Annotated in this window: 54 protein-coding genes and 7 tRNA genes (1 of these 61 cut by a window edge); 33 read left to right on the forward strand and 28 right to left on the reverse strand. The window is 59.2% G+C overall.

Translation table 11 applies throughout. The features are described from left to right. Positions 1 to 396: 396 nt before the first annotated feature. The 8 genes from BVU99_RS05615 to BVU99_RS05650 all read right to left on the reverse strand — a co-directional run bounded on the left by BVU99_RS05615 (position 397) and on the right by BVU99_RS05650 (position 5,119). Entirely contained in the window at positions 397 to 1,203 is an 807-nt protein-coding gene (locus BVU99_RS05615) for an ABC transporter ATP-binding protein (RefSeq protein WP_099816965.1), read from the reverse strand. Between the two features lie 17 nt (positions 1,204 to 1,220). Beyond that, positions 1,221 to 2,258, reverse strand: a complete 1,038-nt coding sequence (gene fepG, locus BVU99_RS05620; protein WP_099816966.1) for an iron-enterobactin ABC transporter permease — start codon at positions 2,256 to 2,258, stop codon at positions 1,221 to 1,223. Beyond that, a complete protein-coding gene (fepD, locus tag BVU99_RS05625; RefSeq protein ID WP_049209335.1) occupies positions 2,258 to 3,313 on the reverse strand; it encodes a Fe(3+)-siderophore ABC transporter permease in 1,056 nt (351 codons plus the stop codon). The genes fepG and fepD overlap by 1 nt, the downstream gene beginning before the upstream one ends. 214 nt (positions 3,314 to 3,527) lie before the next feature. Next, positions 3,528 to 4,535, reverse strand: coding sequence for a Fe2+-enterobactin ABC transporter substrate-binding protein (gene fepB / locus BVU99_RS05630; protein WP_099816967.1), 1,008 nt, complete (start codon positions 4,533 to 4,535; stop codon positions 3,528 to 3,530). A 207-nt stretch (positions 4,536 to 4,742) separates the two neighbouring features. Continuing rightward, positions 4,743 to 4,818 (reverse strand) — tRNA-Lys (locus BVU99_RS05635). A gap of 7 nt (positions 4,819 to 4,825) precedes the next feature. Continuing rightward, positions 4,826 to 4,901 (reverse strand) — tRNA-Val (locus BVU99_RS05640). A gap of 38 nt (positions 4,902 to 4,939) precedes the next feature. After that, positions 4,940 to 5,015: transfer RNA gene (locus tag BVU99_RS05645), tRNA-Val, on the reverse strand. A 28-nt stretch (positions 5,016 to 5,043) separates the two neighbouring features. Continuing rightward, positions 5,044 to 5,119: transfer RNA gene (locus BVU99_RS05650), tRNA-Val, on the reverse strand. A gap of 294 nt (positions 5,120 to 5,413) precedes the next feature. On the opposite strand from BVU99_RS05650, the gene gltX reads away from it, so the two are divergent. Next, positions 5,414 to 6,829 carry a glutamate--tRNA ligase gene (gene gltX / locus BVU99_RS05655; RefSeq protein WP_025303764.1) on the forward strand — a complete coding sequence of 472 codons (1,416 nt, stop codon included), beginning with the start codon at positions 5,414 to 5,416 and terminating at the stop codon, positions 6,827 to 6,829. Positions 6,830 to 6,896: 67 nt separating this feature from the next. Here gltX and BVU99_RS05660 read toward each other — a convergent pair whose 3' ends face one another. Further along, on the reverse strand, positions 6,897 to 7,682 hold the full coding sequence (locus tag BVU99_RS05660; protein ID WP_043143749.1) for a formate/nitrite transporter family protein: 786 nt from the start codon (positions 7,680 to 7,682) through the stop codon (positions 6,897 to 6,899). Positions 7,683 to 7,990: 308 nt separating this feature from the next. Here BVU99_RS05660 and BVU99_RS05665 point away from each other — a divergent pair. Together BVU99_RS05665 and BVU99_RS05670 are read left to right on the forward strand one after the other, a co-directional pair. Continuing rightward, positions 7,991 to 8,066 (forward strand) — tRNA-Ala (locus tag BVU99_RS05665). A gap of 60 nt (positions 8,067 to 8,126) precedes the next feature. Beyond that, positions 8,127 to 8,202 (forward strand) — tRNA-Ala (locus BVU99_RS05670). Between the two features lie 118 nt (positions 8,203 to 8,320). Here the strand turns inward: BVU99_RS05670 and BVU99_RS05675 are convergent. Further along, a complete protein-coding gene (locus tag BVU99_RS05675) occupies positions 8,321 to 9,508 on the reverse strand; it encodes a NupC/NupG family nucleoside CNT transporter (RefSeq protein WP_004936373.1) in 1,188 nt (395 codons plus the stop codon). A gap of 377 nt (positions 9,509 to 9,885) precedes the next feature. Between BVU99_RS05675 and BVU99_RS05680 the strand changes: the two genes are divergently transcribed. Next, on the forward strand, positions 9,886 to 11,121 hold the full coding sequence (locus tag BVU99_RS05680; protein WP_025303762.1) for an Nramp family divalent metal transporter: 1,236 nt from the start codon (positions 9,886 to 9,888) through the stop codon (positions 11,119 to 11,121). A 41-nt stretch (positions 11,122 to 11,162) separates the two neighbouring features. Here the strand turns inward: BVU99_RS05680 and BVU99_RS05685 are convergent, their stop codons facing one another. Together BVU99_RS05685 and mgrA are read right to left on the reverse strand one after the other, a co-directional pair. Next, positions 11,163 to 11,573, reverse strand: a complete 411-nt coding sequence (locus tag BVU99_RS05685; protein WP_025303761.1) for a DUF2502 domain-containing protein — start codon at positions 11,571 to 11,573, stop codon at positions 11,163 to 11,165. Positions 11,574 to 11,796: 223 nt separating this feature from the next. Next, positions 11,797 to 12,786 (reverse strand): L-glyceraldehyde 3-phosphate reductase, encoded by a 990-nt coding sequence (mgrA, locus tag BVU99_RS05690; RefSeq protein ID WP_099816968.1) that lies wholly within the window; start codon positions 12,784 to 12,786, stop codon positions 11,797 to 11,799. A gap of 188 nt (positions 12,787 to 12,974) precedes the next feature. Between mgrA and BVU99_RS05695 the strand changes: the two genes are divergently transcribed. After that, positions 12,975 to 14,636: a thiamine pyrophosphate-binding protein gene (locus BVU99_RS05695; RefSeq protein WP_099816996.1), complete on the forward strand. Its 1,662-nt coding sequence runs from the start codon at positions 12,975 to 12,977 to the stop codon at positions 14,634 to 14,636. On the opposite strand, the gene BVU99_RS05700 is transcribed toward BVU99_RS05695, so the two are convergent. After that, positions 14,633 to 15,502: a LysR family transcriptional regulator gene (locus BVU99_RS05700; protein ID WP_099816969.1), complete on the reverse strand. Its 870-nt coding sequence runs from the start codon at positions 15,500 to 15,502 to the stop codon at positions 14,633 to 14,635. The genes BVU99_RS05695 and BVU99_RS05700 overlap by 4 nt on opposite strands. A 96-nt stretch (positions 15,503 to 15,598) precedes the next feature. Here BVU99_RS05700 and BVU99_RS05705 point away from each other — a divergent pair, with 96 nt between their 5' ends. Next, positions 15,599 to 16,051, forward strand: coding sequence for a multidrug/biocide efflux PACE transporter (locus tag BVU99_RS05705; RefSeq protein WP_016926809.1), 453 nt, complete (start codon positions 15,599 to 15,601; stop codon positions 16,049 to 16,051). A gap of 66 nt (positions 16,052 to 16,117) precedes the next feature. Then, on the forward strand, positions 16,118 to 16,810 hold the full coding sequence (locus tag BVU99_RS05710) for an aspartate/glutamate racemase family protein (protein WP_099816970.1): 693 nt from the start codon (positions 16,118 to 16,120) through the stop codon (positions 16,808 to 16,810). On the opposite strand, the gene BVU99_RS05715 is transcribed toward BVU99_RS05710, so the two are convergent. Then, entirely contained in the window at positions 16,807 to 18,054 is a 1,248-nt protein-coding gene (locus BVU99_RS05715; RefSeq protein ID WP_099816971.1) for an ion channel protein, read from the reverse strand. The genes BVU99_RS05710 and BVU99_RS05715 overlap by 4 nt on opposite strands. Before the next feature lie 310 nt (positions 18,055 to 18,364). Between BVU99_RS05715 and glk the strand changes: the two genes are divergently transcribed. Further along, positions 18,365 to 19,327 (forward strand): glucokinase, encoded by a 963-nt coding sequence (gene glk / locus BVU99_RS05720; RefSeq protein WP_025303754.1) that lies wholly within the window; start codon positions 18,365 to 18,367, stop codon positions 19,325 to 19,327. A 70-nt stretch (positions 19,328 to 19,397) separates the two neighbouring features. Here glk and BVU99_RS05725 read toward each other — a convergent pair whose 3' ends face one another. Continuing rightward, positions 19,398 to 20,627: an OFA family MFS transporter gene (locus BVU99_RS05725; RefSeq protein WP_025303753.1), complete on the reverse strand. Its 1,230-nt coding sequence runs from the start codon at positions 20,625 to 20,627 to the stop codon at positions 19,398 to 19,400. 397 nt (positions 20,628 to 21,024) lie between these two features. Here BVU99_RS05725 and BVU99_RS05730 point away from each other — a divergent pair, with 397 nt between their 5' ends. Next, on the forward strand, positions 21,025 to 21,357 hold the full coding sequence (locus BVU99_RS05730; RefSeq protein WP_025303752.1) for a DUF2502 domain-containing protein: 333 nt from the start codon (positions 21,025 to 21,027) through the stop codon (positions 21,355 to 21,357). Positions 21,358 to 21,361: 4 nt separating this feature from the next. Here BVU99_RS05730 and BVU99_RS05735 read toward each other — a convergent pair whose 3' ends face one another. From BVU99_RS05735 to BVU99_RS05745, 3 genes are all read right to left on the reverse strand, one after another. Beyond that, entirely contained in the window at positions 21,362 to 22,096 is a 735-nt protein-coding gene (locus tag BVU99_RS05735; RefSeq protein ID WP_025303751.1) for a LytTR family DNA-binding domain-containing protein, read from the reverse strand. Next, positions 22,093 to 23,784, reverse strand: a complete 1,692-nt coding sequence (locus BVU99_RS05740; protein WP_099816972.1) for a sensor histidine kinase — start codon at positions 23,782 to 23,784, stop codon at positions 22,093 to 22,095. Before BVU99_RS05740 ends, BVU99_RS05735 begins: the two co-directional genes overlap by 4 nt. A 99-nt stretch (positions 23,785 to 23,883) precedes the next feature. Then, on the reverse strand, positions 23,884 to 25,128 hold the full coding sequence (locus BVU99_RS05745) for a DUF1479 domain-containing protein (RefSeq protein ID WP_049203742.1): 1,245 nt from the start codon (positions 25,126 to 25,128) through the stop codon (positions 23,884 to 23,886). 168 nt (positions 25,129 to 25,296) lie between these two features. Between BVU99_RS05745 and BVU99_RS05750 the strand changes: the two genes are divergently transcribed. From BVU99_RS05750 to BVU99_RS05760, 3 genes are all read left to right on the forward strand, one after another. Then, a complete protein-coding gene (locus BVU99_RS05750; RefSeq protein WP_099816973.1) occupies positions 25,297 to 25,836 on the forward strand; it encodes a GNAT family protein in 540 nt (179 codons plus the stop codon). A 119-nt stretch (positions 25,837 to 25,955) separates the two neighbouring features. Next, positions 25,956 to 27,185 carry an alanine transaminase gene (gene alaC, locus BVU99_RS05755; RefSeq protein ID WP_016926818.1) on the forward strand — a complete coding sequence of 410 codons (1,230 nt, stop codon included), beginning with the start codon at positions 25,956 to 25,958 and terminating at the stop codon, positions 27,183 to 27,185. Between the two features lie 110 nt (positions 27,186 to 27,295). Next, positions 27,296 to 27,820, forward strand: a complete 525-nt coding sequence (locus BVU99_RS05760) for a cytochrome b (RefSeq protein ID WP_089181172.1) — start codon at positions 27,296 to 27,298, stop codon at positions 27,818 to 27,820. A 66-nt stretch (positions 27,821 to 27,886) separates the two neighbouring features. Here BVU99_RS05760 and ypdK read toward each other — a convergent pair whose 3' ends face one another. From ypdK to BVU99_RS05775, 3 genes are all read right to left on the reverse strand, one after another. After that, positions 27,887 to 27,961 carry a membrane protein YpdK gene (ypdK, locus tag BVU99_RS05765; RefSeq protein WP_099782600.1) on the reverse strand — a complete coding sequence of 25 codons (75 nt, stop codon included), beginning with the start codon at positions 27,959 to 27,961 and terminating at the stop codon, positions 27,887 to 27,889. A 558-nt stretch (positions 27,962 to 28,519) separates the two neighbouring features. Continuing rightward, the gene (locus tag BVU99_RS05770; protein WP_099816974.1) at positions 28,520 to 28,957 is read right to left on the reverse strand and encodes a hypothetical protein; all 438 of its coding nucleotides are present in this window, start codon (positions 28,955 to 28,957) and stop codon (positions 28,520 to 28,522) included. Positions 28,958 to 29,040: 83 nt separating this feature from the next. Beyond that, positions 29,041 to 29,493 (reverse strand): DUF805 domain-containing protein, encoded by a 453-nt coding sequence (locus BVU99_RS05775; protein ID WP_043140239.1) that lies wholly within the window; start codon positions 29,491 to 29,493, stop codon positions 29,041 to 29,043. 283 nt (positions 29,494 to 29,776) lie between these two features. Between BVU99_RS05775 and mltB the strand changes: the two genes are divergently transcribed. Then, positions 29,777 to 30,865 carry a lytic murein transglycosylase B gene (gene mltB / locus BVU99_RS05780; protein WP_049294902.1) on the forward strand — a complete coding sequence of 363 codons (1,089 nt, stop codon included), beginning with the start codon at positions 29,777 to 29,779 and terminating at the stop codon, positions 30,863 to 30,865. Between the two features lie 58 nt (positions 30,866 to 30,923). Here mltB and BVU99_RS05785 read toward each other — a convergent pair whose 3' ends face one another. Continuing rightward, positions 30,924 to 32,075, reverse strand: a complete 1,152-nt coding sequence (locus BVU99_RS05785) for an autotransporter domain-containing protein (RefSeq protein WP_025303743.1) — start codon at positions 32,073 to 32,075, stop codon at positions 30,924 to 30,926. Positions 32,076 to 32,471: 396 nt separating this feature from the next. Between BVU99_RS05785 and BVU99_RS05790 the strand changes: the two genes are divergently transcribed. Genes BVU99_RS05790 through BVU99_RS05800 form a run of 3 tightly spaced genes read left to right on the forward strand, consistent with a single transcriptional unit; the run spans position 32,472 to position 34,038 of the window. Further along, the gene (locus BVU99_RS05790) at positions 32,472 to 32,762 is read left to right on the forward strand and encodes a hypothetical protein (RefSeq protein ID WP_049200124.1); all 291 of its coding nucleotides are present in this window, start codon (positions 32,472 to 32,474) and stop codon (positions 32,760 to 32,762) included. 46 nt (positions 32,763 to 32,808) lie between these two features. Then, positions 32,809 to 33,732 carry a DMT family transporter gene (locus BVU99_RS05795; protein ID WP_049294925.1) on the forward strand — a complete coding sequence of 308 codons (924 nt, stop codon included), beginning with the start codon at positions 32,809 to 32,811 and terminating at the stop codon, positions 33,730 to 33,732. Positions 33,733 to 33,735: 3 nt separating this feature from the next. Further along, a complete protein-coding gene (locus tag BVU99_RS05800) occupies positions 33,736 to 34,038 on the forward strand; it encodes a hypothetical protein (protein WP_049294901.1) in 303 nt (100 codons plus the stop codon). Positions 34,039 to 34,049: 11 nt separating this feature from the next. Here the strand turns inward: BVU99_RS05800 and dsdC are convergent, their stop codons facing one another. The 3 genes from dsdC to BVU99_RS05815 form a co-directional block, all read right to left on the reverse strand. After that, a complete protein-coding gene (gene dsdC, locus BVU99_RS05805) occupies positions 34,050 to 34,979 on the reverse strand; it encodes a DNA-binding transcriptional regulator DsdC (protein ID WP_025303739.1) in 930 nt (309 codons plus the stop codon). A 441-nt stretch (positions 34,980 to 35,420) separates the two neighbouring features. Continuing rightward, positions 35,421 to 35,672 carry a CsbD family protein gene (locus BVU99_RS05810; protein WP_025303738.1) on the reverse strand — a complete coding sequence of 84 codons (252 nt, stop codon included), beginning with the start codon at positions 35,670 to 35,672 and terminating at the stop codon, positions 35,421 to 35,423. Between the two features lie 134 nt (positions 35,673 to 35,806). Continuing rightward, positions 35,807 to 37,303: a helix-turn-helix transcriptional regulator gene (locus BVU99_RS05815; protein WP_025303737.1), complete on the reverse strand. Its 1,497-nt coding sequence runs from the start codon at positions 37,301 to 37,303 to the stop codon at positions 35,807 to 35,809. A gap of 228 nt (positions 37,304 to 37,531) precedes the next feature. Between BVU99_RS05815 and BVU99_RS05820 the strand changes: the two genes are divergently transcribed. The 4 genes from BVU99_RS05820 to BVU99_RS05840 all read left to right on the forward strand — a co-directional run bounded on the left by BVU99_RS05820 (position 37,532) and on the right by BVU99_RS05840 (position 41,505). Further along, positions 37,532 to 38,503, forward strand: coding sequence for a TIGR04086 family membrane protein (locus BVU99_RS05820; protein WP_089196130.1), 972 nt, complete (start codon positions 37,532 to 37,534; stop codon positions 38,501 to 38,503). Between the two features lie 64 nt (positions 38,504 to 38,567). Continuing rightward, positions 38,568 to 38,726: a hypothetical protein gene (locus tag BVU99_RS05825; RefSeq protein ID WP_230201404.1), complete on the forward strand. Its 159-nt coding sequence runs from the start codon at positions 38,568 to 38,570 to the stop codon at positions 38,724 to 38,726. Between the two features lie 683 nt (positions 38,727 to 39,409). Continuing rightward, the gene (locus BVU99_RS05835; RefSeq protein WP_099816975.1) at positions 39,410 to 40,210 is read left to right on the forward strand and encodes a helix-turn-helix domain-containing protein; all 801 of its coding nucleotides are present in this window, start codon (positions 39,410 to 39,412) and stop codon (positions 40,208 to 40,210) included. A 20-nt stretch (positions 40,211 to 40,230) separates the two neighbouring features. Beyond that, positions 40,231 to 41,505: a lactonase family protein gene (locus BVU99_RS05840; RefSeq protein WP_244590493.1), complete on the forward strand. Its 1,275-nt coding sequence runs from the start codon at positions 40,231 to 40,233 to the stop codon at positions 41,503 to 41,505. A gap of 93 nt (positions 41,506 to 41,598) precedes the next feature. On the opposite strand, the gene BVU99_RS05845 is transcribed toward BVU99_RS05840, so the two are convergent. Together BVU99_RS05845 and BVU99_RS05850 are read right to left on the reverse strand one after the other, a co-directional pair. Further along, a tRNA-Arg gene (locus tag BVU99_RS05845) sits at positions 41,599 to 41,673 on the reverse strand. A gap of 129 nt (positions 41,674 to 41,802) precedes the next feature. After that, complete coding sequence (locus tag BVU99_RS05850; protein WP_099816977.1) at positions 41,803 to 42,729, reverse strand: formate/nitrite transporter family protein; 927 nt, start codon at positions 42,727 to 42,729, stop codon at positions 41,803 to 41,805. 229 nt (positions 42,730 to 42,958) lie between these two features. Here BVU99_RS05850 and ccmA point away from each other — a divergent pair, with 229 nt between their 5' ends. The 10 genes from ccmA to mlaA all read left to right on the forward strand — a co-directional run bounded on the left by ccmA (position 42,959) and on the right by mlaA (position 50,812). Then, on the forward strand, positions 42,959 to 43,591 hold the full coding sequence (gene ccmA, locus BVU99_RS05855; RefSeq protein WP_015378626.1) for a cytochrome c biogenesis heme-transporting ATPase CcmA: 633 nt from the start codon (positions 42,959 to 42,961) through the stop codon (positions 43,589 to 43,591). Then, positions 43,591 to 44,250, forward strand: a complete 660-nt coding sequence (ccmB, locus tag BVU99_RS05860; RefSeq protein WP_025303731.1) for a heme exporter protein CcmB — start codon at positions 43,591 to 43,593, stop codon at positions 44,248 to 44,250. The genes ccmA and ccmB overlap by 1 nt, the downstream gene beginning before the upstream one ends. Positions 44,251 to 44,370: 120 nt before the next feature. Next, positions 44,371 to 45,108, forward strand: coding sequence for a heme ABC transporter permease (locus BVU99_RS05865; RefSeq protein WP_033653722.1), 738 nt, complete (start codon positions 44,371 to 44,373; stop codon positions 45,106 to 45,108). After that, complete coding sequence (ccmD, locus tag BVU99_RS05870; RefSeq protein WP_025303729.1) at positions 45,105 to 45,341, forward strand: heme exporter protein CcmD; 237 nt, start codon at positions 45,105 to 45,107, stop codon at positions 45,339 to 45,341. The genes BVU99_RS05865 and ccmD overlap by 4 nt, the downstream gene beginning before the upstream one ends. Beyond that, on the forward strand, positions 45,338 to 45,832 hold the full coding sequence (gene ccmE, locus BVU99_RS05875) for a cytochrome c maturation protein CcmE (RefSeq protein WP_004936264.1): 495 nt from the start codon (positions 45,338 to 45,340) through the stop codon (positions 45,830 to 45,832). The genes ccmD and ccmE overlap by 4 nt, the downstream gene beginning before the upstream one ends. After that, positions 45,829 to 47,799 carry a heme lyase CcmF/NrfE family subunit gene (locus BVU99_RS05880; protein ID WP_025303728.1) on the forward strand — a complete coding sequence of 657 codons (1,971 nt, stop codon included), beginning with the start codon at positions 45,829 to 45,831 and terminating at the stop codon, positions 47,797 to 47,799. Before ccmE ends, BVU99_RS05880 begins: the two co-directional genes overlap by 4 nt. Next, positions 47,796 to 48,347, forward strand: coding sequence for a DsbE family thiol:disulfide interchange protein (locus tag BVU99_RS05885; protein WP_015378623.1), 552 nt, complete (start codon positions 47,796 to 47,798; stop codon positions 48,345 to 48,347). The genes BVU99_RS05880 and BVU99_RS05885 overlap by 4 nt, the downstream gene beginning before the upstream one ends. After that, entirely contained in the window at positions 48,344 to 48,811 is a 468-nt protein-coding gene (locus tag BVU99_RS05890; RefSeq protein WP_099816978.1) for a cytochrome c-type biogenesis protein, read from the forward strand. The genes BVU99_RS05885 and BVU99_RS05890 overlap by 4 nt, the downstream gene beginning before the upstream one ends. Beyond that, a complete protein-coding gene (ccmI, locus tag BVU99_RS05895) occupies positions 48,811 to 50,025 on the forward strand; it encodes a c-type cytochrome biogenesis protein CcmI (protein WP_060433754.1) in 1,215 nt (404 codons plus the stop codon). The genes BVU99_RS05890 and ccmI overlap by 1 nt, the downstream gene beginning before the upstream one ends. A 28-nt stretch (positions 50,026 to 50,053) precedes the next feature. Beyond that, positions 50,054 to 50,812, forward strand: a complete 759-nt coding sequence (mlaA, locus tag BVU99_RS05900; RefSeq protein WP_025303725.1) for a phospholipid-binding lipoprotein MlaA — start codon at positions 50,054 to 50,056, stop codon at positions 50,810 to 50,812. Between the two features lie 116 nt (positions 50,813 to 50,928). Here the strand turns inward: mlaA and fadL are convergent, their stop codons facing one another. After that, positions 50,929 to 52,251, reverse strand: a complete 1,323-nt coding sequence (fadL, locus tag BVU99_RS05905; RefSeq protein WP_004936243.1) for a long-chain fatty acid transporter FadL — start codon at positions 52,249 to 52,251, stop codon at positions 50,929 to 50,931. A gap of 405 nt (positions 52,252 to 52,656) precedes the next feature. On the opposite strand from fadL, the gene BVU99_RS05910 reads away from it, so the two are divergent. The 3 genes from BVU99_RS05910 to fadJ all read left to right on the forward strand — a co-directional run. Further along, positions 52,657 to 52,953, forward strand: a complete 297-nt coding sequence (locus BVU99_RS05910; RefSeq protein WP_072145088.1) for a YfcZ/YiiS family protein — start codon at positions 52,657 to 52,659, stop codon at positions 52,951 to 52,953. Between the two features lie 195 nt (positions 52,954 to 53,148). After that, positions 53,149 to 54,459: an acetyl-CoA C-acyltransferase FadI gene (fadI, locus tag BVU99_RS05915; protein ID WP_025303722.1), complete on the forward strand. Its 1,311-nt coding sequence runs from the start codon at positions 53,149 to 53,151 to the stop codon at positions 54,457 to 54,459. Continuing rightward, a protein-coding gene (fadJ, locus tag BVU99_RS05920) for a fatty acid oxidation complex subunit alpha FadJ (RefSeq protein ID WP_099816979.1) crosses the window boundary here: on the forward strand, positions 54,459 to 55,012 show its 5' portion. 1,612 nt of this gene lie beyond the right edge of the window; 554 of the gene's 2,166 nt are visible here — the first part of the coding sequence; it begins with the start codon at positions 54,459 to 54,461; the stop codon falls past the right edge of the window. The genes fadI and fadJ overlap by 1 nt, the downstream gene beginning before the upstream one ends.

Genomic DNA, 55,012 nt, shown 5'->3' on the forward strand with positions numbered 1-55,012 from the left:
CTTCTCTACCAGAACCTCATAAGCGACAGATTTCCCGGTAGCAGCCAGCTCAGGTGTTGACCTTGGGCGCGCATCACCGGCTGCCGAGCAAGACGGCGTTGTCAGGGTCAACCGGCCAGGGAAGGCCGGTTGAGGCGAGACTAACAGGGACGTTTGTCGCAGCCGACCCGCCCGACAACGCAGACGCGGCGAGGGTATCCGCGTAGCGGACAGATGGTGTTAAGCGAAGGCGCGGGTGGAGGGGCCGCGCTATCGGCCCCTCCAATTGCCGTTCATATTGGCCACAGAGAAATGCGGACATTTACGGCAATTCCCCAGCACAGAACGCCCAGAGGCTGGATAAAAAAATGCCACTCAGGCTTAAGTGAGCGGCATTGCGGGGTAACCCGGCCTTTTTCATGCGTGCGGCGCGTCGCAGTGGTAGCGGCCGCGCGGGATCACCAGCGGCGTGTGGGACAGCGGATCGTCGATGATCATGCACGGCATGCCGAACACCCGTTCCACCAGCTCGGCGGTAATGATTTCCGCCGGGTTTCCCTCCGCCACGATCTTGCCGTCGCGCATGGCGATGATGTGATCGGCATAGCGGCAGGCGTGGTTGAGATCGTGCAGCACCGCGATGAGGGTTTGGCCGCGCTCGCGGTTGAGCTGGCGGAACAGATCCAGCAGCTCTATTTGGTGCGCGATGTCGAGGTAGGTGGTCGGTTCATCCAGCAGCAGCAGCGGCGTTTGCTGCGCCAACGCCATCGCCACCCAGACGCGCTGTCGCTGTCCGCCGGACAGCTCGTCGACGCTGCGATCCGCCAGCTGGCTGACGTTGGTGGCCGCCATGGCGGCTTCCACCGCCTGTTTGTCGGCCTGTGTCCACTGTTTCAGCAGGCTCTGGTGCGGATAGCGGCCGCGCGACACCAGGTCCGCCACGGTAATGCTGTCCGGTGCGATCGAGGTTTGCGGCAGCAGGCCAAGCTCGCGCGCCAGCGCCTTGGTGGCGAAACTGCTGATGTTCTTGCCGTCCAGCATCACCTCGCCGGCGCTGGGTTTCAGCAGGCGGCACAGGGCGCGCAACAGCGTCGATTTGCCGCAGGCGTTCGGCCCGACGATCACCGTGAAAGCGCCGTCGGGGATCGCCACGCTCAAATCGTTAGCGATGATTTTATTGTCGTAGCCCAGCTTCAGGTGCGAGGCGTGCAGGCGGTGGCTCATGGCATTATCACTCTTCATTATCTGCGGGCCTCACGGATGAGCAGCCAAATCAGGTACAGGCCGCCGATGCAGACGGTCACGACCCCGACCGGCAGTTGGATCGGCGCGAAAAGATGTTGGGACACCACGTCGGCGCTGAGCAGCAGCGCTGCGCCCATCAGCGCCGATGACGTCAGGGTGACCGAGGATTGTCCGGCCAGGCGGCGGGCGATCTGCGGCGCCGCCAGCGCGATAAAGGAAATCGGCCCGGCGGTGGCGGTGACGGCGGCGGTGAGGGTAACGCCGAACAGCATCAGCCACAGCCGGCTGCCTTCGGCGTTCACGCCCAGCGCGCGCGCCGTGTCGTCGCCCATTTCCAATAGCTGCAGCCGTTTGCCCATCAGCAGCGCGGCCGCGGCCGCCAGCAGGATGAACGCCGTGGCGGGCTGGGCTTTCTGCCAGGTCATGCCGTTGAGCGAACCGGCCTGCCACATGGCGGCGTCCATGGCGCGCTCCAGCGAAGCGGTGATGATCAGCCAGGTATTGGTGGAGACCAAGACCGCGCTGATGGCGATGCCGACGATGATCAGCCGGAAGCCGGCGATGCCTTGCCGCCAGGCCAGCAGGTAGATGGCCAGCGCGGCGAGAATGCCGCCGGCCAGCGCGCCGCCGGCGATGTAGTAATAGCCGCCGTTGAACAGGGTGATGGCGATCAGCGCGCCGGTGTAAGCCCCCATGTTAAAGCCAATCACGTCCGGGCTGCCGAGCGGGTTGCGGATAATCGACTGGAAGATGGCACCGCTCATGCCGAGCGCGCCGCCTAACAACAGTGCCATGGCGATACGCGGCAAACGCCATTGGGTGACCACGGTGACCAGATTTTTCGGCGCCTCGCCGCTGAGCGCGGCAAAGACCTGTTCCAGCGAAAGTTGCAGCGTGCCGTAGCACAGCGCGGCAACGGCCATCGCCAGGCACAACGCCAGCAGCGAAAGATTGACCAGCAGCAGGCGCAGCGGCATGCGCCAGTTGACGACGCCGTCCGGGCGGCCGATATGCAACGTGTGGGGCAGACTCATTACAGACCCCCCAGTGTTTTCTTGCGGCGCACCAGCCAGATCAGCACCGGCGCACCGATGAAGGCCGCCACGATGGAAACCCGCAGTTCACCGGCCGCCAGCAAGCGGCCGACCACGTCGGCGCACAGCAGTAAAATCGGCGCCAGCAGCATGGAGTAGGGCAGGATCCAGCGCTGGTCGGGGCCGACCCACCAGCGGGCGATATGCGGCACCATCAGGCCGATGAAACTGATTGGGCCGACGGTGGCGGTCGCCGCGCCGCACAGCAGCGTGATGGCGATCACCGCGACAATCTGAGTCAGCACTACGCGCGCGCCGAGCGCGATAGCCAAATCTTCCCCCATACCGATGGTATTCAGCGGCCGGGCGATGAGCAGCGTCAGCAGGCAGCCGAGCAAAATGGCGGGGGCGGTGACCGGCAGCGTGGACAGCGTGCGGATATCCAGCGTGCCGGCCTGCCAGAAGCGCAGTTGGTCAAAGGTTTGCGGATCGATCAGCGACAGCCCGGTGGTGATGCCGAGCAGTACCGCGCCGATCGCCACGCCGGCCAGCGTCAGCCGCACCGGGTTGATGCGCCCACCCGCCAGCGTGCCGATCAGGTAGACCAGCAGGGTGGTGAGGGCAGCGCCGACGAAGGCATAGGCCATATAGCTTTCAGTGGTGGCGGCGCCGAAAAACATGATGCCGATGACCACGGCGAAGCTGGCGCCGGCGTTGATGCCGAGCACGCCAGGATCGGCCAGCGGATTGCGCGTCAATGCCTGAATCAGCGCGCCGGCGGCACCGAGCGCCATGCCGGCTAAAATGCCCGCCAGCGTACGGGGCACCCGGGCGTTGAGAATGATGGTGCTGTCGGAACCGCTCGCGGCGCCCTGCAGGCTGAGCCAGACGGTATGGAAGGGGATGGCCTTGGAACCCAGCATCAGGCTGGCAATGATGCACAGCAGCAACAGCGCCAAACCGATACCGAACCCGGCGAGGCGTTTGAAGCCACTGGCGTAAGCTGCGTGCGGTGCGGACGAAAGCGTCCGCTCAGTCGGAGTGGGTACGTTCACACCGGTAACTCCTGTATGATTTTTATTCTCATTGTTATTTGCGTTCATGCGGGCGCTAATAGTAGCACGAGTTTACGCCCGCATGCACCCGCCGGTTGGTGGCAAAGGTGCGTTGACGATGTTAATAACTATTGATATTTCAATTGATTGAATGTGAACGGTCGCCCCGTTTGCGGAAAGCGTCGGCAGGAGCCTGGCCTGCCGACGGCGTGGTTCAGGGCTTTTTGAACAGCCGTTCGATTTGGTTCAGCATGTTGGTGGCACTGTAATAATCGAGGCGGAAGGTGTCGTTGCCGACGGCATAGACGTGCCGCTGTTCCACCGGCTCCAGATGTTTAAGGAACGGGTTGGTCAGCACCTCTTGCACTTTGCGCTCATTGGTGGCGAACAGGATCAGGGTTTTGCCGTTCAGGCCTTCGGCCATTTTTTCGCCGGAGATCTGGATGATGTCATGGCGTTTACCCATGCTGGCGTTGCCTTTGGCGCTTTCCGGCGGGGTGGCCAATTGGAAGCCAAGCTGGGCCAGCAGCTTGCCCTGGGCGGAGCCCGGTGTCCACAGCATGGCCTCGCGGCCGTTGTCGGCATACACCAGCGGCGTGGTCGGCTGTGGCGGCAGGGTGATCGCCTGCTTCACTTGCTCCACACGCTGTTCGAAACGATCTTCCGCCTGTTTGGCGCCGGCTTCGTGACCGGTGATCTCACCGAGCTCGCTGGCCAGCTGTTGCCAGCTTTTGTCGCCATAATCGAGTACTAACGTCGGCGCAATGGCGGACAGCTGATCGTACAGCTTCAGCGCTGAATCCCCGCCGGTGGCGGCGACGACGATCAAATCCGGCGCGGCGGCGGCGACGGCTTCGGCATTGGGCTCCACCTGATACAGCCGTTCGACGTGGCGCTGTTTGGCCACTTCGCTCCACTGGGTAAAGAAGCCTTGTTTATCGGCCACCAGGGGATTTGGGCTGGTGGCGGCGCTGGCGACCACCGGGGCGTCGATCGCCAGCAGCGTACCGGTGATGGTGACGCTGGTGGACACGATGCGCAGCGGCGGTTTTTCCAGCGTGAACTTCCCTTTGGCGCTATCGATGGTGCGCGGCCAACTGCTGTCGGCAGCGGGGGCGGACGGTTTCTGCCCGTCGCTCTTGTCGTCCGGGCCACAGCCGCTGAGCAACAGGCTGGAAGTGGCGATGAATGCAATGAACAGCTGGCGTAAGGATAGGGTCATGAGCGGGCTCTTTCTTTCCTTGAACTAAGGCGTATCAATCCGGCGGCGGATTGGCTGCGTGGTGGATGCCCGCTAATTTACCATTCAAGCCGCCAAAATGATAACCATTCGTATCTCAGCGCGTAGTGAATACAGAAAGAATAAGGAGATAGGGGCAGTGAGTGAGGCAGAAACGAAAAAAGCGCCAAAAGGCGCTTTTTTCTGAATTGGTGGGTCGTGCAGGATTCGAACCTGCGACCAATTGATTAAAAGTCAACTGCTCTACCAACTGAGCTAACGACCCGCAGAAGTGGTGGGTGATGACGGGCTCGAACCGCCGACCCCCTCCGTGTAAAGGAGATGCTCTACCAACTGAGCTAATCACCCACTTCAGGACTTCCAGGTACTGCTAAGCGAGAGAATGATGGTGGGTGATGACGGGCTCGAACCGCCGACCCCCTCCGTGTAAAGGAGATGCTCTACCAACTGAGCTAATCACCCTCATTCGTTCTCATTTTTCTCAACAAGATGGTGGGCGATGACGGGCTCGAACCGCCGACCCCCTCCGTGTAAAGGAGATGCTCTACCAACTGAGCTAATCGCCCCGTCTTGTTGGAGTCGCATTATAGGGATAGTTCAAAGTGAGTCAACGCTTTTTAAAATGATTTCAATCGTTCGCCGCAAATTTAGGCAGGGCGCGATAATTATCGCCAGCAGCGCCGATTCTTTGCGCGATGCTATGCGAAACTCGCCGCAAAACGCGCGAAATCGACCGGCGCAATATCGTGTCGGCGTTGAGGAATTAGCGCGTGGTGATACAATGTCGTCCACTCTTTTTTCAATTCCGAGCAATCGTCGGCCATCGCCGACACGCGTTGCGTAATAAGGCAGTGAACCCAATGAAAATCAAAACCCGTTTTGCACCGAGCCCGACTGGCTATCTTCACGTCGGCGGCGCGCGTACCGCACTTTACTCCTGGTTGTTCAGCCGCCATGCGGGCGGTGAGTTCGTTCTGCGTATCGAAGATACTGATCTGGAACGTTCGACCCAGGATGCGATCGACGCAATTATGGATGGCATGAACTGGTTGAACCTGGATTGGGATGAAGGTCCGTATTTCCAGACCAAGCGTTTCGATCGCTACAACGCGGTCATCGACGAGATGCTGGAGCAGGGCACGGCCTATAAATGCTATTGCTCCAAGGAACGTCTGGAAGCGCTGCGCGAGAAGCAGATGGAAAATGGCGAGAAGCCGCGTTACGACGGCCACTGCCGCGACAGCCAGTGCAGCCACACCGACGACGAGCCGCACGTGGTGCGTTTCCGCAATCCGCAGGAAGGGTCGGTGATCTTCGACGACAAAATTCGCGGCCCGATCGAATTCAGCAACCAGGAGCTGGACGATCTGATCATCCGCCGCACCGACGGTTCGCCAACCTATAACTTCTGCGTCGTCGTCGATGACTGGGATATGGAAATCACCCATGTGATCCGTGGTGAAGACCACATCAACAACACCCCACGCCAGATCAACATTCTCAAAGCGCTGGGTGCGCCGGTGCCGGAATATGCGCACGTGTCGATGATCCTCGGCGACGACGGTAAAAAGCTGTCCAAACGCCACGGCGCCGTGGGCGTGATGCAATACCGCGACGACGGCTATCTGCCGCAGGCGCTGCTGAACTACCTGGTGCGCCTGGGTTGGTCCCATGGCGATCAGGAGATCTTCTCCATCGATGAGATGAAAGAGTTCTTCACGCTGGAAGCGATCAACAAATCCGCCAGCGCCTTCAACACCGAGAAGCTGCAGTGGCTGAACCACCACTACATCAACCATATGCCGGCGGAAGAAGTGGCGGTGCATCTGGCATGGCACGTTGAGCAACTGGGCATTGAAACCCGCAACGGTCCGGAACTGAAAGACCTTGTCAAGCTGCTGGGCGAGCGTTGCAAGACGCTGAAAGAGATGGCGGAGTCTTGCCGTTACTTCTACGAAGACTTCAGCGAGTTCGACGCCGACGCCGCCAAGAAGCACCTGCGCCCGGTCGCGCGTCAGCCGCTGGAAGCGGTGCGTGCCAAGCTGGCCGCCATCACCGTCTGGACGCCGGAAAATGTGCACGACGCCATTCAGGGCACGGCGGATGAGCTGGGTGTCGGCATGGGCAAAGTCGGCATGCCGCTGCGCGTCGCGGTGACCGGCGCCGGCCAGTCGCCGGGCATGGACGTGACCGTGCATGCGATCGGCCAGAAGCGCTCGCTGCAGCGTATCGATATGGCGCTGGCTTACATCGCCGAGCGTGAAGCCCAGGCCTGATTAGGCTGATACGCCGTAAATGAAAAAGCCCCGTGGAGCGATCCCGGGGCTTTTTTATTGCTTGCTGTCAGGCTTGTTCGCCGGCCGGCAAACCCGGACGGTAGGCGATGAAATACATCAGCCCGACAAAGCCGGCGCCGCCCAGCGCATTGCCGAGAAATACCGCGACGAAATTAGGCAGATACTGTTCCCAACCCATGCCGCCGGCAAAGATGGCCGCCGGGATGATGAACATATTCGCCACCACGTGCTGGAAGCCGATGGCGACAAAAGCCATGACAGGGAACCACATGCCGATCACTTTGCCCGGCACATCTTTGCTGGCGAAGGCTAACCACACCGCCAGGCACACCAGCCAGTTGCAGCCGACGCCGGAAATGAAGGCGTGCAGGAAGTCCGCATCCACTTTGGCCTGCGCGATCGCCAGCGTCTTATGCAAGAACGCGCCTTCGGTCAGGCCCAGCAAATGGCCGAAGAAGTACGCGACGGCCACGCTGCCGGCCAGGTTGGCCAGAGTGACCCAAAACCAGTTGCGCAGCACGGCGATGGCGGGGATTTCGCGGGCAAACCAGGCCATCGGCAAGGTCATCATGTTGCCGGTCAGCAGTTCGCCGCCGGCCAGAATGGTCAGGATCAAACCGATAGGGAAGACCGCGGCGCCCAACAGGGCGCCGAAAGAGCCCCATTCAGCCGGCAGGGTGCCGATGACGTGAATATCCAGCAGGAAGCCGGTGGCGATAAAGGCGCCGGCGAGAAAGCCCAGAATCAACAGATTAGCGAGAGGGGCGCGGCTTTTGTTTACCCCGGCCTGAACGGCGAGGGCGGCGATTTCTTTTGGTGAATGCAAAGACATGACGGACTCGGTTTATAGTAATAAAGTTTATGGCGCGGGCAGTCTATGCCGCTCGGGAGCCCGACTCAAGCGCATTTCGCTAACATTCCGTTAATTAAAAATCAACGTGATATGCAGGGTCTTTTGCTATTTTGAGATGTAGCGCGCAAAATGGATGAACTCTGCACAAACTGATGATTTTTTGGCGCCAAACATGCTGATTTGGCGGCTTTTTCAACGCTTGATTCAGTAATTCAATTTAGCCGTTGACAGCTTTGAATGGGTTTCATATTATGCGCCCCGTTCACAGCACAAAGTGATTGTGGAACGGGGCTATAGCTCAGCTGGGAGAGCGCTTGCATGGCATGCAAGAGGTCGACGGTTCGATCCCGTCTAGCTCCACCAACCTTCTTCTCAGAGAGGTTGGGGAATACCGTAACGCCGGTCAACGCGTACCACTTTTGTGGGGCTATAGCTCAGCTGGGAGAGCGCTTGCATGGCATGCAAGAGGTCGACGGTTCGATCCCGTCTAGCTCCACCACCATTTAAAAAGCCGACCTTAGGGTCGGCTTTTTGCTTTTCGTCATTTATCCTTCGCCGAATGCCAAGCAATAAAAAAGGCGCCCGCAGGCGCCTTGTTATCGTCGTCGGTTCGAGGCTTAGCCCAGCACCAGACCCGCGATGGAAGCGGACAGGATGCTGACCAGCGTAGAGCCGTACACCAGCTTCAGACCAAAGCGCGACACCACGTTGCCCTGGTGTTCGTTCAGGCCCTTGATCGCACCGGCCACGATGCCGATGGAAGAGAAGTTGGCGAAGGACACCAGGAACACCGACAGGATCCCCAGGCTGCGCGGCGACAGCTCGGCAGACACTTTCTGCAGCTCCATCATGGCCACGAATTCGTTGGAAACCAGCTTGGTGGCCATGATGCTGCCGACCTGCAGGGCTTCGTGTTTAGGAATGCCCATGATCCAGGCGAACGGATAGAAGAAGTAACCGAGGATTTCCTGGAAGCTCAGGCCGAAGATAGCGCTGAATACGCCATTGAGCGCGGCGATCAGGGCGATGAAACCAATCAGCATCGCGGCGACGATAATCGCTACTTTGAAGCCGGCCAGGATGTATTCACCCAGCATTTCGAAGAAGCTCTGGCCTTCGTGCAGATTGCCCAGATGCAGCTCTTCTTCTTTATTGGTGTCGTACGGGTTGACCAGCGACAGCACGATAAAGGTGCTGAACATATTCAATACCAGTGCCGCCACCACGAATTTGGCGTCCAGCATGGTCATGTAGGCGCCGACGATAGACATGGACACCGTAGACATCGCGGTTGCCGCCATGGTGTACATGCGCTTTTCCGACATCTTGCCCAGGATATCCTTGTAGGCGATGAAGTTTTCGGATTGGCCCAGGATCAGCGAGCTGACGGCGTTGAACGACTCCAGCTTGCCCATGCCGTTCACTTTCGACAGCACGGTACCGATAATGCGGATGATGAAAGGCAGCACTTTGATGTACTGCAGAATACCGATCAGCGCCGAAATGAAGACGATCGGGCACAGCACCTTCAGGAAGAAGAACGCCAGGCCTTTGTCGCCCATGCCGCCGAACACGAAATCAGTCCCTTGTCCCGCAAACCCGAGCAGTTTGTCAAACAGCGCGGCGAATCCTTTTACGAAGCCCAAACCCGCTTCCGAATGCAGGAAAAAGTAGGCCAGCAGTACTTCGATAACCAGTAATTGAATAACATAGCGAATGCGGATGCTTTTACGATCGCGGCACACCAACAGGGCCAGGATCGCCACCACTACTATCGCCAACGCAAAGTGCGCAATATGGGACATGTTTGCTCCAAATTTGAGGCAGGCTGAATTTCGGCTGTCATTTTATGTAACGCTACGTTTAAAAACGAGACTTCTATTGCAAATATGGAAAATCATAGCGGGAATTCTCCTAAAGTGTTGCGCAAAAGCATAAGAAATCAAGATGTTAACGCAGAGATAGGAAATTCGTATTCTTGTGCTAACCTGTCTTTCAGGGGTATTGCAGCTAAAATCCCATCCCAAAAGCACGGAAATCGGCATGCTTGGTGTCGGACCCTTCGATAAAACCATTAATGTTGGCTATTACAGAGATAAGTTTTACCGCTCTAAATGCGCTTGATAATTATTATCATTTATATAGAGTGGAGATAAACGTAATTTCAGTAAGGGTTCAACATATGCTGAACAGTCGCGTGGTTGAAACCACCCCCGGTCGCTCTGCCAGAAAAATCAAACTCTCGCTGATGGGGCCCGCCTTCATCGCCGCTATCGGCTATATCGATCCCGGTAACTTCGCCACCAACATCCAGGCCGGCGCCTCGTTCGGCTACAGCCTGCTGTGGGTGGTGGTCTGGGCCAACGTGATGGCGATGCTGATCCAACTGTTGTCTGCCAAGCTGGGCATCGCCACCGGGAAAAACCTGGCCGAGCATATTCGCGATCGCTTTCCGCGGCCGGCGGTGTGGGCCTATTGGGTGCAGGCGGAGATCATCGCCATGGCGACCGATCTGGCCGAGTTTATCGGCGCGGCGATCGGCTTCAAGCTGCTGCTCGGGATTTCCCTGTTGCAGGGCGCGGTGCTGACCGGCATCGCCACCTTTTTAATTCTGATGCTGCAAAAACGCGGGCAAAAGCCGCTGGAACGGGTGATTGGCGGCCTGCTGCTGTTCGTCGCCGCCGCTTACATCGTCGAGCTGGCATTCTCTCAGCCGCAGTTTGCGCCGTTGCTGAAGGGGATGGCGCTGCCCGATCTGCCTAACGGCGATGCGGTATTTCTGGCCGCCGGGGTATTGGGTGCCACCATCATGCCGCACGTGATCTATCTGCATTCGTCGCTTACCCAAGTCGGCGGTGAGCACGATAAGGCGGAGCGCTATGCCGCCACCAAAGTCGACGTCGCCGTCGCCATGACCATCGCCGGTTTCGTCAACCTGGCGATGATGGCCACTGCCGCCGCCGCGTTTCATTTCAGCGGCCACAGCGGCATCGCCGATCTCGACGTGGCTTACCTGACGCTGCAGCCGCTGCTCGGGCAAGCCGCCGCCACCGTGTTTGGCCTGAGCCTGGTGGCCGCCGGTCTCTCCTCTACCGTGGTGGGCACGCTGGCGGGGCAGGTGGTGATGCAGGGGTTTGTGCATTTCCATATCCCGCTGTGGCTGCGTCGCGCGGTGACCATGCTGCCGTCGTTTATCGTTATCATGCTGGGAATGGACGCCACGCGCATTCTGGTGCTGAGCCAGGTGCTGCTCAGCTTCGGCATTGCGCTGGCGCTGGTGCCGCTGCTGGCTTTCACCGGTAATCGGGCGCTGATGGGGGAAATGGTCAACGGCCCGCTGGTGCAAAACCTGGGCAAGCTGATCGTACTGGTGGTGGTGGGATTGAACGGCTACCTGCTGATCGGCAGCGTGCTGTAGGCAAAAAAAACGCGGGCCGGCATTACGCCGGCCCGTCGTCGTTAATCGCGGTCGTCATCGCCGTGGCGGCGCCAGCGATCGCGGTCATGATCGTGGTGGTGCTTTTTCTCTTTCTTCCAATGGTGCTTATCGTAATGCTTGTCGTATTTACGATAGCGTCCTTCATGATAGTAATAGTGTTTGCGCCAGTAGTCGCGGTCGCGCCAGCGATAGCCGTCCCAGTAGTAACCGCGACGGCTGCGGTCGCCGAGATAGCGCCCCTGATGGCCTTGCCACCAGTCGCGATCGCGCCAGTCGTAACCGTCCCAGTAACGGCCGCGATTGTCCTGATCGCCGATGCGCAGTGAAACGCCCGGCATCAGATCGATGCTGATCCCTTCGGCGTGTGCTTGCTGTGCGGCGGGCAGTACCGTCGCCGCCAAGATGGCGGCCAAGAGCAGAGGTTTAAACATGGCTTCTCCTTCCCGCTTGCGCGGCTTGGCCGTTTGTCACTTTATGAAGCGCGTTCATCAGTTTAAAAAAGCGGCCTTATCGTTATTTTGCTGCAATATCGGCATCATAGCGCCAGCGCATAGGGTTGAATCTGAGAGCCACTCTGAAAACGGTGCGGGAGGCCAAGATTTGAGATTTTTCTGGAGTCTCGCCGCTCGATTGAGCGGCGGAATTTGTAAGCGATTACAATAAGATTTTCTCGATCTGCGCGAGCTCTTCTTCACTGAAGTGACGATTGGCCAGCATGCCCACCGCGTCTTCTATCTGCGCATTCTTACTGGCGCCGATCAGCACCGAGGTAACGCGATCGCCGCGCAGCACCCAGGCCAGCGCCATCTGCGACAGCTTCTGCCCGCGTTGCCGCGCCAGCGCATCGAGGCGGCGCACCTTGTCCAGCCGCTCGTCGGTCAACTGCTCCGGCTGCAGGAAGCGGCTGCCGCTGGCGGCGCGGGAATCTTGCGGGACGCCGTGCAGGTAGCGGTCGGTCAGCAGGCCGCCCGCCAGCGGCGAGAAGGCGATCGCGCCGACGCCATGCTCCGCCAGCGTATCCAGCAATTCCGCCTCCGGCGTGCGTTCCAACATCGAATACTTGGGCTGGTGGATCACGCACGGCGTACCGAGCCGCTGCAGAATGTCGAACGCCTGCCGCGCGCGCTCGGCCGGGTAGTTGGACAGGCCGACATACAGCGCTTTGCCCTGGCGCACCAACAAATCCAGCGCCGCCATGGTTTCTTCCAGCGGCGTGTCCGGATCCGGCCGGTGGTGGTAAAAGATATCCACATACTCCAATCCCATGCGCTTCAGGCTCTGATCGAGGCTGGCGACCAGGTACTTTTTCGAGCCCCAATCGCCGTAGGGGCCGGGCCACATGGTGTAACCGGCTTTGGATGAGACGATCAGCTCATCGCGCCAGGCCCGCAGATCGGCGTTGAGCATGCGGCCAAAGTTCTCCTCGGCGGCGCCGGGCGGCGGGCCGTAGTTATTGGCCAGATCGAAATGGGTAATGCCGCGATCGAAGGCGCAGCGGATCAGGCCGCGGGCGTTGTCATACAGCGTGGCGTCGCCGAAGTTGTGCCACAGCCCGAGCGAGACGGCGGGCAGCTTCAGCCCGCTGCGGCCACAGCGCCGGTATTCCATATCTTGATAACGCGTAGGGGAGGCTTGGTAGGACATAGTTATCCTTGTCGGCGAGAGGTGAAGTGCTTTGAGTGTATACGTTTCCACACCGCGCTGCCGGGGGAGCGATCACAGCGCCGGCATGTAACGCCAGGTTGCCGTTCGATGCCGGAGCGTTTGTTCGAAATTTGAACGGCATCTTCGATAATTAAGATAATCGCTCCAGCTGCAGACAGGTGATGATCATGACTCAGACCTATACGGTGGCCGATTATCTTCTCGATCGTCTGGCCCAAATCGGCATCCGTCATTTCTTCGGCGTGCCGGGGGATTACAACCTGCAATTTCTTGATCATGTTCTCGCTCATCCGCAAATCAGCTGGGTAGGCTGCGCCAACGAATTGAACGCCGCCTACGCCGCCGATGGCTACGCGCGCTGCAAACCGGCGGCCGCGCTGCTCACCACGTTTGGCGTCGGCGAGCTAAGCGCGTTGAACGGGGTAGCCGGCAGCTACGCCGAATACCTGCCGGTGATCCACGTGGTCGGCACCCCGGCGCAGCGCGCCCAGCGCGCCGGTGATTTGTTGCATCATTCGCTGGGGGATGGCGACTTCACCCACTTCGCCCGGATCGCCAAAGAGGTGACCGTCGCGCAGGCCAATCTGACCGCCGATAACGCCGCGATGGAGATAGACCGCCTGATCGGCGTCGCCTTGCTGGAACATCGCCCGGTTTATCTGATGTTGCCCAGCGACGTCGCGCAGGCGCCGCTGCCGAGTAAACCGGCGCCGCTGATGCTGCGCCAGGCCAAACTGTCGCAGAACGCATTGCAGGCATTTATCGCCGCGGCGCGCGAAAAGCTGCTGTCGGCGCGGCGGGTGTCATTGTTGGCGGATTTCCTGGCCGATCGCTTCGGCGCCGAAGGGGCGCTGGACGAGTGGCTGCAGGAGGTCGACATTCCGCACGCTACGCTGCTGCTCGGCAAGGGCGTGCTGGATGAAAACCGCGCCGGTTTTGTCGGTACCTACTGCGGTGGCGCCAGCGATCCGGCGGTGAAACAGCTTATCGAAAACGCCGATGTGGTGATCAACGTCGGGGTGCGTTTGACCGACACCATTACCGCCGGTTTCACGCATCATCTGCCGGTGGAAAAATGCATCGATATTCAGCCGTTCGAAGCCTGGGTTGGGCGGCGGTGTTTTAGCCGCATCCCGATGCGCGAGGCGGTACAGGCGCTGCATCGCCTGAGTCTGTCGCTGGCGTCGCGTTGGCCGTTGCCGCCGATCGTCCGCCCGGCCCTGCCGGAAGGCAATGGGGAAGGGTTGGATCAGCACGCCTTCTGGCGGCAGATACAGGATTTCCTGCGGCCGGGGGATATCGTGCTGGCCGATCAGGGCACTGCCTGTTTCGGCGCGGCGGCGCTGACGTTGCCTCGCGGCTGCCGGCTGATCGTGCAGTCGCTCTGGGGATCGATCGGCTATACCCTGCCGGCGACGTTCGGCGTGCAGACCGCCGAACCGCAGCGCCGGGCAGTATTGCTGATCGGCGACGGCGCCGCGCAGTTGACCGTGCAGGAACTGGGATCGATGCTGCGCGACGGGCTTAAGCCGGTGATCTTCGTGCTGAACAATCAGGGGTATACCGTTGAACGCGCGATCCACGGGCCGGAGCAACGTTATAACGATATCGCGCGCTGGAACTGGACGCAGCTGCCGTCTGCGTTGGCCGGTGAGCGGCCGGTGAAGGCGTTGCGGGTCAGCGATCCGGACGGATTGCGTCAGGCGCTGCGCGAGGTAGCGGACGACGAACGGCTGGCCTTCATCGAAGTGATGCTGCCGAAGATGGACATTCCGGAACTTCTCGATACCGTCTCCCGCGCCATTCAGGCGCGCAACGCCGCCGCTTAGGGCAGGGTATCGCCCAGTAGGCGCTCCAGCATCCAGAACCCCGCCGGGCCCGGCGGGGTCAGTTTGGACCATACCGCATCCACCGAAATCAGTTTTGGCCAGCCGCGCGGCCGCAGCTGGGTGAGCCTGCCGTGGCCGTATTGCTGCACCAGCCAGTGCGGCAACACCGCCCAACCGAATCCTTGTTCCGCCATTTCCAGCAACAGCAGATAGCTGGGCGCCGACCAGACCAGGCCACCCTGTCTGGCCGCCTCGGCGCCGGTGTAGGTATTGAGGATCAGTTGGCGGGTGCTGGACAATTGCTCTGGCGTCGGCGCGGCGACCTGCGCCAGCGGATGCTGATGGGCGACGAACAGCCCCATTTCGGTCTGCTCAGGCAGCCGGGAGAAGGCGATATCCGGCGGATAACGTTTTTGCACTTCTACCATGCCCAAATGCGCGCGGCCGCTTTGCAGCAGATCGATAACGTCGTCTTCCTCGGCGATCATCCATTCCAGCTCAATTTCCGGGTAGCGCTGTTCGAACAGCTGCATTAACCGATCGTGATGCTTGGGCTGGTAGGTATCGGAAAACACCATGCTCAGGCGCGGTTCAACCTCGCCCGCCAGCTGAATGCTCAGGGCGTCGAGCCGTTCGCTGGCCGCGAGGATCGCCTGTACGTGCCCCAGCACTTTGCGGCCGGCGGCGGTGAGCACCGGCTGGCGCGCGCTGCGATCGAACAGCGTCAATGCCAGGTCGGCTTCCAGATTAGCGATGGCGGTGCTGACGGTGGATTGGCTTTTACGCAGCTTGCGCGCGGCGGCGGAAAATGAGCCGAGGGCGGCGGCTTCCACGAACGCCTGTAACGCTTCCGGTGAATAGTGCATATATCTACTTTATCGATGGAATCTATTTTTAATCTACCCAAAAAAGCGATGATAATCACCTGGCTTTCGCAACAACTGTTGAAAAAAAGGTGATGTATGCAACTGCAAAACAAGTCTCTCATTGAACGTATCGTCCACGCCGTCGGTTTCGAGGCCATCGCCGTGATGGTTTGCGCCCCGCTGGGCGCGTGGCTGCTGAACCGCTCAATGGTGCAGGTCGGTGCGTTGGCGGTGATGCTCTCCACCGTCGCGATGCTGTGGAACATGGTTTACAACACGGTGTTCGACCGCCTGTGGCCGGTCAGCCGGGTGGTGCGTAACCTGAAGGTGCGTGCGCTGCACGCCGTCGGCTTTGAAGCCGGTTTTATCCTGATCGGCGTGCCGATCGCCGCCTGGATGCTGAGTATCTCCTGGGCGCAGGCGTTTATGCTGGAAATCGGTTTCTTCCTGTTCTTCCTGCCGTACACCATGGCCTATAACTGGCTGTACGACACGCTGCGCCAGCGCTGGTTCGAAGCGCGCCAGCCGATCAATTCCGGCGCCAAATAAGGCGTCGTCAGCCCGGCGATTCTCAGGTAAGGTCAGAGGATTGTCGGAAATGCTGAGGAACGAAGGATGAAAGTGTTGGGTCTGCTGGGCGGCATGAGTTGGGAATCCACCATTCCGTATTACCGCACCATCAACGAGCAGGTAAAGGCGCGCCTCGGCGGGCTGCATTCGGCCAAAATCGTGCTCTACAGCGTCGATTTTCAGGAAATTGAACGCTTGCAGCATCAGGGCGATTGGGATGGTGCCGGCCGGCTGCTGGCCGAGTCCGCCGTGGCTTTGCGCGCCGCCGGCGCCGAAGCCATCGTGATCTGCACCAACACCATGCACAAGGTGGCGGAGGCGGTCGAGCAGGCCAGCGGCCTGCCGCTGATTCACATCGCCGACGCCACGGCGCTGCAGGTGCGGGAAAAAAACATTCGCCGCGTCGGGCTGCTGGGCACGCGTTTTACCATGGAGCAGACCTTCTACCGCGGCCGCCTGCAGGAATTGCACGGCATTGATGTGGTGACGCCGGTCAGCGCCGATCGTGACATCGTGCACCGCATCATCTATGACGAGCTGTGCCTCGGTAACATTCGCGACGCCTCGCGCGATGAGTATCGCCGGATCATCAGCGATCTGGAGCAACAGGGCGCGCAGGGGATTATTTTCGGCTGCACCGAGATAGGGTTGTTGGTGAGTGAGCGGGATGCGTCGGTGCCGGTGTTCGACACCACCGCGATCCACGCCCGCGCTGCCGCCGCGTTCGCGCTGGACTAATCGTCGTGCGGCGGTTGCCGGCGGTTCACCAGCATCAGCGGTTTGCCTGCCAGCGTCAGCCAGGCGGGCAGCATCACGATGCATAAGACGGGCAGCAGGTGCAGATCCGGCACCACCGCCACTGCCATGAACAGGCTGAGCCAGCCGTCGCGCGTGACCACCAGCACCAGCCCCATAATGGCGCAGGAGACGGTGATCGCCGCCGGCACCGCCGGAACGTGCTGGTGCAGCATCAGCCCCAGCGCCACCCCGACGAACACCGCCGGGAAGATGCGCCCGCCGCGAAAGCCGCTGGCGGCGGCGATCACCAGCGCCGCCAGCTTGGTCAGGGTAACGGTCAACAGCGCCGGCACCGAATAGTTGCCGTCTGCCGCGAGGCGCTTCATTTCATCCAGCCCTTTGAACAGGGTAATCTCTCCGCCCACCAGCGCCAGCAGGCCCAGCACAAAGCCACCCAGTCCTAACATCAACACCGGATTCTTCATCGAATGGAACAGGCGGTGAACGTGTGGGAAGCACCACAGCGCCACCATGCCGAGCGCGATGGCGATCAGCGCTACGATGGCGCCGCTGAAGATGTCCGGCAGTCGCGTTACGTCGTAGGCGTCGAGCTGCAGGGCGAAATTGGGTACGAAGAACATCTGGGTGGTGACCGCGCCGGCGGCGGCGGCCACCAGCGGGGCGAACAGCCGATCCCACAGCGGCGTTTCGTTATTGCCCGCCAGGGTTTGCGAGAAGATCAGTGCGGCGGCGACCGGCGTGCCGAACATCGCGCCGATGGTGCCCGCGGCCGCCAGGATGATCCAGTCCATGCGCGGCACCTTCGGCAGCAGGCGCGCCCCCGCCGCCGCCACCAGCGCGATATTGATGGCGGTGATCGGGTTTTCCGGCCCCAGGCTGACGCCGCCGGCCAGGCCGACGATCAGCGCCAATCCCAGCCCCGGCAGGGCGGAGAGCGGCAGCGGCATGCCGATCAGCGATTCCGTCGCCGGATCCGGCCCGGCGTGGCCCGGCATGTAGCGCACGATCAGGCCGACCACCACGCCGGTCAGCGTCAGCATGCCGAGCGGCCACCAGGGTGCCTGGGCGTCCAGGCTCAGCGCGTCGGGCAGCGTCACCCACAGCCATTGCTGCAGCGTAGCGGCGACTTTCATCATCAATAGCAGCACCAGACTGGAGGCGGAACCGATAATCAGCGCAGGCAAAGCAAAGGCCAACATGGCATTGGCGCGCGGATGCAGCATGGATAATCCCTTGTCGATGCCTCCATGCAGGGCAGGGAGAGCGGGTGGTTGGGCAGTGGCCACAGCTTGCCAGACTATCGGCGAGCAGGCACGCATTGATATTGCCCGGCGTCGATGACGGTTAACAGTCGCGGCGGCGCGTTTTTTGCCGCAATTTGTTTCAAATCGCGGCATCACGGGCAAGCTGAAACGTTTTTTGTGATCCGGATCGCTATTGGGGCGCAGATCCGAGGCGGGTGATTGTTGTTTTCGCAGCAGGATTTTACAGTGTGGGCAGCTTTTTATTTTTCATTTTGCGGAGACGAAATCAATGACCTATGCCCTCGTGGGTGATGTTGGCGGCACCAATGCCCGCCTGGCGTTGTGCACTGTTGCGACGGGTGAGATTACCCAGGCGAAAACCTATTCCGGCCTGGAGTTCGACAGCCTGGAGGCGGTGATCCGCCACTACCTGAAAGCGTGCGATATCGAGGTGCAGGACGCCTGTATCGCGATCGCCTGCCCGGTGACGGAAGACTGGGTGGCGATGACCAACCACAGCTGGGCGTTCTCTATCAAAGAAATGAAGGCCAACCTGGGGTTGAGTCATCTGGAAGTGATCAACGATTTCACCGCCGTCTCGATGGCGATCCCGATGCTCTCGCCGGACGACGTGCTGCAGTTTGGCGGCGGCGATGCGCAGCCGGGCAAACCGATCGCGGTGTACGGCGCCGGCACCGGGCTGGGTGTTGCCCACCTGGTGCAGGTCGATCGCCGCTGGGTCAGCCTGCCGGGCGAGGGCGGCCATGTCGATTTCGCCCCGAACAGCGAAGAAGAAGACATTATTCTGGAGGTGCTGCGCGGTGAAGTGGGGCACGTTTCCGCCGAGCGCGTGCTGTCCGGGCCGGGCCTGGTCAACCTGTATCGCGCCATCGTCAAGGCGGACAACCGCCTGCCGGAGAAACTGGAGCCGAAGGACATTACCGAGCGGGCGCTGGCGGACAGCTGCATCGACTGCCGCCGTGCGCTGTCGCTGTTTTGCGTGATCATGGGGCGCTTCGGCGGCAACCTGGCGCTGAATCTGGGCACCTTTGGCGGCGTGTACATCGCCGGCGGCATCGTGCCGCGCTTTATGGAATTCTTCAAGGCCTCGGGCTTCCGCGCCGCTTTCGAAGACAAGGGGCGCTTCCGCGACTATGTGCGAGACATTCCGGTGTTCATGATAACCCATGGCCAACCGGGCCTGCTGGGGGCCGGCGCGCATCTGCGCCAGACGCTGGGCATGCAGCTGTAAGCAATGCGGCGGCACGATAAAAAAAGGGGCGCAATCCGCAGATTGCGCCCCTTGTCGTTTTCGTGGGGTATCAGGCTTTGGCCAGCTCCGCCGTTTGGGCGGTTTCTACCGTTTCCGCTGCCACCGCCTTCGGCGCTTTGATGAACAGCGTAATCAGCAGAGAAGCGGCGGACAGGACGCCAATCACCATAAAGGTGGCGTGGAAGCCGCCGAAGTATTTGGCGACGAACGAACCGGCCAGCGCGCCCAGGCCGAAGCCCTGGTAGATGATGCCGTAGTTCTTGCTGTGGTTTTTCAGGCCGAAGAAGTCGCCGACAATCGCCGGGAACACGGTGATGTTGCCGCCGAAGCAGAAGGCCACCGCGCCGACGCAGATGAAGAACAGCGTGTGGTTCAGGGTCATGAAGCTCAGGGCGACAATCGCCAGCACGGTAACCAGCATGGTGAAGCTGATGACGCGCATGCGGCCCACTTTATCGGACAGCGTACCCAGGATGATGCGGCCGGCGGTGTTGAAGATGGCGACGGCGGATACGGTGTTGGCGGCGGTGGCCAAGTCCATCCCGGCCAGTTGAACGCCCATGTCTTTCACGATGCCAATCAGATACAGACCGCTCATGCAGGCAGCGAAGAAGATGGTGAACAGCAGGTAGGCTTCTTTGGTGGCCAGCATCTGACGCACGCTGTAGTCGTTACCCAGACCGTTGGCGCCTGGCTGTGCGGCGTTGGTCGCCAGCACCGGCTCTTTCAGCAGCAGGGAGCCGACGACGATCAGGCCCATCACGATGGCACCCCAGTAGAAGAAGGCACCGGAAACGCCGACGTCGGCGATCAGGGCGGCGTTGACGTATTTGAACAGCAGGCTACCGCTGCCGAAGGCGCCGACGGAGATGCCGGAAATCAGGCCTTTGTTGGCGGGGAACCACTTAATCAGGTTGGACAGGGTGGAGATGTAGGCGATACCGACCGCAAAGCCCACCACCACGCCGGCCAGCAGGTAAATCATGTCAAGCGAGCTGACGTGGGCGCTGGCGATGAGACCCAGGCCGACCAGGATGCCGGAACACAGCGTCAGATTGCGGATGCCGAAGCGTTCTTGCAGCTTGCCGGCGAACAGCGTGGCGAAGGCCAGGAAGAAGCTGGTGATGGAGAAGGTGGTGGCAACGTCTGCCAGCCCCCAGTGGAACTTGTCGACCAGCGGCTGGTTGAACAGGCTCCAGGTGTAGATGGTGCCCAGACCCATCTGACAGATGATGGTGCCGAGAACGATTAAGCTGCGATTTGCCGGTTTGGTGTTCATGGCCGGTCTCCTTCCTATGTGTGCGTTGCCGGGCGTGAGCCGTTGGCTGAAATTTGCGGGGTGAATCTGTGTTCCCGCGGTATGGGCTTATTATATGGCCGGCTCCTCCGGCGGGCGGCGGATTGGGAATGAGTTGCACGACGGAAGGAATGAAATGCATGTTATGCGGCGTGAGTTGCCGTTTTTGCGCCGAAAAGCGCGTGAAATGCCGGGGGAGACACGTGATCTACATCAAAGATATCAACGATTTATTGTTAATCGCCGGTGAACGATTGTGGTGAAATTGTGAAGGATGCGTCTGAAAGGCGTAAATCGGCATTGCGCCTATAGAGCGGCGGCGAGCGCGGGACTATGTTATCTGCGATCGGACGAGGTCCGCTCTGCAGGAGTCCATGAAATGAAAAAAACGCTGTTGTTACTGGCCGCGCTGCTGGCGCTGCCGCTGGCGAGCCAGGCCGACGTGTCCATCGGCGTGAACGTGCCTGGCCTGTCGTTGCATATCGGCGATCGCGATAATCGCGGCCACTACTGGGACGGCTATCGCTGGCGCGATCCGCGTTGGTGGGCCGATCATCACCGGTATGAACGCCCGCGCGGGTACTATTACGGCCCGCCGCCACGGGTGATTTACTACGGGCCACCGCGGCGCGACTGGCGAGATCGGCCGCATTACCGCATGCCGCCACCGCCGCCGCCCGGCTATTACTACCGTCCGGGCCCGCGCTGGTAAGCGCTTACAGGCGCATCAGCTTGCGGAACTCTTTCACCTTGCTGCGGCTGACCGGCACTTCAAACTCGAGATCGCTCAGCCGCAGAATGTAGGTATTGTTGAACCAGGGGACGATCTCGCGGATCTTCGCCAGGTTAACGCAGTAAGAGCGATGGCAGCGGAAGAAATGTTCTTCCGGGAGCCGGCCGTAAAACTCGGTGATGTTCATCGGCATCACGAACTCTTCCCGGCGGGTATAGACCCGTGTCACCTTTTCATCGGCGGCGGCGTAATAGATGTCGTTGATGTCGGTAACGATGATCCGCTCGTCTTTGATCAGGTTGATGCTATGGCTGCCGCGGCTCGGCGCGCTGGCCGGCTCCGTCGCGCCGGCGGGGCGATGATGCAGCGCCTCCAGTTTTTGCAGCATGGTGACGATGCGCGCCTCGTGATAGGGCTTGAGGATATAGTCGAACGCTTCGATCTCGAACGCTTCCACCGCGTGCTCTTTATAGGCGGTGATGAACACGATCGACGGGCGATGCGCGAATTTACTGATGTTTTGCGCCAGCAACACGCCGTCCAGCGACGGGATGTTGATATCGAGGAAAATGGCGTCGACCTGGTGAGTCTGCAGGTATTTGAGGACGTCGAGGCCATCCTCGAAGGTGGCGACGATATCGATATTGCTGTGTTTCTTGATCAGGTAGCTGAGTTCTTCCTGCGCGAGGAATTCGTCTTCCACGATGATGGCTTTCATGAGGCCTCCCCGACCGGCGGCGCGCTCGGCTCCTGATGCAGCTTGCCGCCGTTTTTGCTGATGTAGAACGCGATTTCGGTGCCCGGCTCCAGGCGGCGGATATGCAGCCCTTCACCGTACAGCAGCGACACGCGGTGGTGTACGTTGAGCAGGCCGATATTGTGGCCCGGCATTTCGTTGCGCGCCACCCGGTCGATGGTTTCCTGGTTGATGCCGTGGCCGGTATCCTTCACCGAAATTTTCACCCGATCGCCCTGATCCTTCACCGCGATCACCACCACCCCTTTCCCCTTACAGGGCTGGATGCCGTGCACGATGGCGTTCTCCACCAGCGGCTGGATCAGCAGGCTCGGAATGCGCACCGAGACATCGTCGTCGATGTCGTAGATCACCGTCAGCTTGGCGCCGAAGCGGGCCTGTTCGATGGCGATATAGTCCTGAATCTGATGCAACTCCTTGCGGATATCGATCAGTTCGTCGTTCAGCTCCAGGTTGTAGCGCAGGTAGCGCGACAGGTTAATGATCAGCTGGCGCGCGGTGTCCGGATTCAGGCGAATAGAGGAAGAGATGGCGTTCAGCGCGTTGAACAGGAAGTGCGGGTTAATCTTGCTCTGCAGCGCGCGCATTTCGGCCTTGTCCGCCATCTGGCGCAGGTGCTCGATGCGGGACACTTCTATCTGCGTGGAGATGATCTGCGACAGCCCGACCGCCATCACCTTCAGCGTGTTGGTGATCTGGTGGGCGTGGCAGTAGTAGATTTTCAGCGCGCCGGTCACTTCGCCTTTTTCCCACAGCGGCACCACCAGCTGCGAATGGATCTGCGGCGCCGCCGGGTTTTCCAGGTTGTTCTTGATGATGATTTTGCCGTGGCGAATGCTTTCGCGGGTGACGCGGCTCAGCCCTTCGCGGCCGATCGGGTAGGCTTCGCGCCCTACGCCGACGTAGGCCAGCACCTGATGGGTATCGGTGATCGCTACCGCGTCGGCGCGGATGTCCTGGCGAATGATATCGCAGATGGTGGCCAGCGATTCGCTGTTGATGTTGCGGAAATAGGGCAGCGTCTTGTGGGCGATATCCAGCGCCAGCTTAGCCTGGCGCGCGGCGATCACTTCTTTCTCATCCTCGACGCTCTGCACCAGCAGCACGATCAGGCCGATGCACACCGTGCCGAGGATCATCGGCAGGGCGATCTGCGACACGATATCCAGCCCAAGCTCGGTCGGCTTGGCCCACAGCACGATCAGCAGCATGGTGAGGGATTCGCACAGCATGCCGCCGACGATGCCGGCACGCCAGCGCTGCTCTTTTTTCACCTTGAGGTTGATGTAACCGGCGCTGATGCCGGCGATGATGCTGGTGATAAGACAAGGCACCGAGGTGATGCCGCCGATGTCGATCAGATAACGGTGCACGCCGGCGATGATGCCGGTGACGATCCCCACCCAGGGGCCGAACAGGATGCCGCCGGCCATGATGGCGATGACGCGCACGTTAACCAGCGATCCTTCGACGTTGATGCCGGAGTAGGTGCTGAACAGCGCGAACAGCGAGAAGATCGCCGTGACGATGCCGAGCTCGAGCGGCGTATGGTCTTCTTTTTGCAGCAGTTGGCGGAACAGCCGGGTGCGGGTCAGGAAAAACAGACAGATCAACATCAGCGCGGCGCGATCAAACACCGCCAACAGCATTTCAAAAAAAGGGTGCACGACGGGTTCTCGCTGCGGCTTACGGATGGCGGCAGTATACCACAGCGAAAGGGGCCCGTGGCGTGCGCCACGGGCGGGGGATCAGCCCATGCCGAGCTGCGCTTTGCCCAGTGGCGTCAGCAGGTCGACGGTGGCGCGGCCGTCGAAATCCACCTCGAAGTCGTCAGGGGCGAAGTCTGGCGGCGTTCTGCCGTCGATAAAGCTCGGCAGCTGGCGCTGCAGATAGGCGTCGTTTTTCTCGCAGCCCGGCGCGGCAGCGATGTACATCACGTTGCTGTCGAACTCGCCGTTATGCTCGTTCTCCACCGCGTGGATCACATCGCAGTGCCAAAAGACCGTGTCGCCCGGCTCCAGATCGGGAATGGGGGAAATCCCACTTAATAAAAGGGGATGCCACTTTTCCGAGATCGACAGCGCGCGGCCCGGTGCCGCATCGCACAGATCGTCGTCGGCGACGTCGTCCTGCAGCGCGCGCAGCAACACATAGGCCATGGCGTTGGCGATCGGCACCAGGTTCAGCGTGCCGGCGTTGGTGCGCTGCGGCGTCAGCGCCGTCCAACCCTGGAAGGTGCGGAACATCGAGCAGACCGCCGGGGAGGCTATTTCGCGCACCTCGGTGCGGCCGTCGGCGGCGAAGGGATCGTACTGCTGCCAGTCGCCGGAGAAAACGTGGCGATATACATAGCGGAAGTTTTCGTCCAGCCAGCGCTCAATGGTGCCGCTGTCGACGTGCGGTGACAGGCCCAGCGACGAGGAGTTCGGCGGGCGGCGGCGGGTGCGATCGGCGTAGGTGGCGACGCGGGTCGGATCGAAATGCTGTTTGCCGTTGCTCTCGGTGGCCCACAGGCTGTTGAGGAACACCTGCACCGCATGCATGCGCGCATCCTGCCGCGCTTCAACCTGCGGTTTTGACCAATAGATGCCGTAAATCTGCGGCTTGCTGGCGGCCAACTTGCCGAAATAGTTGTCTTCGGCGGCGTTTTTCAACCGTTCGACGAAGTTGTTGCGCTCAAGGTAGTCGCCGATTTCCCGGTTCCAGCCTTCGGCCTTGGCGCGGGGGAACACGCCGCGAATGGCGCAGGCGCCGCGCTGTTTGATCAGCGCTATTTGCTGCTCGCTGACGCGCTGCTGCAGGATATCTTCTGCGTCGATCTGCGGCACCGGATTATGGCCGGCGGCCAGCTCGCGGCGGATCTGTTCGACCTGGCCGCGGATGTTCTCTTCCAGCGCTAGAAAGACGTCGCGGTAGTTCGGCAATGCCTGGCGCAGCTGGCGCTTGACGTTAACGATCGTCTGCGGAATATCGTCGATGACTAAAGAGGCCATGGTGTTCTCCTGGTGCCGCGTGGATAACGGCGGCGGGCAGTTGTAGGGAATCGGGCAAGACGTTAAGGTTTTGTGGTTTTAACGTGAATGATTATCGGCAACCAATCGGGGAAAATAAAGAGATATCTTTCATTCGTAAGTTCCTCTTTTTCGTTTTTCGGAGATTTTATGAAGCTGGTCACTGAACGTCTGCACTTACAGTCGATAACCGTCGAGGATTGGCCGCTGTTTCTGCGCCTGTACCAAGATCCCGAGGTGATCCGTTACATCTCCGATCCGCGCAGCGAAGCGGAGATCCGCGCACGGTTCGAAGAGCGGCTGCCGGCCTGGGACAAACACGGCGAGCAGTGGTTGTGTCTGGTGATGCGTGAGAAGCACAGCGGAGAGGCGGTGGGCATTACCGGCTTTCGTCCGCACTGGGCGCCGTATCGGCAGGCGGAAGTGGGATACGGGAGTTTGCCTTCCGGCCAGGGCAAGGGCTATGGCAAGGAGTCGCTACGGGCAGTGCTGGATTTTGCGGTGAACGCCTGCAGTTTTCACAAATTGACCGCCACCGTGACCGTGGGCAATCTCGCCTCGCGTGGCCTGCTGGAGTCGTGCGGTTTTCAGCTGGAAGGCACGCTGCGCGACAACTACCGTCTGGCGGATCAGTGGTGCGATGACTGGTTGTTCGGGCTGTTGGCGGCGGAGTTTCAGGGCGGCAAATAAAAATATCGCGCCAGGTATCGACAAGCTCGTCGGCGCTGCGCTATGTTCGATATTCGGTCAGTTCGCTGGCCAGCGTCGCTCGGACGGTCCGGGCGCTAACGTCTATCGAGGAATCCCCTATGGCTGATAACAGTCCACAGCGCCGTTTTACGCGCATTGAACGCCTTCCCCCTTACGTATTCAACATCACCGCCGAACTGAAGATGGCCGCACGCCGTCGCGGTGAGGATATTATCGACTTCAGCATGGGGAACCCCGACGGCCCGACGCCGCCGCACATCGTGGAAAAACTGTGCGCCGTCGCCCAGCGCGACGATACCCACGGTTACTCTACTTCGCGCGGCATTCCACGCCTGCGCCGTGCCATTTCGCGCTGGTATGCCGATCGTTATCAGGTGGATATCGATCCGGAAAGCGAAGCCATCGTCACTATCGGTTCGAAAGAGGGGCTGGCGCACCTGATGCTGGCGACCCTTGATCACGGCGATACGGTACTGGTGCCGAACCCCAGCTACCCGATCCACATTTACGGCGCGGTGATCGCCGGCGCCCAGGTGCGCTCGGTGCCGCTGGTGGACGGTGTGGATTTCTTCGGTGAGCTGGAGCGCGCCATTCGGGAAACCATTCCGCGCCCGAAAATGATGATCCTCGGCTTCCCGTCCAACCCGACCGCGCAGTGCGTGGAGCTGGATTTCTTCGAGCGGGTGGTGGCGCTGGCCAAACAGTACAACGTGCTGGTGATCCACGATCTGGCCTATGCCGATATCGTTTATGACGGCTGGAAAGCGCCGTCGATCATGCAGGTGCCGGGGGCGAAAGACATCGCGGTGGAGTTCTTCACCCTGTCGAAAAGCTATAACATGGCCGGCTGGCGCATCGGGTTCATGGTCGGCAATCCCGAACTGGTCAGCGCGCTGGCGCGCATCAAGAGCTATCACGACTACGGGACCTTTACGCCGCTGCAGGTGGCGGCCATCGCCGCGCTGGAAGGCGATCAGCAGTGCGTGCGCGATATCGCCGAGCAGTATCGGCAGCGCCGCAACGTGTTGGTGAAGGGGCTGCATGAGGCGGGCTGGATGGTGGAAAACCCGAAGGCGTCGATGTACGTGTGGGCGAAAATTCCCGAGCCTTATGCCCACCTCGGTTCGCTGGAATTTGCCAAACGCCTGCTGGCGGAAGCCAAGGTCTGCGTCTCGCCGGGCATCGGCTTCGGCGACTACGGCGATACCCACGTGCGTTTCGCGCTGATCGAGAACCAGGACCGTATCCGCCAGGCGGTGCGCGGTATCAAGGCGATGTTCCGCGCGGACGGGCTGCTGAAGCCGGGCAAAGCCGGCAGCGCCAAATAATCCTGTCAGGCCGGGCGTTCGCCCGGCCTTATTTTTTCCGTCCCAAGGTTTTCTTCATTATTTCCCCATTATGCTCAACTACGCTGAATTTTATTTTTTGGATAGAGTGTATGAGCAACCGCTACGCGCGATCGCAAATCGTTTTACATTGGCTGACTTTGCTGATGGTGATCCTCACCTATGCGGCGATGTTGCTGAAGGATTCAGTGCCGGAGGCGTGGGCGCCGCTGGTCAAAACTCTGCACTTTAATTTTGGGGTATCGGTTTTTGCCCTGATGCTGATTCGGTTGGCCATGCGCGCTTTCCACGCTGCGCCGCCGACCACGCCGCCGCTGGAGGAATGGCAGGAAGTGGGCGCCAAGATCTTCCATTGGCTGCTGTACGTGGTCTTCCTGATGTTGCCGTTGCTGGGCATGTTAACCCTGGCCTACGGCGGGAAATCGTGGTCTTTGCTGGGCTGGCCGATGCCGCAGTGGGTGACGCCGGATCCGGTGATGCGCAGGCTGGTCAAAACGGTTCATGAGACGCTGGCGAATATCGGCTACTTTATCATTGGCGCACATGCGTTGGCGGCGCTGTTTCATCACTACCTGCGTAAGGACGACACCTTGCGCCGCATGATGCCGGGCAAATGATCGTTAACAGAAACGACAAAGGGACGCTTGCGCGTCCCTTTGGCTGTGTTCCTGGTCTGGCTACCGTCAGGCAACCATCAACATGAAGGTGCCAACCCAGGCAACCAGCATGAATGACACGCCCATCAAAAAATATTTCACTGAACAACTCCTGTCTGGAGTCCTCGCCAGCAATGATCCCGATTGTTGTGCTGAGTATTTTATGGGCAGCCTGCTTGTCGGGCGGATTCTTCCAAGCGAAAGAACAACGTCCTCGAGCGCGGGCTGTCCGGTTGTCGCGCCTCATGCTCCGTGAGGTAAAATCCGAACCGCGACAGGATCGGCGCTAATGTACTCTCAATACTGGTCTGATTTCAATACTGTGTTTTTGATCACAATTTTCGGCTGTTTTTTGAACAGGGTGCGCTGTTTTATAACGCTTTTTATGGGCGGGCGACAGGAACTAGCCCGCCGTGGCGGGCTGTTAAATAGGGGATGAAGCAATGCAGCGGCGGGCGCTCAGGCGACGGCGTTGATGCCGGTCGCCAGAATGACCCAAAAAACGAGACAAGACAGCAGAATAACGGCCCAAATATGACGGCGACTCCACTCCATTTTTAGCCTTCGTTGTTGCGACAGGTGATTAGGTAGCCATCATATCGGCGCAAAACGGGGAAAATTTAGTCCTGTTGGCGAATATTTCGCTAACTTAGCGCTAACTCATTGGCAAACTTCGTTTATTGTCACGCGCACTTCGTAGCCCAGCAGATACAACGCCTGCTCCAGCGCTTCAACCTTCGAGGCGTAGCCGATATCCAGCAACCGCTCCATTTGCCCGCCGTTGAATCCCAGCTTGCGCGCCAGCGCCGCTTTGCCGGTGTTTTTGCGTAGCATGGCATTGTGCAGTTCGATCTTCAGCGCCACCAGCGCCGGCAGGTGTACTTTCAAGTCATCGGTTTGCGCAGGAGAAGGGGCGGGCAGAGGCAGATCTTCATCCATCGCGGCGGCGATGGCGGCCAGCAGGCTTTCCTGCGCTTCCAGCTCGATGTCTTCGCGTTTATAGCAGGCAGATTGCCACTCGGGGAAGTCGTGGAAACCGATCTGCCAGGCGTCGCTGTCGCTATCGAAGGTGTAATGGGCGGGGTAGTGGCTGTACATGGCAATCCCTGATTGAAACCTGAATGAGGCGCTATTGTGACGGCGCGGCCGGCGGATAGCCATAGCCTTGAGCGGAATGGCGCTCAATCGGCATGTTCACGCGGCTTGCGACGCAGCCCGTCGGGCGGCAACAGTAGGGCGCAGATCATGACGGCCAGACTGAACAGCGGCAGCCAGCGCGCCACCGGGCCGGGGGAGTAGTTGTTGAGCACCGAGCAAACGTAGCATGTGACGGCCAGCACCCAACCGGGCAGGCCGATATCATTAAGGCGAAACGCGGTTTTGGCCATAAACCACGCCACCAGGCCAAAACAGAACAGCGCCCACACCATGATGCACAGCAGATACAGCAGCACCGAGACGAATTCCTCGGTGTCGCCGTGCGCATGGGCGCGAAAATGGTTTTTATCCAGATAGGTCGACAGAAACGACAGCAGCACGATGCCAACGGCGAAGATCGCCAGCGAGAAAACAAAGGGTTTGCGCGAGATGCGCCCGCGGTAAAGGTCTTTGGTGAGTTGTCCGAGAGATTCCATCACAGTCCGTTGTCGTCATCATTGGCCGCCCGGCGGAGGCCGGATGGCAAGCAGCCGGGCATTCTAGCGGGGTAAACGGGGGCGTCAAGGTGATAATTTTTCTCATTTAGTCGCGGTTGAGATTCCACGCGGCCGCACAGGGCGTCCTTTCACCGAGCAAAACGTCACAATTTGGCACGTTTGGCTACCTGACGCGGTCATTGGCGGCATAATCCTGTTTGTTCGCGTTGAACAATGCATTAACATAACTCCCACTTATCTCTTGCATGGCTATGGATATCCGATGCGTCACCTGGTTGCGCTTTTACCGCTGATTACCTTGCTTGCTGCCTGTAGCAGCACGCCGAAACCCAGTACCACTGCTACGCCGCAGAGCACCCCGGTAAAGGGCGGCTTTTTGCTGAGCCCGGCGCACAGCGGCGCGCCGCTGGGAGGGGATTTCGCCAATAACCCGAATACCGCGCGCTTTATCGATAAGATGGTGCAGGAACACGGGTTTGACCGGCAGCAGCTGCACGACGTGCTGGCGCAGGCTCGGCGATTGGACTCGGTGCTGCGGCTGATGGACAGACAGGCGCCGACGCCGTCTACTCAGGGGCCAACCGGGCCGAACGGTTCCTGGCTGCGCTACCGCAACAAGTTCATCACCCCGGATAACGTGCAAAACGGCGTGGTGTTCTGGAATCAATATCAGGATGCGCTGCAGCGCGCCTGGCAGGTGTACGGCGTGCCGCCGGAGATCATCGTGGGGATTATTGGCGTGGAGACCCGCTGGGGCCGCGTAATGGGTAAAACCCGCATTATCGACGCGCTGGCGACGCTGGCCTTCAACTACCCGCGCCGCGCCGATTACTTCGCCGGTGAGTTGGAAACCTTCCTGCTGATGTCGCGCACCGAAGGTGACGATCCGCTCGAGCTGCGCGGCTCCTTCGCCGGCGCGATGGGCTATGGGCAGTTCATGCCTTCTTCCTTCAAAAGCTACGCGGTTGACTTCAACAACGATGGGCATATCAACCTGTGGGATCCGGTCGATGCCATCGGCAGCGTGGCCAATTACTTCAAGGCGCACGGCTGGTCCAAGGGCGAGCCGGTCGCCATTCAGGCCAACGGCCAGGCGCCGGGGTTGGAAAACGGCTTCAAGACCCGCTACTCGGTCGCCGCACTGGCTGAAGCCGGCCTGAGCCCGCAGGGTTCACTCGGGGATAACCAAGAGGCCAGCCTGCTGCGGCTGGACGTCGGCACCGGCTACCAGTATTGGTACGGTCTGCCGAACTTCTACACTATCACCCGCTATAACCACAGCACCCATTACGCCATGGCGGTATGGCAACTGGGCGAAGCGGTAGGGCGCTCGGCGCGCGGCGGCTTCTGACCGCTGCTTCAAACAACGAAAAAGGCCGCTTGCGCGGCCTTTTTTACGTTCTGAGCAATCAGAAATCGTAGCGCAGACGGACCACGGTCATATCGCCGAGGTTGTCGGTGCTCGATGTCAGCACGTGCTCTACGTCAACGCGGAAACCGTAGTCAAACTGTACGGTAACCCCGAGGCCGTTGTCGATGCGCTGGTAGTTGCGGCCGCTGATGTATTCCAGGCGGTCGCCCATGAAGTACGGCATCACCGATTTCACCGCGTACTGGCCCACCGGCACGGTATAACCGGCCAGGTATTCGATACCCCACGCATCGCCGGCGAAGTAATTGTTGACGTCGGCTTTCTTGGTGGTCAGGAAGTCGTTGTAGTAACCGCCGCCGAAGGTGAGCGTCCAGTTGTCCGGTTTCCAGCTGATGGCGGTACCGAAAATGTTCTGGTCATAACTCTTGCTGCCGCTGGTGGACGGGTTGCGCATTTCGGCGCGGGTGTAGTTCCAGGCGGTACCCCAGGTCAGATCCTGTGTAATGTGGTAATCCACACCCAGTGAGCCGCCGCCTTTGCGCTTATAACGCAGGCCGTTGCCCGGCAGGTAGTCGCTGTCGCTGAACAGGTACGAGGCGTAAACGTCCGCATCGCCGAAGCGGTTCTTGTACTTCAGCATTTTGCGTGAACGGTAAGAGCCGTCGTAGTCGCCGTTGATGCCGTTGCCCGGTGCCTGGGCCAGCATGTCGTAGTCCCAGATATCGGTCTTGGCGCCAACCACGTCATAGTAAACGCTGTTTTGCTGACCGAAGGTCATCTGGCCCCAGGTGTTGCTTTTCAGGCCGGTATACAGCATACGGCGGCTGGTGTTTCTCGCGCCGTCGGCATAGTGGTGATCCCAGTCAAACAGCGCCGGAATGTTCACACCCAGCTCGTAGTAGCTGATCCAGCTGATATCGTCGAACAGGTAGTAGTCCGCTGCGAAACGGAAACGGGTGCCGCCATCGAAGCCGTTACGCTTATACGAGCCCTTGTCACCGTCGCCCGTCATGTTGTTGAACTGCGGACGGATGCTGCCGCCAACGGTAAAGTTCAGGCGGCTGAGCGGATCGCCGGCCTGTGGATCTTGCTTCAGCAGAGTGATTTCTGCCTGAGCGGCGAACGACGCGCTGCCGATCGCCAGACCCAGCGCCACCGCTTGAGTCACTACGCGCAATTTCATTGCCATGTGTTATCCCTGTTTTATGTATGACCGCCCCATCAGCGCCGCCATGCCGATGTTTTGCGCAGAACGCTGCGTTTTCACGCATTTTGACGGTTTTTTTGGTGTTTTAGCGGCGGGCGGCATTTGTAACATAAACGGTGAGATAAATAATTACTTTTCTTGCTAATTATTGGCCGGTTTTTGACCATTTCGTGCGGTGAAAAGCGCCATTATTTATGTCTCTCGATTCGGATGAATTCATCTAACGCCAAGGTTTATATTTTTCATTTGTCAGTCATCGGCGTCAGCCTGTAATTTTAGTCGTGCAAGAGATAATTAATTTCAGCCTGTCACCGCCGTATTAACGTTTGCCTTCTTCTGCGTAATCGGTCGGCAGGAATAAGCGATTGGGAGGTCGCCATGAGAAATCTGTTAATGTTGTTGGTGGGGCTGTTTTCATTACCGGCGATGGCGGCGGAGTCGCACGTTTGCCATTCTCAAGCTTATGATTATGCAGAGGTTAGCAAACTCAGGTTATCTGACGACACCCTGTTTACCTGCCGCGGCGTGGGGCGCCTGACGATCCCGGAATTGGCACGTAAAGGATGGCGGGTGATTCATTTAGCGCAGCAAACTGAATATACCGACTCCGTCGACAGCGATGGTGAGGTTATTAAACTTTATCAGGAAATCGTGGTGTATAAAGAATAATTCTACGGTGGCCTGTGATTATTTCAACGGTGGCGAGAATTCTATTATGAATGCAAGAGTCGGTATTGACGGCAGGGCCGCCGCCGCCATGGTGCTGCTTTGCGCCATCTGGGGGATGCAGCAGGTGGCGATCAAGGCCGCCGAACAGGATGTGTCGGCGGTGCTGCAAATTGCCATTCGCTCGGGCCTCGCCGCGCTGGGGGTATACCTGTTGGCGCGTTGCCGCGGCGAGTGCTTCACCTGGGATCGCGCCACGCTGAGCGCCGGTTTGAGCGTAGGGGCATTGTTCGCGCTGGAGTTCTTTTTTGTCTCCGAAGGGCTGCGCTACACCAGCGCCTCGCATATGGCGGTGTTTTTGTACACCGCGCCGCTATTTTCCGCCCTCGGTCTGCATTTTCTCCTTCCTCAGGAGCGTCTGTCGCCGGTGCAGTGGCTGGGCATGCTCATCGCCTTTGGCGGCGTGGTGCTGGCCATATCGGGCATGGCTGACGGAAGTGGCGGAGCCGATCGGCTGAAAGGCGATTTCTATGGCCTGCTGGCGGGGATCGCCTGGGGCGGTTCTACCCTGGTGATCCGTACCACGCGTCTGGCGGAGTGCCCGGCCAAACAGACGTTGTTATTCCAGTTGACGGGCGCCTGCGTGCTGCTGTCGCTGCTGGCGATAGCGACGGGCAATTTGCACGTCGTCCTGAGCCCGGTGGCCTGGTGCAGCCTGCTGTTCCAAACGCTGATCGTGTCGTTTTTCAGCTACCTGATCTGGTTTTCACTGCTGCGCCGTTATCAGGCTTCCTCGCTGGGCATTCTCACCTTTATGACGCCGATATTCGGCATCCTGGCGGGGGTCGCCATTCTCGGCGAACCACTGCAAATTGAGTTTGTATTGGGTGCCGTGCTGATCGTGCTGGGGTTAATCGTGGTGAGTTGTTCATATCTTCTTTATTTTGACCGAAGGGTGGCACCAAAAATATAAATTATGGATGTTGATGTACAGAACTACCAAATAAGCTGCGAAAGCCAATTCATTATTCAGTTGCAAATATCCCGCTATGCTTGGGGCGTGCCGCTGATTACGCTCAGCGATAACGGTGATTTTACCGTGATAAGAAGCCGAGGCTGGTCGAGGTTGGCGAATGGGATGCGATTGGAGGTTTATTATTTTGCCAATAATTCCCTGCTGACCTGGGATAAAAGTCGCAAATATATTTCTTATTCAAAGGCCGGCCGGCTCTACGCCTGCGCGCTGCATTTTTCTTATTCCCCCAAAGTAGAGCGCTAACCCTCTGGCCATCAGACCAGAGGGGAGATTTTCATGATCCACTGCTTAAACGCGAGGATCTTGGGCCACTGCCGTTCGGAAATGGTCGAGGTAAAATAGCAGTGCTCACAGGGCACGGTCATGTTGGTGAACGGAATGATCAGTTCGCCGCTTTTTATCCAGTCCTGCACCAGATTAAGCCGCCCCATGGCGACGCCAAGGTGCCGTGTGGCGGCCAGTACCGCGAGATCGGAACGGTCGAACTCCATGCTTTTACTGTCGGTATCCAGCCCCAACGCAAAGTGTTGTGACCAGGTTTGCCACTCATCTTCGCCGGAGTTGTAGCGATCGTGCAGCAGCGTACAGTGAGCCAGGTTTTCCGGCGCATCGTACAGGTTATGTGCAGCGGCGTACTGCGGCGTGCAAATCGGCACCATCGATTCCTGCATAAAGGCCTCGTCCAGATGCCGCCCCGAGGGCAGTTTGCCGAAGTACATCGCCAGGTCCACGCCGCGGTTGGCCAGGTTGATGATTTCCTGCCCGGTCAAAATGTTGAGGTGAATGGTGGGGTGCTGGGCGATAAAGTCGCCGATGCGCGGCAGCAGCAGACATTGCACCAGAGACGGGTGTGAGTAGAGGGTCAATGTTCCCGTCAACTCGCGATTTTTAATGTCCAGAATTTCCTGATTCAAGGTGTTGAAGGAACTGTCCAGCGCCCATTGCATGCGCTCGCCCTCCGGCGTCAGGGTAATTCTGCGATGAAAGCGCTGAAACAGCAGAAAGCCCAATTCCTTTTCGAGCAAATTAATGCGGTGGCTTACGGCGCTGGGGGTGATCGACAATTCTTGCGCCGCCAGCGCAAAAGATAAATGGCGGGCGACGCATTCAAAAGTATGCAGCCGGGAAAATTGATAGCTGGTCAGCGGGGTCGCCCGCTGTGAATGTTTTTTACTGGGGAACATGCTATTTCTCCGTGCGCACAATCTGGCAATATTAACATTTAATGGCGCGGAGGATAAACCCAGCCTGATTGATCTATTCAGTTTTTATGCCGAGGGATTTCGATATGTTGAAGAGAATTGCATAACAACCGGAAATAACAGGCGGTGGGGGCGATGATAATCAGCAATAGGACGAATATAATAAAAAGAGGTGCCGTTAAGCAGCGAGTAAAGGCGGTGTACCGCAGCCTGAACGATAAAAGCTCATATTCCCTGCGGGATATAACGGTTTCGCCATAATCATCCGTCGCATGGCGACGTTGAGTACGCGTTAAGCCCGGATGCCAACGAGATGGAGGTAGCAATCGATAACGCTGAGCCCCGCCTGGCCAGAGAACCGTGCCCAGTGGTTACCCACCGGGCACAACATTCAGGGAAAAGCAGGTTGATCGTCGGCGCTAATCAACGGCGACGCAGCAGCAGGCCGGCCAACAAACCTGCGCCGGCAACGAGTGCCAACGCGGCGAGGGGGTTTTTCTTCATCATACTGCCGGCGCAGCTCAGGGCGTCGCCGTATTTTTCTTGCAGCGCGCCCACTGCCTGGCGCGTGACGCCTTCGGCCTGCCAACGTTCGTTACCGCTGACGTCGCCTGCGATTTCCTGCGCTTTGCCCGCCACTTTGTCCATCATGCCATTGGCTTTTTCGCTGTTCATTATGATGTGCTCCTAAGGTTCGATCCGTTTGGCGTTCGCACAGAGCGAAAGCCTGCATTTGCACCGCCATGTTATGCACTTCACTCTGCGCTCATAAGGGGCGTTTGCATCGGTGCGGGTAGTGCATTTGCAGGCTACTTGCCGTTCCTGGAGGCCGCTCCGCCGGTAAACAGCCCGCGCTCTCTGGCCCAGACGATGGCTTCGCTGCGGCTGTGCACGCCGAGTTTGGAATAGACCGTCGCGACATGATTGCGGATGGTGTTGAGCGCCAGATTGAGACGCGCCGCGATTTTCTTGTCCGGCAGCCCCTCGCAAATCAATTCCAGCACATCGCGCTCGCGCGGCGTGAGGTCGCTGGTGGTGAATCCAGCCTGGTCGGGCCGGTTGATGCTTTTTACGTTGGCCAGTTTTTCGATCAAAGTTTGGCTGAACCACGAGGCATCCTGCATCACTTCTTCGATGGCATTCACCAGCTCCAGCTCCGATCGTTTACGCTCAGTAATGTCCATGAGCACCAACAGGTAGCAGGGCGCATTATGGATACTGACGGCATCCGCCGAGGCTACGCAGTCGATTAGCTCGCTCCCTTTCTTTCGCACCTGGATATCCAACCCTTCGACGTTGCCGCTTTTTTCCAGTGCGGCAAACAAACGGCGGTTCGCCTCGGGATCGTCAATAAACTGGATCTCATCGACCGTTTTGCCGATCAACGCTTCGGCGTCGTACTCGGTGGTGCGGGTGAACGCTTCGTTGACGTCCAGCACGCGCCTCTCGTCTGCGGTACACACCAACGTCGGTACCGGGCTCAGGCGAAATGCCTTGGCGAACCGCTCTTCACTTTCTCGCAGCGCCGATTCCGCCAGGCGCCGGGGTTCGAGATCGGTAAACGTGAACAGCATGCAGTCGTCTTCATTGATATCCAGCGGTTGACCGGCAACCACCACCAGCTTGCTTCCTCCGCCGGGCAGTTTCAGCTCGGCCTCCATCTGCGGAATGGTGGCGCCTTCCCCCAGGCGCTGAACCGCCAGCTCTTTGTGCTCTGCCTGTTCCAAGACGTCGAGTTCATAAACCGAACGCCCCATGACCTGTTCACGCTGGTAACCGGTCATATCGAGGAACCCCTGGTTGACCTTGACGTAACGCAGGTCGCTTAGCCGACAAATGACCGCCGGCGCCGGATTGGCGTTGAAGGTTTTTTCAAAGCGCTGTTCGGCGCTGGCCCACTCCGTTGCGTCGCTCAGGATCAGCGCCAGCAGCTCCGGCTGCCCCTGCGCATCGGTGATGATCAGGCTCCGCAGGCGGTGCACCCAGAAGCTCTCCGGATCGTCGACCTGCCGAACCTCCACCACCACATCGGTGAAGGTTTCGCCATCGGCAACCCGGCTCAGCGGGTACTGTTCCAGCGCCAGCGGGTGGTTGTTGCGATAACGCAGTGCAAAACGCGCCGCGTACTCGCCGGCATCAGCCCCCAGGGCTTTCTGGTGGCTCACGCCGTGCATGGCCAACGCGGCTTCGTTAGCCCAGAGAAGCGTTTGATCGGTATCCGTCAGGATCACGCCGTCGGACAAGCCGGAGATGATTTGCTGCAGGTGGCCGCGGTGGGTTTCGCTGGCCAGGACGGATGGGTTCATGTGCTCTCCGCTAGACAGAAGGGGAGCGGCCTCTGATCGGGGCCGCGGGTTACGCTACTCGCTGAGCAGCTTAGTGCATAACGTGCGTATTCGCAGGGTGTGAATGCACTAGGCATTCTGGCGCAAATGAACTGGGACGGCCGACGCCGCCGCGCGGCAGACTGAATTTGTCTGCGCGGTTATCCACCGTGCGTGCAATCACTTGTCCAGAAAATATAAGGAACAACGATGACCACTGTCTATGAATCAAATCGCTTTGCGTTTCAGGTGTCATGGGGCTCGATATTGGCCGGGAGTGCCGTAGCGCTGGTGACCTACCTGATCTTCAGCGTACTGGGCACGGCGATCGGCGCCCAGGCCGTAGATATGATGCAAAAGGGCAATCCGCTGAGCGGCTTTGGCACCGGCACCGGGATCTGGCTGCTGGTTTCCACGCTGGCATCGCTGGCCGCCGGCGCGTTCGTCGCCGGACGCACTGCGCCGAACCGCGGCGGTTTGCATGGCCTGCTGAGCTGGGCGATCACCACCTTGCTGACCACCTGGCTGATGGTTTCATTGGCAAGCGGCGTGGTGGGGCTGGCGGGCAGCGCGGTGGGTAAAGGGCTCTCACTGGCGGGCAGCGGCCTGGCGGCGGCAGCGCCAAACGTGGGTGAAGGCCTCAAGCAACAGCTGGATAAAAAGGGCATCAGCCTTGACTGGGGAAGCCTGGAAAATCAGTTGAACGCCACGCTCAAGCAGACCGGCAAGCCGGAATTGGATCCGGCTCGGTTGGAACAGAAGGCCGATAGGGCGACCGCCGACGGCAAACAGTCGGCCGTGGATGCCGCGGCAGATCCGGCGCAGGCCGCCACCGAGCTTAAGCAGTGGTTCGAGCGCGTCAAGCAGTCCGGTGAGCCGACGTTGAGCGCCGCCGACAAGGATGCGTTGGTGAATATCGTTGCGGCACGCACCGGCAAGAGCCGCGATGAAGCGAGCCAAATCGTCGATAATTATGCTCAGGCTTACCAGCAAGCGGTGCAGAAAGTGGAGAAACTCAAGGCCGAGGCCGAGCAGAAAGCGCGTGAAGCGGCTGATGAAGCGGCCAAACAACTGTCTCGCGCCGCATGGGGCTCACTGCTGATACTGCTGTTGGGCGCTGCGCTGAGCGCCGGCGTGGGGCGGATTGCCGAATCAACCCGCCGTACCGTCGCGGTAAGTTGAGATGAGGAAAAACCTGTCGTGCATCTCGCTGAACTATCGAAAAGTGGCGGGAGCGTCTGCTCCCGTGCTCGTCATCGATTTTTGCAACGAGAACAACGAGCGCTACACCTTGCGCTACAACCTGCCGCCGGATACCCCGGAACGCACCGAGCGGCGGGTATCTTTGCTGCTGTATCTGTTGCGCAAGCACCGATCGGCAGAGATCGACAACCTGGCTGATTAATCAGTCCGTTAATGAAAAGCCCGGCCTGGCGAGCCGGGCTTTTTGCCGTGCTGTGGCAACAAAGCACAGCGTATGCAGACACGGCACTGTTACGAGGGAAGAGCGAGGCATAAATGGCGCCCCAATTGGCGTGGAGGGTAACGTAGGGCATCGAACAAGGTTTGTTGAAACATCGATTCTGCTTTGTATGGGAAAAGATAAAAAAGAAACGCGCTATGAAGCTCTGCGATTATCTGGCCCGAGGTTAAGGCCTTGCGTTTATCCACCGCATCCTCCCTCGACATTGTTCCTACTTCTTCGCATTAGGTTCAATAATTTTATCAGCCGACCAAACAATAAATTCACGATTTAATTTGTGATGATGAAATTCCTATTCGGCCATGCCAGTGGAGTGTAAAAAACACGTTAAGATAAAACAATTGGCAAAAAGTGTGATTCTCCCTGGAGATGTAAATGCATCTTTGACGGGAGCACTTTATGTGGGTTGTTTTTGTTTTGCCGTTTTTTTGCGGGTGGATTTATATAACATGATCATTTTCAGTTATTTAAGTAATGACTTTTCCTATGCCGCAAAAATGGCGCTGCCAAGGTGATTTTTTTTAGGATTAATCTTAATGACTTGGTTTGGTTGGTTAACGATTTTAATGAAAAGGACACAATTTTTATAAAAGCAAGGAGCGCGCATGGACTATCGGAAAGATATTCTTTTACAGGTGTTAGAGTATATGGAGAAGAATATTATAGAGGGCCTTTCCGTTGAGAAAGTGTCTATTATCTCAGGGTATTCTAAATGGCATTTGCAACGGCTGTTTAAACATTATTTTGGTATGACGCTCGGAACTTATATCAGGCACAGAAAGCTGAGCCGATCCGCAATTTTGCTTAAACAACATCAAGGGAACATACTGGATGTCGCCTTGGCATCGGGCTTTGCCTCTCAGCAATGTTACACGCGGGCATTCAAACGTTTCTTTGGCGAAACGCCCAACAGCTTTAGAAACAGCCGGGGATGGGATTTCTCCATCCAGATCCCACCGTATGGCAATGACAATAAGCCCTATTTTTATCACACGGTCATGCCGGATGATATTGAGTTGTTAAAGCAGTACAAAGCATTGATTTTCCATTCCATAAGGAAATACAGAGATGCCAGTGACATTACGCAGACTAATGAAAAATGGTTAAGCAAGAATGGAAAAGCTTATGGTGTGGAAAAAACCAGAGCGGGTAAATGGCATTCAAATAGTAAGGGACAAGAGGTTTTTCACTCTATTTTTAACTTCTACATACCCAGAGGGAAATATATTGTTATTCCCTTTATGGGAGCGTTGCCTGAGTACATTGATTTTTTTGAAAGCATCTATGACGCTTACCTGCCGGCCATTAATGTCAAAATGAGGGAAAGCTTTTTTATCGAGCTATATAGAAACGAGCATTTAAACAGCGAAGTTGTTAATGTCGATATACTGATTCCTGTGGTGTAGCGTTGAGAAAAGGAGACATCATGAGTGTAGAGAAATCCCCCGATTCGATGAATAAACGCCATTACGCTTTCGGTATGCTACCTTTAACGTTGTCTGTGTCTGGCTGGGTGAACGTTGCCGGTTTAGGCTGGCAGGTCATTCAATTAATGCTGGCATTAACCCTCTTCATGTTTTCAGGAAATGCGATGGCCAATAATCGGGAGCCTCAACAAATAGCGTTAGTCGGTACCTGGACCCATATTCCGGATGCGCCTGCGGTGCAGAAACCGGCGCACCCCAGTGAAGGGCTCTATCGTCTGAGGGTAAATGGCGACGGCACGTTAACGTTGCTCAATGTGATTAAGATGAAAAGCCCGTCATGGGTCGTAACATCCCGCGATGGCCGTTTCGCCTATGTCACCAATGAAGAGGATGCGGGAACGGTCACTGCGTTGGCGATAGACAAAGACGGCAGCCTGCGGGTGCTGAATACGGTGAGCAGTGCGGGCCAGCAGCCGACGCATGCCACACTCAGCCCGGACGGTAAGTTTCTGTTTGTCGCCAACTACTCCGTCGCCAAAGGCGGCGCGGGGGTGACGGTATTGCCGATTCGCAGCGACGGCACACTGGGTGAACGCGTGCAGCATTACCCGTTTATACCCGGCTCCGGCATCGTGCAGGGGCGCCAGGAAGGCGGGCATGCGCACTCCACCACCTTCAGCCGCGATGGCCAATACCTGTACGCGGCGGATCTCGGCGGCGATAAGTTGCACGCCTATCGCTATCGCCCGGATAACGCGCAGCCGCAGCAGGCGGATGCTTCGCGCGATGTCGGCTTTGCGCCCGGCGCCGGTCCACGGCACATGGTGTTCTCGCCAGAAGGCGAATATGCGTATGTCATCACTGAAATGGCGGGCGAGATCGAGGCGTTTGCCGTCAGCGATCATCGATTGACGCGGCAAGGGAAAGTGAAACTGAACGGCGGCCTCGATTCGGCGGAGGCGAAAAGCGGCGGGGCTATTATCCTGAGCCCGAGCGGCAGATATCTTATTGCCACCCATCGCGGTACCGATAACCACCTGCTGGTATTTAAAATAGGCAGGGACGGTCTGCCAGGCGTGCCGACGCGCTATGAGGCCGGCGGCATTGAACCGCGGGCGCTCGCTTTTGATGCCGACGGCAACCGCCTCTATGTCACGAATGTGTTCACCAATAGCGTTACGCTGTTCGATTTCGATGATGAGAAGGGTGAGTTGCAGGCCAGAGGTGAGGCGGCGACGATCTCAACGCCGACGGATATCAAGTTTTTCAATTAATGCCCATCATAAGGCGCGGGAGAAACCGGGTCTGAACAGGGGAAAAGGGGAATTGCGGGTGCAGATGATGGGGAATGGCTTGATGAGAAAGAATGGTGTCCCCGACTGGAATCGAACCAGTAACTAGCCCTTAGGAGGGGCTTGTTATATCCGTTTAACTACGGGGACGCTGCGGACCGGCAACCGAAGCTGCCGGGGCATTATACCTTTTTTTACCCGCAGAATAAGCGCTTAGCGGCGCGTTTGCTCAATACCTCGCCAGTTCGCGCCGAAATTTCCTCGGCTAACCGACGGCGATCACGGTTTTTCCCCGCCGTGGCGCCGTTTTTCCTCTTGCAGGCGCGCCGCCTTATTTTTGGCGCTCAAATCGTTGCGGATTTGCGCGTGGCTGATCAGCGCAAAGATAAAGGTGCCGCCGATGATGTTGCCCGCCAGCGTCGGCAGGGCGAACGGATAAACGAATGCTTGCCAGCCAATCGTGCCGTTGAACACCAGATACAGGATCTCCACCGAGTCGACCACGATATGCGTCAAATCGCAAATCGCCACCAGGTAGGTCATCAACACGATCACCCAAATTTTCGCCGCGCCGGCGGCCGGGAACATCCATACCATGGTGGCGATGATCCAGCCGGCCAGGATGCCGTTGGCGAACATTTCTCCCGGCGTATGGCGCATCACCTCTTCGCCCAGGCTGATGAAGGCGCGGCGCGTTTCGGCGTCGAACAGCGGCATATGGGTAAACGCCAGCGCCGCCAGCGCGGTGCCGATCAGATTGCCGAGCAGCACCACGCCCCACAGGCGCAGCAGGATAAGCAGGTTGCGCGGCGTGGGTTTATGCATAATGGGCAGCACCGCCGTGACGGTGTTTTCGGTAAACAGCTGCTGGCGCGCCATGATGACAATGATAAAACCGAAGGTGTAGCCGAGGTTCTCAATGAAAAAGCGGCTGGGATCGTCCGGCAAGCGGGCGTGGAAAATGCCTTTCGCCGCCAGCGAGGCGCCCATCGACAGCCCGGCGGCAATCGCCGACCACAGCAGCGCCAGCCCGTCGCGCTCCAGCTCTTTTTCGCCTTCCATTCGGATCTGTTCATGCACCGCCGCCGCGCGTGACGGCAGATTCTCTTCCCTGACTTCGATTTCGCGTTTGCCCTGTTCCTGCTCTTCGCTCTCTACCTGCATTGTCTCATCCGGCTCGTGCTGCTGGCGTTGCTGGTCGTTCATGCTATCGCTCCTGCTCAATAAGGGTGAGGTCACGTCATTAAGCGTAGTTGCCCGGCCAAAATGCGGCGAAATACAGAAAAAGGTAACAAGAGTTAAAATCCGCCGATTTTTTCCACGCATTCTTGATCCTGCTCGCCATATTGGCCCCTCGGCGCGCCCGCCGCAGGCTGCGTGTGGGGAAAGGCTTATGCTATGATTCGCTATCCCAAAGAAAAATATGAGTTCCCTGATGCTGGAAGCCAAAAGTCTGAGTTGCGTGCGCGATGAGCGCATCCTGTTTAGCGAGCTAAGCTTTTCAGTTCAGCCGGGCGATATCATTCAGGTAGAAGGGCCGAACGGCGCGGGCAAGACCAGTTTGCTGCGCATCCTCGCCGGTTTGGCGCGGCCGGACGGCGGTGAGGTGTGCTGGCGCGGGCGCAACACGCTGCGCGATCGCGCGGCGTATCAGCAAGATTTGCTGTTTATCGGCCATCAACCTGGCATCAAAGCCGTATTGACACCCTTCGAAAATCTGCAGTTTTATCAGGCGGTGCGCGGCGCGGCCGAGCATCAGGCCATCTGGCGCGCGCTGGAGCAGGTCGGGTTGGTGGGGTACGAGGATCTGCCGGTGGCGCAGCTTTCGGCCGGGCAGCAGCGGCGGGTGGCGCTGGCGCGATTGTGGCTCAGCGCGGCGCCGCTGTGGATCCTCGATGAACCCTTGACGGCGATCGATAAACAGGGCGTGGCCGAGTTGATTAGCCTTTTTGAACAACATGCGCAGCGTGGCGGCATGGTATTGTTGACCACGCATCAGGATTTGGCCGGCGTCAGCCAAACGGTGGGCAAAATTCGTTTGGCGGAACACGACGCGGGGAGTTTGTGATGTTTTTGACTCTGGTGCGTCGCGAATTGAAGATCGCCTGCCGTAAAGGGTCGGAGATCGTCAACCCGCTGTGGTTTTTCCTGATTGTGATCACGCTGTTCCCGCTGGGGATTGGCCCTGAACCGCAGCTGCTGGCGCGCATTGCGCCGGGCATCGTGTGGGTGGCGGCGCTGCTGGCCTCGCTGCTGTCGCTGGAGCGGCTGTTTCGCGACGACTTTCTCGACGGATCGCTGGAGCAGCTGTTGCTGCTGCCGACGCCGCTGCCGATGACGGTGCTGGGCAAAGTGTGTGCTCACTGGGTCGTGACGGGATTGCCGCTGCTGATCCTGTCGCCGCTGGTGGCGCTGCTGTTGTCGCTCGATATGCAAACCTGGCTGGCGGTGGCGGGTACGCTGCTGCTCGGCACGCCGACGCTGAGCCTGATCGGCGCTATCGGCGTGGGGTTGACCGTCGGCTTGCGCAAAGGGGGCGTGCTGCTCAGCCTGCTGGTGCTGCCGCTGTATATCCCGGTGCTGATCTTCGCCACCGGCGCGATCGACGCCGCCTCGATGGGCATGCCGATTGACGGTTACCTGGCGATACTCGGTGCGATGCTGGCGGGCAGCGTGACATTGGCACCGTTTGCCACCGCAGCGGCGCTGCGAGTGAGCGTGCACTAGCTAACGTATTGAATGAACAGACGGGGCAAGGCCGACAAGAGCGTACCCTGCAGAAGATTTTCGCCGTTTCGATCGCTCGGGGCGGCCGACGCATAAAAATTACCGTGAGCACTGACGACAATGTGGAAATGGTTACATCAACTGGCGCGGCCTGAACGGCTGTATCACGTCTGCGGCCGCTTTGTCCCCTGGCTGGGGCTGGCGGCGGCGGCCTGCCTGCTGCTTGGCTGGGCATGGGGCTTTGGTTTCGCGCCGAAGGATTATCAGCAGGGCGACAGCTTCCGCATCATTTATATTCACGTGCCGGCGGCCATGTGGTCGATGGGCATCTATGCCTCGATGGCGGTGGCGGCGTTTATCGGCCTGGTGTGGCAGATGAAAATGTCCGATACCGTGGTGGCGGCGATGGCGCCGATCGGCGCGGTGTTCACCTTTATCGCGCTGGTGACCGGCTCCGCCTGGGGCAAGCCGATGTGGGGCACCTGGTGGGTGTGGGACGCGCGGCTGACCTCCGAGCTGGTGCTGCTGTTCCTTTATATGGGCGTCATCGCGCTGTATAACGCTTTCGAAGACCGCCGCCTGGCGGGCCGGGCCGCCGGCATTCTGGTGCTGGTGGGCGTGGTGAACATTCCGATCATCCATTTCTCCGTCGAATGGTGGAATACGCTGCATCAGGGCTCGACCAACATGCAGCAATCCATCGCGCCAAGTATGCGCACCCCGCTGCGTTGGGCGATCCTCGGCTACCTGCTGTTGTTCGTTACGTTGACGCTGATGCGTCTGCGCAATTTGATTCTGTTCCAGGAGCGCCAGCGCCCGTGGGTTGCCGGGCTGGTGAATAAGGAGCGTCAGTCATGAATGCCGCATTCGATTCCTGGCCGGCGTTTTTCGCCATGGGCGGTTATGCCTTCTATGTCTGGCTGGCGGTCGCCGTCACGCTGATTTCGCTGTTGGGGCTGGTGGCACACACCGTCTGGCAGCGGCGGCAGTTGCTCGCCGAGATCGGCCGCCGTCAGGCGCGCGAGCGGCGCATTCGCCATGCGCAACAATCAAAACAAAAATCCGCCGCACCGCGGGAGAAATCATTGTGAATCCACGTCGTAAAAGCCGCCTTTATCTGGCGATCGTTGTGCTGATCGGCATTGCGCTGACCGCAACCCTGATGCTGTACGCGCTGCGCTCCAACATCGATCTGTTCTATACCCCGGGTGAAATCCTGCAGGGCAAGGGCGAAAATCATGAGAAGCCCGAGGTCGGCCAGCGGCTGCGTATCGGCGGCATGGTGATGCCCGGCTCGGTGAAACGCGATCCCAATACGCTGCAGGTCAGCTTCAAGATTTACGACGCGCGCGGCGCGATCGGCGTGACCTACACTGGCATTCTGCCGGACCTGTTCCGCGAAGGGCAGGGCGTGGTGGCGCAGGGCGTGCTGGGCGAGGGCAACGTGGTCAATGCGCGCGAAGTGCTGGCCAAGCACGACGAGAAATACACGCCGCCAGAAGTGGCCGACGCGATGAAAGAGAATCACAAAGGGCCGGCGGAAGCGTATAACGCGCCGCAGGCGGAGGGTGCCAAGTCATGATGCCGGAACTGGGCAGTTTTCTGCTGTGCCTGGCGCTGGCGATCGCGCTGTTGCTGAGCATCTACCCGCAGTGGGGCGCGGCGCGGCAGGACAGCCGCATGATGGCGGTGGCCCGGCCGCTGACCTATGGCATGTTCGCGGCGATTGCGCTGGCGTTCCTGTGCCTGGTGCATGCCTTCGTGGTCAACGACTTTACCGTCGCCTACGTGGCCACCAACTCCAATACCCAACTGCCGGTGTATTACCGCATCGCCGCCACCTGGGGGGCGCACGAAGGTTCGCTGCTGCTGTGGGTGCTGCTGCTGAGTTGCTGGTCGCTGGCGGTGGCGTTGTGCAGCCGGGCGATGCCGCAGGACGCGGTGGCGCGGGTGCTATCGGTGATGGGCATGATCACCGCCGGTTTCCTGCTGTTCATCATCATGACCTCCAACCCGTTCACCCGCACGCTGCCGAACTTCCCGATCGACGGCAGCGATCTCAACCCGCTGCTGCAGGATATCGGCCTGATTTTCCACCCGCCGCTGCTGTACATGGGCTATGTCGGCTTCTCGGTCGCCTTCGCGTTCGCCATCGCCTCGTTGATGGCCGGCCGGCTCGACACCGCCTGGGCGCGCTGGTCACGCCCGTGGACTACCGCCGCCTGGGTGTTCCTCACGCTGGGCATCGTGCTCGGATCGGCCTGGGCCTACTATGAGTTGGGCTGGGGCGGTTGGTGGTTCTGGGATCCGGTGGAGAACGCCTCCTTTATGCCGTGGCTGGCCGGCACCGCGCTGATGCATTCGCTGGCGGTGACCGAGAAACGCGGCACGTTCAAAGCCTGGACGGTGCTGCTGGCGATCACCGCCTTCTCGCTGTGCCTGCTGGGCACCTTCCTGGTGCGCTCCGGCGTGCTGGTCTCGGTGCACTCCTTCGCCTCCGACCCGGCGCGCGGCATGTTTATTCTCGCCTATCTGGTGATCGTCATCGGCGGTTCGCTGCTGCTGTACGCGGTCAAGGGCGGCCAGGTGCGTAGCCGTGTACAGCACGAGACCTTCTCGCGCGAGACCTTCCTGCTGGGCAATAACGTGCTGCTGATCGCCGCCATGCTGGTGGTGCTGTTGGGCACGCTGCTGCCGCTGGTGCACAAACAGCTGGGGCTGGGCAGCATTTCGATCGGCGAGCCGTTCTTCAATACCATGTTCACCTGGCTGATGGCGCCGCTGGCGCTGCTGTTGGGCATTGGGCCGCTGGTGCGCTGGCGCCGCGATGAGCCGCGCAAGCTGTGGCGGCGCCTCGGCGTAGCGCTGCTGGCGACGCTGGTGCTGTCGATTCTGCTGCCGTGGTTGCTGCAGGACAGCATCGCCGGCATGACGGTGGTGGGCCTGATCATGGCACTGTGGGTGATCATCCTGACGCTGATGGAGCTGCATGAGCGCGCCACCCATCGTCACGGTTTCTGGCGCGGCCTGCGGCAGCTGTCCCGCAGCCACTGGGGCATGGTGCTCGGCCACCTCGGCGTGGCGGTGACGGTGATCGGCATCGCCTTCAGCCAGAACTACAGCGTGGAGCGTGACGTGCGGATGAAGGCCGGCGACAGCGTGGATATCCACAATTATCATTTCGTGTTCCGCGACGTGCACGACATCCGCGGCCCGAACTACAGCGGCGGCGTCGGTATCATCGACGTGACGCGCAACGGCAAGCCGGAGGCGACGCTGCATGCGGAGAAACGCTACTACAGCGTGGCGCGCAGCATGATGACCGAGGCGGCGATCGACGGCGGGTTCAGCCGCGATCTGTACGCGGCGCTGGGCGAGGAGCTGGAAGACGGCTCCTGGGCGGTGCGCCTGTATTACAAACCCTTCGTGCGCTGGATCTGGTTCGGCGGCGTCTTTATGGCGATCGGCGGCCTGCTGTGCATTCTCGACCCGCGTTATCGCATGAGCAAAAAGCTCAAGCGCGAAGGCAAGCTGGAGGCGCAATCATGAAGCGTAAGCTGCTGTTTATCCCGTTGGTGCTCTTCCTGCTGCTGGTGGCGGCCCTGATGGTGCAACTGACGCGCAACGCCGGCGGCGAAGATCCGACCATGCTGGAGTCGGCGCTGATCGGCAAACCGGTGCCGACCTTCAGGCTGGAATCGCTGGATCAGCCCGGCAAAACCTACGATCAGGCGGTGCTGCGCGACGGCAAGCCGATATTGCTCAACGTCTGGGCCACCTGGTGCCCGACCTGCCGCGCGGAGCACCAGTATCTCAATACGCTGGCGGCGCGCGGCGTGCGGGTGGTCGGCCTGAACTATAAAGACGATCGTGCCAAGGCGGTGACCTGGCTGAATTCCCTCGGCAATCCCTATGCGCTCAGCCTGTACGACGGCGACGGCATGCTGGGGTTGGATCTCGGGGTGTACGGCGCGCCTGAGACCTTCCTTATCGACGGCCAGGGGATCATTCGCTATCGCCACGCCGGCGACATGAACGAGCGCGTCTGGCAGCAGGAAGTGCTGCCGCTGTATAAAAAGTACGGGGGCGAGGCATGAGGTTGATTGTTCTGCTGTGCGCCGCGCTGCTGAGCTGGAGCACCGCCGCTGCGATCGATACCTATCGCTTCAACTCCGTCGAGCAGGAGCAGCAGTATCGCGAGTTGACCGAACAGCTGCGCTGCCCGAAATGCCAAAACAACAGCATTGCCGATTCCAACGCTATCATCGCCGCCGACATGCGCACCAAGGTGTACGAGCTGATGATGCAGGGGCAAAACAAGCAGCAGATCATCGACTACATGGTGGCGCGTTATGGCAACTTCGTCACCTACGAACCGCCGGTAACGCCGGCGACGCTGATCTTGTGGATCGGCCCGCTGCTGTTCGTATTGATCGGCGGGGCGGTGGTGATCCTGCGTACCCGTCGCAAGCCCGACGCGGTGGTGGACGATGCATTCTCCGAACGGGAACGGCAGCGCCTGGCGGCGCTGTTGCAAGAGACTGACAGGAAGAAACCCTAATGGCTTTTTGGCTGATTATTTGCGTGTTGTTGGCCGGCGCCGCCGCGTTGCTGGTGGTGCCGGCGATGCGCCACGGCAAGCAGAGCGCCGCCACGCGCGATGCGTTGAACAAAGCGTTTTATCAGGATCGCCTCAGCGAGCTGGAGCAGGATGAGCAGCAGGGCGTGGTGGCCGAGCGTCCGGAACTGGTCAAAGAGCTGCAACAGAACCTGTTGAACGACATCCCGGCCGAGCAGATAGCGCAGGCGAAGCCGATCAACCGCTGGGCGCTGGTGCCGGGCGTGCTGTTATTGCTGGCGGTGACCGTTGGCTTTTATCTGAAAACCGGCGGGTTGGCGCAGGTGCTGGACTGGCGTCTGGTGCAGGCGCAAATGCCGGAATTGCGCGAGCGCGTCGCCAACGAGCGCGCCAAACCGCTGAGCATGGAAGAGATTGCCCGTCTCGGACTGGGGCTGCGCACCGCGCTGCAGCAGGACGATCGCAATATCAACGACTGGATGATGCTGGGGCGCGTCGGCATGGCGTTGAACAATGCCACTACCGCTACGCAGGCCTTTGCTCATGCTTATCAATTGGATCCGAATAGTCTGGAAGTGCGGCTCGGCTATGCCGAGGTCTTGACGCGATCCAACGATCCGGAGGATAACAAGCAGGCGACGCAGCTGTTGCGGCGCATGATCGCGGAAAACCACAGCGATCCGCGGGTGCTCAGCCTGCTGGCGTTCAATGCCTTCGAACAGGGCGATTTCAAGCAGGCGATCGGCGCCTGGCAAGTGATGCTGCAGCTGCTGCCGGCCAACGATCCGCGCGCGGAAGTGATAAAGCGCAGTATTGCACAAGCAAAAGCCCAGGCCGGCGGAGAAACTGTTAAACTGAATGTGACCGTTGCGCTGTCACCGCAGGCGGCGAAAGCCATGCCGCCGCAGGGGACGCTGGTCATTTCGGTCACCGACGGCGTCAGCCCGGTGCCGGTCGCAGTAAAACAATTGCCGTTGAGCCGTTTTCCGCTGTCTTTCTCACTGGATGACAGCAACGCCATGATGCCCGAGCGTCTGCTCTCGGCGCAGCATCAGGTGCAGGTGCGTGTGCGCCTCTCACAGGACGGATTGGCCACGCCGCAACCGGGGGACTGGTTCGGCGAAAGCTCGCTGCAGACATTCAGCGGTAAAGAGCAGGTTAGCGTTCAGATAAACAAGCAGGTCCCTGAAAAATAAGACCGAACGTGTTTTTATGGAGAAAAATATGAACTTTCGCCTGACTGGGGTGGCATTCGCAGCGGCATTACTGGTGGGCTGTGCCAGCGCGCCAGACAATGAGCCGCAAGGGCGTTCTGATCCTCTGGAAGGATTTAACCGGACGATGTTCGACTTCAACTACAACGTCCTGGATCCTTATATCTTGCGTCCGGTCGCGGTGGCCTGGCGTGACTACGTGCCGATGCCGGCGCGTAACGGCATCAGCAACTTCACCTCCAACCTGGAAGAGCCGGCCAGCATGGTCAACGCCTTCCTGAAGGGCGATCCTTACCGCGGGATGATCCACTTCAACCGTTTCTTCCTGAACACCCTACTCGGGATGGGCGGCCTGATCGACGTGGCCGGCATGGCCAACCCGAAACTGGCGCGCGAAGAGCCGAATCGCTTCGGCAGCACGTTGGGGCATTACGATGTGGGTTACGGCCCGTACGTGATGTTGCCGGGCTACGGCAGCTTCACGCTGCGTGACGAAGGTGGCGACTTTGCGGATACGCTGTATCCGATGCTGAGCTACCTGACCTTCTGGATGTCGGCGGGCAAATGGGTGGTCGAGGGTATCGAAACCCGCGCTCAACTGCTGGATTCCGACGGTCTGCTGCGCAATTCCTCCGATCCTTACATCATGGTGCGCGAAGCTTACTTCCAGCGCCACGATTTCATCGCCAACGGCGGTTCGCTCAAGCCGGAAGAGAACCCGAACGCCAAGGCGATTCAGGGCGAACTGGACGAGATCGACTCGCAGTAATCCCGGGCATTATGCCAATGAAAACCCGCCGTCAGGCGGGTTTTTTTATGCCCGCGCGAGCGACAGGCAAAGAAAAAGCGCCCCAGGGGGCGCTTTGGCATCCATCTCAAGTGAGATTAGAAGCGGTAGTTGAAGTTGGCGCCGTACAGCCAGGCCTTGCCTTCGGAGGTGAAGGTATAAGGACCTTCGTTGATGGTGACTTTCTGGCCGTGCATGTAGGACACGCCGACGTCGACCGAGGCGTCTTTGTTGAACGCATAGGTAGTACCGGCACTCAGCCAGAAACGGTCCTGATCGGGAATGGAGATCGAACGGTTTTGGGCAGGCACCGGGCTGTCATCGAAGGCGATACCGGTACGGAAGGTCCAGTTATCGTCGTAGAAGTAGGTGGTACCCAGCGCGATGCGGTAAGCGTCTTTGAAGCCTTCATGCTTCTGGAACAGGGTCTGGCCGTTGTTGCCGGTGGCTTTCAGCTCCTGGAACTGGCTCCAACTGGTGTAGGCCAGGCTGTAGTGGATGGCCCACTGCGGCGCCACTTTGTTATAGCCGGACAGTTCCCACATTTCCGGCAGGTGCAGGCTCAGAGAACCCGGAATGGTGGTGCCGTTGGTGCCCCACGGAAGACCTTGAGAGGCCAGCAACGGGTTGAAGGCTGAAGGCAGGCTGCTCTTGTAATCGCCGTCGAAGTCGATTTTCACTTCTGAGCGATAGGTGAAGCCGTAACGGTTGTTTTCATCCACTTCGTAGAGAATACCGGCGTTCCAGCCGAAGCCCCATTCGTCGCCTTTCAGATGAGAAATTTGGGTATCTGCCGGGATCTGCGAAACCGGGCCGGCCAACTGTGGCGGCAATTTGCCTGAACCGGCGATCAATTTTGGCAGATCGCCGGCGTAACGCTCGAGTTTAGCCTTGGCGTAGACGGCGTCAAAACCCAGACCGAAGCTGAAGTTTTTGTTCAGGCGATAAGCGCCGCTCAGGTTCAGGTTCAGGGTTTCCAGATCGGTTTTGCCGCCCATGGAACCCGCCGCGTAACCGTCGTTATATTCGGTCGCCAAACCGAAGTTGCTGGTGACCGAGCCGCCTACGGCGAATTGATCGTTAATTGGGTGAACATAATGCAGGTTCGGCACCCAGGCTGTCGGTGCGATGTTTTTCGCATCCAGGCTGGCGCCGGAAGGAGATCGGCCACTGATATCGACGTCCGGATCGATGAAGACTGCGCCGAAAGAAAGTTCCGGGCGGGTATACATCATCAGCAATGCCGGGTTGCGGCTTGCGGAGGCCGCCGTATCCGCCATGGCGCCTTCGCCAGAATACGAACGTCCTAAACCAGCTGATGAGAACTCATTCAGCTGGAATCCTGCGGCAGACACGTTTGAAGAAATAATTGCCACTGCAGCTGCGAGAGCTGATTTAGTCAATAGGTTTTTCTGGCTCATGACCAAAACCTCATTATGTGTTTATTATTTAAACTATTGTTACACGAAGTAACAAGGAGCGCGGGATTGTAGGGTCCGTTATCGTTCAGACAAATCAGACCAGTGGCTGAAGTATAGGTCTGACCTGTGAAAATGTTGCAAGTTTGTTTTTGAAATATTTCCAACCTGATATCAAAAAAGAGATCTGCTTAACAAAAAGCCAGCGGTAAATAACAAAATTCTTACCATTCCTTACCAGACGCTCATTTTTATTTGTGATTTCCATCACTTAAAACACCCAGTAAAAGTAAGTGCTAGTGATTGCCGGCGTGGAAGCGTAAAATACCCGCAGAATTTTGTGGCTTTGTGCCGGTGAGTGAAACGGCAATTTGGGCTGATAACAGAGGCCCTTGAGGAGAACCAATCATGTCAGATGCAATTAATAAATGCAGCGCCCAGGAAACCGCCGCGTGTTGCTGCGTGGATGTCGGCACCGTGATGGATAACACCGATTGCACCGCGTCCTACAGCCAGGTGTTCAGTAATCAACAAGATGCGGAAGCGATGCTGGCCGCCCTGAGCGAAAAGGCGCGCGCGGTCGAATCCGATCCTTGTGACATCAGCAGTAGCATTAAACCGGTTGACGGTGGCGTGCAGTTGGAGGCCGATTTCACCTTCGCCTGCCAGGCGGAAACCCTGATCTTCCAGCTCGGCCTGCGTTAATCCCCGCTTTACCCCCGGCGCCGCCTGCTGCGCGCCGGGGATTTCCTTCCCCGTGCCGCCCCGATAGAAAGTGCGCCTGCTCGCAGTTTTGATCTCTGCCGGTTTGCCAAATGTAACCGTTTGGTTAACAATGACCTCATCAGGTCAGACCTCTTTCTGCCCATTGCGCTGACGTTATTTTCTTCAGGAGCATTTATGAGTAAGGCACTGCCGTTGGTGACCCGTCATGGTGACCGCATTGCGATTGTGAATGGACTGCGTACCCCCTTTGCCAAACAGGCAACTGCCTATCACGGCATTCCGGCGGTGGATTTAGGGAAAACGGCGGTGAGCGAGCTGTTGGCGCGTAGCGGCATCGATCCGCAGCTGATCGAACAGCTGGTGTTCGGCCAGGTGGTGCAAATGCCCGAGGCGCCGAACATCGCGCGTGAAATCGTGCTCGGTACCGGTATGAGCGTTCATACCGACGCTTACAGCGTGTCGCGTGCCTGCGCCACCAGCTTCCAGGCGATCGCCAACGTGGCGGAGAGCATCATGGCCGGCAGCATCAGCGTCGGTATCGCCGGCGGGGCGGACTCTTCTTCCGTCTTGCCGATCGGCGTCAGCAAGGCGTTGGCGCGCACGCTGGTGGACGTCAACAAGGCGCGCACGCTGTCGCAGCGTCTCAAACTGTTCAGCCGGCTGAAATTCCGCGATCTGATGCCGGTGCCGCCGGCGGTGGCGGAGTATTCCACCGGTCTGCGCATGGGCGATACCGCTGAGCAAATGGCGAAAAGCCACGGCATCACCCGCGAAGCGCAGGATGCGCTGGCGCACCGTTCCCACGAACTGGCGGCCAGGGCCTGGCGTGAGGGGTGGCTGCGCGATGAGGTGATGACGGCCTACGTGCCGCCTTACCGCGCGCAGCTTTCTGAAGACAACAATATCCGCAAAGACTCCAGCCTGGCTTCCTACGCCAAGCTGAAACCGGCGTTCGATCGCAAACACGGCAGCGTCACTGCGGCCAACAGCACGCCGTTGACCGACGGCGCGGCGGCGGTACTGATGATGAGCGAATCGCGCGCCAAAGAGCTGGGGCTGCAGCCGCTCGGCTATCTACGCAGTTTCGCCTTTGCCGCCATCGACGTGTGGGAAGACATGCTGCTGGGGCCTTCCTACGCTACGCCGCTGGCGCTGGATCGCGCCGGCATCGGTCTGGCCGATCTGACGCTCATCGACATGCATGAAGCCTTCGCTGCGCAAACGCTGGCCAACCTGAAGATGTTCGCCAGCGAAGCGTTCGCCCGCGAGAAGCTTGGCCGCAGCCAGGCAATCGGCGAAGTGGACATGGACAAATTCAACGTATTGGGCGGTTCTATCGCCTATGGTCACCCGTTCGCCGCCACCGGCGCGCGCATGATCACCCAGACGTTGCGCGAGCTGAAACGCCGCGGCGGCGGGTTGGGCCTGACCACCGCCTGCGCCGCCGGCGGGTTAGGGGCCGCGATGATCGTGGAGGTGGAATGATGAGTGCCGAAAACGCATTGCACGAACAGCGGGCCAAACCGTCGGCCTTTCAGCTGACGATTCGCCCCGACAACATCGGCGTGATCACCATCGACGTGCCGGGCGATAAGGTCAATACGCTCAAGGCCGAGTTCGTCGAACAGGTGAACGACGTGCTGATCCGGGCGCAGCAGCATACCGCGCTGGAAGGATTGGTGATCGTTTCCGGCAAGCCGGACTCGTTTATCGCCGGCGCCGACATCACCATGATTGCCGCCTGCACCAGCGCCAAAGAGGCGGAAACGCTGGCCAAGAAAGGGCAGAGCACGCTAGCGCAGATCGCCGCCTTCCCGGTGCCGGTGGTGGCCGCCATTCATGGCGCCTGCCTGGGCGGCGGCCTGGAATTGGCACTGGCCTGCCACGGCCGCGTCTGTTCGTTGGATGACAAAACCGCGCTCGGTCTGCCGGAAGTGCAGCTGGGCCTGCTGCCGGGCTCCGGCGGCACTCAGCGCCTGCCGCGCTTGGTTGGCGCCGCCAAGGCGCTGGACATGATCCTGACCGGCAAGCACATTCG

Source organism: Serratia sp. OLAL2 (assembly GCF_002752475.1).
Taxonomy (GTDB): Bacteria; Pseudomonadota; Gammaproteobacteria; order Enterobacterales; family Enterobacteriaceae; genus Serratia; species Serratia bockelmannii.

Excerpts from the sequence above, each read along its gene's own strand:
- BVU99_RS05615 (WP_099816965.1), bottom strand. The coding sequence starts at position 1,203 with ATGAGCCACCGCCTGCACGCCTCGCACCTGAAGCTGGGCTACGACAAT.
- fepG (WP_099816966.1), bottom strand. The coding sequence starts at position 2,258 with ATGAGTCTGCCCCACACGTTGCATATCGGCCGCCCGGACGGCGTCGTC.
- fepB (WP_099816967.1), bottom strand. The coding sequence starts at position 4,535 with ATGACCCTATCCTTACGCCAGCTGTTCATTGCATTCATCGCCACTTCC.
- gltX (WP_025303764.1), top strand. The coding sequence starts at position 5,414 with ATGAAAATCAAAACCCGTTTTGCACCGAGCCCGACTGGCTATCTTCAC.
- BVU99_RS05660 (WP_043143749.1), bottom strand. The coding sequence starts at position 7,682 with ATGTCTTTGCATTCACCAAAAGAAATCGCCGCCCTCGCCGTTCAGGCC.
- BVU99_RS05675 (WP_004936373.1), bottom strand. The coding sequence starts at position 9,508 with ATGTCCCATATTGCGCACTTTGCGTTGGCGATAGTAGTGGTGGCGATC.
- BVU99_RS05680 (WP_025303762.1), top strand. The coding sequence starts at position 9,886 with ATGCTGAACAGTCGCGTGGTTGAAACCACCCCCGGTCGCTCTGCCAGA.
- BVU99_RS05685 (WP_025303761.1), bottom strand. The coding sequence starts at position 11,573 with ATGTTTAAACCTCTGCTCTTGGCCGCCATCTTGGCGGCGACGGTACTG.
- mgrA (WP_099816968.1), bottom strand. The coding sequence starts at position 12,786 with ATGTCCTACCAAGCCTCCCCTACGCGTTATCAAGATATGGAATACCGG.
- BVU99_RS05695 (WP_099816996.1), top strand. The coding sequence starts at position 12,975 with ATGACTCAGACCTATACGGTGGCCGATTATCTTCTCGATCGTCTGGCC.
- BVU99_RS05700 (WP_099816969.1), bottom strand. The coding sequence starts at position 15,502 with ATGCACTATTCACCGGAAGCGTTACAGGCGTTCGTGGAAGCCGCCGCC.
- BVU99_RS05705 (WP_016926809.1), top strand. The coding sequence starts at position 15,599 with ATGCAACTGCAAAACAAGTCTCTCATTGAACGTATCGTCCACGCCGTC.
- BVU99_RS05710 (WP_099816970.1), top strand. The coding sequence starts at position 16,118 with ATGAAAGTGTTGGGTCTGCTGGGCGGCATGAGTTGGGAATCCACCATT.
- BVU99_RS05715 (WP_099816971.1), bottom strand. The coding sequence starts at position 18,054 with ATGCTGCATCCGCGCGCCAATGCCATGTTGGCCTTTGCTTTGCCTGCG.
- glk (WP_025303754.1), top strand. The coding sequence starts at position 18,365 with ATGACCTATGCCCTCGTGGGTGATGTTGGCGGCACCAATGCCCGCCTG.
- BVU99_RS05725 (WP_025303753.1), bottom strand. The coding sequence starts at position 20,627 with ATGAACACCAAACCGGCAAATCGCAGCTTAATCGTTCTCGGCACCATC.
- BVU99_RS05730 (WP_025303752.1), top strand. The coding sequence starts at position 21,025 with ATGAAAAAAACGCTGTTGTTACTGGCCGCGCTGCTGGCGCTGCCGCTG.
- BVU99_RS05735 (WP_025303751.1), bottom strand. The coding sequence starts at position 22,096 with ATGAAAGCCATCATCGTGGAAGACGAATTCCTCGCGCAGGAAGAACTC.
- BVU99_RS05740 (WP_099816972.1), bottom strand. The coding sequence starts at position 23,784 with ATGCTGTTGGCGGTGTTTGATCGCGCCGCGCTGATGTTGATCTGTCTG.
- BVU99_RS05745 (WP_049203742.1), bottom strand. The coding sequence starts at position 25,128 with ATGGCCTCTTTAGTCATCGACGATATTCCGCAGACGATCGTTAACGTC.
- BVU99_RS05750 (WP_099816973.1), top strand. The coding sequence starts at position 25,297 with ATGAAGCTGGTCACTGAACGTCTGCACTTACAGTCGATAACCGTCGAG.
- alaC (WP_016926818.1), top strand. The coding sequence starts at position 25,956 with ATGGCTGATAACAGTCCACAGCGCCGTTTTACGCGCATTGAACGCCTT.
- BVU99_RS05760 (WP_089181172.1), top strand. The coding sequence starts at position 27,296 with ATGAGCAACCGCTACGCGCGATCGCAAATCGTTTTACATTGGCTGACT.
- BVU99_RS05770 (WP_099816974.1), bottom strand. The coding sequence starts at position 28,957 with ATGTACAGCCACTACCCCGCCCATTACACCTTCGATAGCGACAGCGAC.
- BVU99_RS05775 (WP_043140239.1), bottom strand. The coding sequence starts at position 29,493 with ATGGAATCTCTCGGACAACTCACCAAAGACCTTTACCGCGGGCGCATC.
- mltB (WP_049294902.1), top strand. The coding sequence starts at position 29,777 with ATGCGTCACCTGGTTGCGCTTTTACCGCTGATTACCTTGCTTGCTGCC.
- BVU99_RS05785 (WP_025303743.1), bottom strand. The coding sequence starts at position 32,075 with ATGGCAATGAAATTGCGCGTAGTGACTCAAGCGGTGGCGCTGGGTCTG.
- BVU99_RS05790 (WP_049200124.1), top strand. The coding sequence starts at position 32,472 with ATGAGAAATCTGTTAATGTTGTTGGTGGGGCTGTTTTCATTACCGGCG.
- BVU99_RS05795 (WP_049294925.1), top strand. The coding sequence starts at position 32,809 with ATGAATGCAAGAGTCGGTATTGACGGCAGGGCCGCCGCCGCCATGGTG.
- BVU99_RS05800 (WP_049294901.1), top strand. The coding sequence starts at position 33,736 with ATGGATGTTGATGTACAGAACTACCAAATAAGCTGCGAAAGCCAATTC.
- dsdC (WP_025303739.1), bottom strand. The coding sequence starts at position 34,979 with ATGTTCCCCAGTAAAAAACATTCACAGCGGGCGACCCCGCTGACCAGC.
- BVU99_RS05810 (WP_025303738.1), bottom strand. The coding sequence starts at position 35,672 with ATGAACAGCGAAAAAGCCAATGGCATGATGGACAAAGTGGCGGGCAAA.
- BVU99_RS05815 (WP_025303737.1), bottom strand. The coding sequence starts at position 37,303 with ATGAACCCATCCGTCCTGGCCAGCGAAACCCACCGCGGCCACCTGCAG.
- BVU99_RS05820 (WP_089196130.1), top strand. The coding sequence starts at position 37,532 with ATGACCACTGTCTATGAATCAAATCGCTTTGCGTTTCAGGTGTCATGG.
- BVU99_RS05835 (WP_099816975.1), top strand. The coding sequence starts at position 39,410 with ATGGACTATCGGAAAGATATTCTTTTACAGGTGTTAGAGTATATGGAG.
- BVU99_RS05840 (WP_244590493.1), top strand. The coding sequence starts at position 40,231 with ATGAGTGTAGAGAAATCCCCCGATTCGATGAATAAACGCCATTACGCT.
- BVU99_RS05850 (WP_099816977.1), bottom strand. The coding sequence starts at position 42,729 with ATGAACGACCAGCAACGCCAGCAGCACGAGCCGGATGAGACAATGCAG.
- ccmA (WP_015378626.1), top strand. The coding sequence starts at position 42,959 with ATGCTGGAAGCCAAAAGTCTGAGTTGCGTGCGCGATGAGCGCATCCTG.
- ccmB (WP_025303731.1), top strand. The coding sequence starts at position 43,591 with ATGTTTTTGACTCTGGTGCGTCGCGAATTGAAGATCGCCTGCCGTAAA.
- BVU99_RS05865 (WP_033653722.1), top strand. The coding sequence starts at position 44,371 with ATGTGGAAATGGTTACATCAACTGGCGCGGCCTGAACGGCTGTATCAC.
- ccmD (WP_025303729.1), top strand. The coding sequence starts at position 45,105 with ATGAATGCCGCATTCGATTCCTGGCCGGCGTTTTTCGCCATGGGCGGT.
- BVU99_RS05880 (WP_025303728.1), top strand. The coding sequence starts at position 45,829 with ATGATGCCGGAACTGGGCAGTTTTCTGCTGTGCCTGGCGCTGGCGATC.
- BVU99_RS05885 (WP_015378623.1), top strand. The coding sequence starts at position 47,796 with ATGAAGCGTAAGCTGCTGTTTATCCCGTTGGTGCTCTTCCTGCTGCTG.
- BVU99_RS05890 (WP_099816978.1), top strand. The coding sequence starts at position 48,344 with ATGAGGTTGATTGTTCTGCTGTGCGCCGCGCTGCTGAGCTGGAGCACC.
- ccmI (WP_060433754.1), top strand. The coding sequence starts at position 48,811 with ATGGCTTTTTGGCTGATTATTTGCGTGTTGTTGGCCGGCGCCGCCGCG.
- mlaA (WP_025303725.1), top strand. The coding sequence starts at position 50,054 with ATGAACTTTCGCCTGACTGGGGTGGCATTCGCAGCGGCATTACTGGTG.
- fadL (WP_004936243.1), bottom strand. The coding sequence starts at position 52,251 with ATGAGCCAGAAAAACCTATTGACTAAATCAGCTCTCGCAGCTGCAGTG.
- BVU99_RS05910 (WP_072145088.1), top strand. The coding sequence starts at position 52,657 with ATGTCAGATGCAATTAATAAATGCAGCGCCCAGGAAACCGCCGCGTGT.
- fadI (WP_025303722.1), top strand. The coding sequence starts at position 53,149 with ATGAGTAAGGCACTGCCGTTGGTGACCCGTCATGGTGACCGCATTGCG.